We start from the raw sequence: 57,671 nt of genomic DNA, 5'->3' as shown, positions 1-57,671 counted from the left end.
TTTTTAAGTGGTTTAATCATGTGTCATGCTGCCAAAGCACTGGTCGGGCGTAAAAAAGAACGCGATTTCTTGTTGGGCTGTCGCAATGCTGTCAGAGCCATGAACTGCATTTTTGCTGACATTTTCAGCAAAAAGGGCACGAATAGTACCGGGAGATGCTTGTTTAGGATCAGTCGCCCCCATCAGTTCACGATTTTTTAGGATAGCGTCGGGACCTTCTAAAACCTGTATCATTACAGGCCCTTGGCAGATGAAATCAATTAATTCATTGAAAAAAGGTCTATTTTTATGGATTTCATAAAATTTTTCAGCGTGTTCTCGCTTTAAAAGCGTCATACGTGCGGCAATAACTTTTAGCCCCGCATTTTCAAAAATGGTCGTAATTTTACCGATTAGGTTTTTTTTAACCGCATCGGGTTTTATAATAGAAAGCGTTCTTTGAATCGTCATAAATACCTCTCGCTTTTATTTTATCAATGAGCTATTTTCAAGAATGAGAACGCTATTATACAGACTTAATGACGGGGCACTATAGGCTTTTAGGTCCATCGCGCAGTCATAAAAACGAGCTTTCCACGCATGGAGAATTTAAAACGAAACCATTAAAATTTTCGTCATCAAAAGGCTTACAATTCTTAAGGTTCTTCTCTCATCTGCAGTGAGGGGCTTATTCGCTATTTATACCTTATTGAGCAAATTAATCATTCTATCGGGAAAATCGGTTAATATCCCATCAACTTCTAAAGCGAACAACCTTTCCATCTCTTTCGTTTCGTTCACAGTCCATGCGTCTACGCGTATATTTTTTTTATGCGCGGCTTTTATTAAATGGGCAGTCACTTTCTTATAAGGAACCTCTAGGGCAGCAGCCGATAGTGAAAATGGGCGGGTAAAAAATAATTGACTCAATTTAGAGAAACATTCCATCTCGACTTGTGTTGCTGCGGTAGCCATATGCGGACAAAGTTTACGCATTACTTTCATTGTGCGGGAATTAAAAGCAGACACCAATACGTGTTTCGCTTTATTGTGACCATTTATCAGTGCTCTTAATGTAGCAATGATCGGTGGGCCGTTCTGCTTTACCTCTATCATTATACTTTCGTTTGGAAACGCAGAAAAAATCTCATTTAAACTTGGAATTTTAATTCCTTGCCCTCTAAAAGGAAAAGTGCGGCCTTCATCATTGGTCCAGCGATAACCCGCATCTAGTTTTTTTAACTCTGCCAAAGTAAGCTCTTTTACTAATCCTTTGGCATCTGTTGTGCGATCAACCGTTTCATCGTGAATCGCAACTAAAACACCATCCCTCGACATATGGATATCAATTTCACTCAAATCTGCTCCCAACGTTGCTGCCTTCTGTAATGCAAATAAAGTATTTTCAGGCCACAATCCTGCCCCCCCACGATGAGCAATGACAAGTGGTTTTTCATGAGCTCCATAAAGTGGAAACATAAAAATTCCAAAAGACTCAGTAAAATAGCTTTATTCGATTCTTAGTCTGATCAAAAAATGTGATAAAATACTACTCATTTATAGCATGTAAAGACTTAAAATACTAACCTTATTCAATCCGTTTTCCCTTCATAATTCGCCCATGGTTTTTCCATGAAAGAATAGTATTACTCCCCGTTATCCACGCTTCATCAACCTCATCAACCATTAAACCTTCACTTTTATACACTGCGACTCACTGTTTATCCCATTGAATGCGTGTTTTGTTTTACGACGACTGGACTTAAAAGGGGCTATAAGGTACCTTCTACGCAATTTTATTTAATTTTTAGTATTTGCACTTATGAAAATGATTCAAGAAGGCTTAACGTTTGACGATGTTCTATTACTTCCCGATCATTCAAAAGTTTCACCTAAAGAGGTGACATTAGAAACACAGTTAACTTCTAAGATAAACTTAAAAATACCCTTAATCTCCGCAGCAATGGATACAGTCACTGAAGCAAAACTTGCAATCGCCCTCGCTCAAGAGGGAGGATTAGGGATTATCCATAAAAATATGTCGATTGAAGCACAAACTCAACAAATTAGAAAAGTGAAAAATTTTGAAAATGGGATAGTAAGAAACCCAATTACCATTGCCCCAGAAACAACATTGCGTGAACTACTTCAATTAATGGTAACTTATTCAATTTCAGGAATACCCGTTATCCAAAACAATTGCTTAGTCGGGATAGTCACGCATCGCGATATACGATATGAAGAAAACTTAGATAAATCTGCTTCTGAAGTAATGACTCCTCAAGAAAAACTCGTTACCGCGAAAGAACACACCTCCCCTAAAGAAATTATCGCGTTGTTAAATCACCATCGTTTAGAAAAAATATTAATTGTCGACGAAAAATTTCACTGTCGTGGATTAATAACCGCTAAAGATCTGCAAAAAACCAAAGAAAAACCCTTTGCAACAAAAGATCAACGTGGCCAATTATGCGTAGGTGCCGCTATTGGTGTCGGTATGAATGCGAAGAAACGTGCAATCGCTTTAATTGAAACCGGAGCTGATCTCATCTGCATTGACACCGCTCATGGTTATGCTCAAACAGTTATTGATATGGTTAAGTGGTTAAAAACAGAGTATCCCCATGTTGATCTTATTGCAGGAAATATTGCAACCGCTGATGCCGCACTCGCTTTGGTCGACGCCGGTGCGGATGCAATTAAGATAGGGGTAGGACCAGGTTCTATCTGTACAACGCGGATCGTGACCGGTGTAGGCGTCCCTCAAATTACTGCCATCATGAATGTTTCTTCCGCCTTAAAGGGAAAACCGACAACGTTGATTGCAGATGGTGGGATTCGTTATTCAGGCGATCTGTGTAAAGCATTAGCGGCGGGTGCTCACGCCGTTATGATAGGCAGTTTATTCGCAGGAACTGAAGAAGCGCCTGGAGAAATAGAGCTTTACCAAAGTCAGCCCTATAAGGCTTATCGAGGGATGGGATCCTTGGGCGCCATGCAACAAGGATCATCTGATCGTTACTTTCAGGAAACGTTAGAACCCAATAAACTAGTGCCCGAAGGAATAGAAGGAAGGATACCTTACAAAGGGCCCCTGCAAACAGTGATTCATCACTTATTAGGTGGCGTTAGGGCCGGTATGGGCTATACCGGGAGTGCCGATATCACCGATCTCCATAAAAAGGCACAATTTATAAAACTAACCACTGCAGGGATAAGAGAAAGTCATGTTCACAATGTGACCATTACTAAAGAAGCCCCTAATTATTATCGTGAACATTGAAAATCTATAATCAATGATTAGTAATAATTAGCATTTTTATAAATCTTTAAAATTAATTTCGAATAAAAATGGAGCATAGCTTAAGATGACAATTCCAAAAGAACGTATATTAATTCTCGATTTTGGCTCGCAGTATACGCCATTAATTGCAAGGCGCATTCGTGAATTACATATTTATTGTGAAATTTATCCCTATGATGTTTCAGAATCTAAAATTTTAGCGTTTGCACCTAAAGGAATTATTTTATCGGGTGGACCTGAGACCGTTACATCCATGACAACACCGCGCGCTCCAGAAATTGTGTTTACTTTAGGGTGTCCCGTTTTAGGCATCTGTTATGGTATGCAAACGATGGCTGAACAGCTCGGAGGTAAAGTTGTTTCCTGCACAAATCGAGAATTCGGTTATGCTCAAGGCTTAATCACTACACAAACTCATTTATTAACTGATTTGCGTGACAATGCAAAAAATGAAGAGACTGCCTTACTCGATGTCTGGATGAGCCATGGCGATCATGTTGAACAAGTTCCTCCTGGATTTGTCGTTATATTAAGTACACCCAATACTCCTATTGCTGGTATGGCTTGTCCCATTCGTCAATTCTATGGCTTGCAATTTCACCCCGAAGTAACGCATACGTATCAAGGGAAGAAAATATTAGCGCGCTTTGTGGAAAAAATTTGTCGTTGTCAACCGAGCTGGACCGCCCCTGAAATTTTGGAACATGAAATTGCTGAAATAAGAACAAACGTTGGTAAAGAAAAAGTTTTGCTCGCACTTTCGGGTGGTGTTGACTCAACGGTATTAGCTGCTTTACTGCATAAAGCAATTGGCAAGCAATTACTGTGTGTTTTTGTGAATACAGGCTTACTTCGCATCACAGACAAAGATTCAACGATACAGGCCTTAGCAGATGATATGCAGATTTCAGTGGTAAAAATTGACGCTTCTCTGCGCTTTATAAACACATTAAAAGGCATCACTGATCCTGAGGAAAAGCGTAAAGCGATTGGTAATTTGTTCGTTGAAATATTTGAGTCTGAAGCCAGCAAACATAAAGATATTGCTTGGCTTGCGCAAGGAACGATTTATTCAGATGTCATTGAATCAGCGGGGACAATCACGCAAAAAGCACATGCCATTAAATCTCACCATAATGTCGGTGGGCTTCCAGATACACTGAAGCTCAAGTTATTGGAACCCCTACGCGAATTATTTAAGGATGAAGTGTGTGAACTAGGCATAGAATTAGGTTTACCCCCTGAGCTCGTCTATAAACACCCTTTCCCGGGCCCTGGATTAGCGATTCGAATACTGGGTGAAGTAACCCACGAAAAGGTAGACTTGCTACGCAAAGCCGACTTGATTTTAATTGAAGAGCTTCGCAAGCAGAATTATTACCATAAAATAAGTCAAGCATTTTGTGTTTTTTTACCGATTAATTCAGTGGGTGTTATTGGTGATACCCGTCAATATGCGCCAATTATTGCGATTCGCGCCATAGAAACGACCGATTTTATGACGGCTCGGTGGGCTAATTTGCCTCACTCGCTGCTTGAAACCATATCAAATCGCATTATTAATGAAGTACATGGAATTTCTCGCGTTGTTTATGATATTTCAGGAAAACCGCCTGCAACCATCGAATGGGAATAATCCGAAAAAAATTCAAAATAAGCTGATGCTTTTTTTGACTTTAATTCTTCTGTTCAATAAACTCCTCTTAACTCACACTTCAGTGAAGTAATAGTGCTATGTTACAGCTCGTTAAAAACTGGCTTAATCGGTATATTTTTGACCCAGAGTTAGCTATTTTATGGCTATTTCTACTATTTATTATTATTGTTTTTGCTTCCTTAGGGAAAATTTTAGCTCCTGTATTTGTCAGTATTGTTATCGCTTATTTATTACAGTGGCCAATCCATTCTTTAGAAAAGCTTCACTTACCCCGCATCGCCGCAGTTTTAGGTGTTTATATTAGTTTTGTAAGTTTGGTTATCATTGGAATTGTAGGTTTATTACCTCTATTGTTCCGTCAATTAAATAATTTAATTGCTGAATTACCCGCAATGGTGGCAAAAGGCCAAGCACTTCTCTTATATCTCCCTACTCGATACCCCGGTTATACCTCTGTAAACCAAATTCAAGAATGGATTTTACAATTTAAATCTCAACTAACCCACTCAGGTCAATTATTATTATCCGCTTCTTTAGGTTATATTCCGAATGTCATTGCATTTGCCATTTATTTTGTATTAGTCCCTTTATTAGTTTATTTTTTTCTGCTTGATGAAAAAAAAATAATCGGCTGGCTAAGTCGATATTTACCTGAAAAACGACGATTAATTTCTCAAGTTTGGACAGAAGTGCTTACTCAAACAGGCAATTATGTGCGAGGAAAAGCTTTAGAAATGCTTATAGTCTGGATAATAACTTATCTTTCATTTGCTATTCTGGGCCTGCAATATGCCATATTACTGAGCGTCTTAGTGGGAGTATCTGTCATTATTCCTTATATAGGCGCAGTGATGGTGACTATTCCAGTGCTTATTATTGGGTTTTTAGAATGGGGATGGACGGCGCATTTTGCCTATTTGGTCGCAATCTATACTTTAATTATCACATTAGACGCTAATGTATTAGTTCCTCTTTTATTTTCTGAAGCGGTTAATTTGCACCCCGTAACGATCATTATTGCTGTACTCGTATTTGGTGGCTTACTCGGATTCTGGGGGGTATTCTTTGCGATACCGTTAGCCAGTGTAGTCAATGCTATTTTAAATGTCATTTCCTGCAAAAAAGCAGGTAATAAAAACAACATATTATGCTAACACCCACGATGACTTAACTCACCCACAGCCTGCAATATGGCATCGACATGTCCAACCACTTTCACTTTTCTCCATTCTTGACGTAAAATTCCTAACTTATCAATTAAAAAAGTACTTCGCTCTATCCCTCGAATTTTTTTTCCATACATCATTTTTTCTTTTAACACTCCATATAATTGACATACTTTTTCGTCAGTATCTGATAATAGCTCAAAAGGAAATTGATATTCTAATTTAAATTTTTCATGAAGTTTTAAACTATCTCGTGATATCCCTAAAATTACAGTATTTAAAGAGGAAAATTTTTTATAATTTTTAGTAAAATCTTTTCCTTCCTGTGTACATCCTGAAGTACAGTCTTTAGGATAAAAATACAACACAACATTCTTTCCTATTAAATCTTTTAAACTCACTCGCTTACCTCCGGTAGCAGGTAAACTAAATTGAGGGGCTCGCTTATTTAGAATGACCATAATGATAAATGATATCCATTCAATAAAAACTAGTTCTTTTGAGGTTCCATTGCCACATCAAAATTATTTTCATCACAAAATACAATAAAATGTTCGCGAAAATCGGCAATTAAATGCGGCGGTTGAGCGGGGAAACCAAATGATAATGTAATTCCTAGCATAGCCGCTTCGGTTATTGGGGCTTTATAAGATTCTACATGGAGATTATACAGCGTTACCTGCTGCTCGGATAAAAAACGAATAATAGTAACTAAAGCATGGGGAGTATCAGGCGCCACAATGTAAGAAGAGTAAGGGAGGCTGTCCAGTTGAGCACCACGAACTTGTGTACGTTCAACTAAAACTTGACCTTCATATTTTTTAATCAGTGTCTCAAACCGAGCAATCGTATTCCAAGCCCCCCCAATCAACAAGATCATCATCACATGTTTAGCGGTCGTATTGACACGCGCATCAATTATATGGCAACCGCTATGGGAAACCATTCGAAATATTTGATCAGTAAACTGATTTTCATTAAGGCCTAGGACAACAACAACCAGGTTTTCCATAAATATTAATCATGTTTTTCTAACGGGCCCGGTAGTCTATTCTTTTTTAAGAAGGTTGTCACTAGGAAGCTCGGTCAGTTGCTACACAATTTAGCTTTTTTAGCGCATTAAATAAGCGACTTAACCTTCGTTCAGTATTCAATGCTGTTTATAAAAGGAAAATCTGGTGGAGGCGGTGGGAATTGAACCCACGTCCGCAAGCCCGCTGCCTTCGGCACTACATGTTTAGTACAATCTTTAAGTTTAATCGATCTATTTCCGATTGACAGGGAACTAATCGACGATTCTGATTGATTTTAGTAGTTTTCGCCTCAGAAGGGGCTAGACTACGAGCTTGTCAATGTTGACCATTCCCTCCGATATACAAGCCTATGGAGTTCATGGCGCCGGCTGTTGTTTAGACAGCACCAACGTTACGAATTAACTACGGATTAGGCAGCAATAGCAACGTTTTTAGCGTTATAGTTAGCATCGTTTGCAACTATAGATTTACAACATGATTAACGAGGCAAAGTTGCATCCTCGACATGCACCTTAGGGTTTGTAACCGACGTCGAAGCCAGATCGCCCCCAAGTACCTATTATAACCCATTTATCGCAGGCTTTCTGTTATCTCCTCAAAAAAAATAGTAAGTATTTCACCTACATTGAATAACGGCCCAACCGTAATTTTTCTCTTTTCCAATCTTTTTCTTTGAGACTTGCTCGTTTATCATGGGCCTGTTTACCTTTCGCTAAACCTACTTCTAATTTAACTCGATTATTTTTCCAGTACAGTTTTAAAGCAATCAGTGTATATCCTTTTCTCATAATGCACCCGGAAAGCTTATTGAGTTCTCGTTCATTGAGTAAAAGCTTACGTGTGCGTGTAGAATCTGGATGGCTATGGTGGGTTGATACCGTTGATATTGGGGTAATATGACAGCCTAAGAGCCATGCTTCACCATTTTTAATGACAACGTAGCTTTCTGTCAATTGAGCGCGCCCACTCCGCAGACTTTTGACTTCCCAACCCTGTAAAACCAATCCAGCTTCAGTAGACTGTTCAACAAAATAATCGTGACGCGCACGTCTATTTAATGCAATTGTTGCCTCTTGCAATGCTTTCTTAGAATTCATGGTATATACTTAAAACCTGCTAACAATCATAACAAAAACCAAGCATAGCAAACCTACCCATGATAGTCGCCTTTAATAAAACCTATGCCAATTATTAAACATTCCTTAGAAGTACCTTATGATGTTTCAGAGATGTATAATCTCGTAAGTCAGGTTGAGAAATATAGTGAATTTCTTCCTTGGTGTACAGCAAGTCATGTTATCAGCCAGGATGAGGATAGTCTAAAGGCTCAATTAACCTTAAAAGGAGGAGGATTCTCTAAAAGTTTTACCACATCGAATCGTATGCAAAAAAATAAATTGATTGAAATTAGTCTTATAAACGGCCCCTTTAAACATTTAGAAGGATATTGGTCTTTTGAAGCGACACCACGCGGCTCTAAAATCAATTTGAACCTCGAGTTCGAATTTTCTACACCTTTACTCGCGCTTGCTTTTTCACCTATTTTTGAGAAAGTCGCCAATACTTTAGTAGACGCCTTTTTTAAACGAGCCAAACAGGTTTATGGAGACCGTCCATTTGGACGTTATATTCACTCAACGGTAGTATAACAATGCCATTTTTTCAGGTTGATGTTGTTTTTGCTGATCGTTCTGGAGAAAAAATCATCTCTATTTTAGTTCCTCCCAACACGTGTATCCTAGCAGCCATAAAACTTTCAGGGATTTTACTCCATTTTCCTCAAATTCATTTCAAAAAAAATAAAGTCGGAATTTTTGGTAAATTATGCACGTTGGACACGCCAATAAACGCAGGAGATCGAATAGAAATTTATCAACCACTTTTAATCGATCCTAAAAAAATAAGAGTGAATCGCGCTCAAAAACAAAAAACGTCCCCTTATCGTTAGGTCGCATTTCCTTAATGGATTTTAATGAAGTGCTGATTGGTCTATGTGTTGCAATCGATTATTAGAAAAAATAAGCGTAATACGTCGTTGAATAGGCTCTCCATGTCCGGGTTGTACGTAATAAATATAATCTTTCCGATTTGCTTGAAATGGAGATTCCAGTATACAACTGCCTAATAGATAGTAAACTTGCTCCCTCGTCATACCGAGATGTAGTTGGTCTATGGTAGACTGCTGTAGTATATTTCCTTGCTGAATATCGTGTCGATAAACGATATGACAGCCAGCAATCATGAGCGTTAACAACAAACTTAACAATAGCTTTTTCATAAAAATATCATTTAAATAAAATCATAAGCTGAAACTTAACGTCATTCGATACAATGACTCATCGAGGAGTTTAGAGAGAGTCTAATGGATAATCAACAATTACGCGAAGCGGGTTTAAAAGTAACGGGTCCCCGAATGAAAATCCTTGAGTTACTTGAACAAACTAAAACCCGTCATTTGAGTGCTGAAGATGTTTACAAAATTTTATTGGAATCGGGTGAAGACATTGGTTTAGCGACTGTTTACCGCGTATTAACACAGTTTGAGCGAGCCGGTTTGGTCAAGCGTCAAAATTTTGAGGATGCTCATTCTGTATTTGAGTTGAATCAAGGGCATCACCATGATCATTTAGTTTGCATTAAATGTGGAAGAGTTGATGAATTTGTGGATAAAATCATCGAGCAACGTCAGAAAATGGTAACCAAAAAAGCGAATTACCAGATGACTGACCATAGTCTTATTATTTATGGTATTTGTAATCAATGCATGAAAAAACAAAAGATTAAATTAAAATAATTTAAAGCCCTTCAGTTATCCTTTTTAATCCACTTCTAAAATTTTTAACGTATTAGTGCCGCCTGTTGTTTTTAACAAATCACCGTACGTAATTAACACGTGTTCTCCCTTTTTTAAAATTTTGTGTTTTTTTAATTCTTTAATCGCTAAATGAGCAATATTTTCTGGGCACAGTTCATCAATATTAAAATACAAGGGATATACGCCGCGATACAACGCTAATCGGCGCGTCGTTTTTAAGTTATGCGCCAACCCATAGATAGGTAATCCAGAACGAATTCGAGACATCCATAAAGGAGTCGCGCCTGACTCAGTTAAGGCAATAATCGCTTTAATATCATAATGATTGGCGGTATACATGGCCGCCATCGCAATGGCCTCATCGGGACGGGAAAATTGGCATTCTACACGATGTCGGGATATGCGTGTTTTTGCTTGCTTTTCTGCACCTAAGCAAATACGCGCCATTGCTTCAACGACTAAAGCCGGATGGTCACCAATGGCTGTTTCTGCAGAGAGCATCACCGCATCTGTACCATCTAACACCGCATTTGCAACATCAAAAACTTCGGCTCGGGTTGGAATTGCGCTATGAATCATTGATTCCATCATCTGTGTGGCGGTTATCACGGCCTTATCTAATGAGCGTGCCCGTTGGATAATGTGTTTTTGGACCGCAGGCAATTCTGCATCGCCGATTTCCACGCCTAAATCACCACGAGCGACCATAACCGCATCAGAAGCGCGAATAATCTCGTCAATAACAGGAATAGCATCACTCCGTTCTATTTTTGCAATTAAACCCGCATGACCTTTCGCTTTTTTTAATAAACTTCGTGCTAAATTTATATCCGCTGCACTGCGTGGGAAAGAAATAGCAATATAATCTGCATCCAATTTAACTGCGATTTTTAAATCTTTTTTATCCTTCTCAGTTAATGCTATCGCTGAAAGTCCTCCCCCTTTGCGATTAATTCCTTTATTATCAGAAAGTTTTCCCCCGACCTCAACCCTACAGAATATTTTATTTTTCTGAATTTTTTTAACTTTTAATACAATACGTCCATCGTCAAGCAATAATGAATCTCCAGAATGCACATCGCGTGGTAATTCTTTATAATCGATACCGACGACACATTCATCGCCTTCCTCTTCGTCTAAATCAGCATCCAAAATAAATAAAGCATTTTTTTTTAAAAAAATAGCGCCTTTTTTAAAACACGAAATACGAATTTTAGGTCCTTGTAAATCCGCCATAATAGCAATTTCTCGATTCGCAGCTTTTGCGTATTTGCGAACATAATCAGCACGTTTTATATGATCGTCTGCTTTACCATGAGAAAAATTTAATCGAACAACATCTAAACCGGCCGCAATCATCTTTTGCAAAACCGCTACGCTATCGGTAGCAGGACCCAATGTAGCGACAATCTTCGTTCGTTTAAACCGTTTCATCGTTGTTTTTCCTTCTGCCGTTTGTGCAAAATAGTGAGAATAGGTAACGTTTTTCCTTCCAAAAACTCAAGAAAAGCGCCTCCTCCTGTAGAGATATAAGAAAGTTTATGAGCAACGCCATATTTTTCAATCGCTGCCAAGGTATCGCCACCCCCGGCGATAGAAAACGCGGGGCTATTCGCAATGGCTTCGCTGACACAACGCGTTCCCTGCTGAAAGGGTGTCCATTCAAAAGCTCCAAGGGGACCATTCCATAAAATAGAAGCTGACCGGTTTACATAATCGGTATACTGCTTCATTGATTCAGGTCCAATATCCAAAATCATTTCTTCATTTTTAATGTGGGTTACCTTTCTAATCGCGGTTTTTGCATGATTTGAAATTTCATTCGCCACAATTACATCAGTAGGTAATATGATTTTTACGTGCAATGTTTTCGATAAATCTAAAAGTCTTTTTGCTCTATGAACCTGCGCTGGTTCATAGAGCGATCGGCCTATAAAATAACCTTGAGCCACTAAAAAAGTATTCGCGATTCCTCCACCCAGCATTAAAAAATTTACTTTATTGAGTAAAGAAGATAACAGCGTTAATTTAGTCGAAACTTTTGATCCCCCGACAATCGCTAATAAGGGCCTTGAAGGATTTTCCAACCCTACACTCAACGCATTTAATTCCGATGTTAGCAAAAATCCAGCACAAACTTGGGGTGAAAACTGGGCAGCACCCACGGTGGACGCTTCAACACGATGCGCTGTTGCAAATGCATCCATAACAAAAATATCGCCTAATTGTGCAATTTTCTTGGCTAAAATGGGATCGTTTTTCTTTTCGCCACGCTGAAACCTCACATTTTCACATAAAACTACTTCTCCAGGTGTAATCTCAAATCCATCGAGCCAGTGGGTGATAAATCGAACGGGTTGTCCCAAAAGCTGGCCTAACCGTACTGCGATAGGCGCTAAAGAAAATTCAGGCGTCATGTTACCTTCAGGAGGTCTATCTAAATGGGAAAGTAAAATGACCGCTGCCCCTTTTTTTAAGGCATATTGAATAGTGGGTAACGCTGCTCGTATACGTGCATCACTCGTAATTTTGCCATTATCTAAAGGGACATTAAAATCTTCTCGTATAAGAACCCGTTTGTTTTTCAACCCTAAATCGTCTAACTGTGTAAAATACATAAAAACCCTAAAGAGTGCTTGCTTTCGTTATCCGTTTTCGTTATCCGTATAAAATAAAAATATTTCTAGTGGATGAACCGCACTTATCGTGTTCGGTTTCCAACATTTCAAAACGTGGAGCCAGAAATCATTTCATAATCCGCCGAGGTAAAAAGTATAGATAATAAAGAATATTCGTGATAAATGAATGATCAGAAACGCTCACAGTAGAAATTAGCTTATCCAATCATATTAACATGATACCACCCTGTCTTTCCAAGCAAAGATCTCGATTTAATCCGGTGTCCTCCTTTAAATCATGAGATTAAAATCAGCATTGATTCTCTCTACAAATACTATTATTTTATAACGATGGTGGCTTTATATAATTTACGCGTTCTTATAACACGGCCTTTACACCAAACCAGTGAATTAACCACTCAAATCCAAAATTGTGGTGGCTTCGTTGTTCATTTTCCAACATTGGAAATTAATCAAGTACCGAATATAAAAAAAATAAATTCCGAACTAAAAAAACTTAACCACTACCATTTTGTTATTTTTATAAGCCCTAACTCCGTTTTTAACACAGCCCCGTCTATTCACGCTATTTGGCCCCATTGGCCTTGTAGTACGAAAACTATCGCTACAGGCCTTGGCACCGTATCCGCACTAAAACAACATCATTTACCCAGCCATTTTCATCCTGAAAAAAACTATACGGGAATGGGCATCATAAACCTCTCAATATTACAAACAATAAAAGGGAAAAAAATTCTAATCATAAAAGGTCAAGGCGGTCGTTTAAATCTAATAAAAAATTTAAAAACACGCGGCGCCAGCGTCAATAATCTTGTTGTTTATAAAAGACAGCTGCCTGCTATTGAAAAACAGTGTATTCCTAATCAGGAGGACATTGATGTCATTATTTGTACTTCGGGGACAGGACTCAAGAATTTGGTCACTCTCTTGCATCCGCGCTGGGAAAGTCATTTATTTAAAAAACAAATGCTTGTCATTAGTCCTCGATTGGCGGTCATTGCAAAAAAATTAGGCTTTGTCAAATTGCCTTTAATAGCGGATAATGCAAGTCATGACGCTATCCTACATACTCTGTTTTCCTGGCAGGAGCAACCGATATGGAAGCACAACCCCATTTAGAAGAACCCGAAAAAAGACTTAAAAAAAATAAGCCTCGATCGAAACGCTGTTTTACGGCATGGGCTGCTATTGGATTACTCCTCATCACCTGGATAAGTTTATTAGTAGGCTTCAGTTATTTATGGTTAAAAAATAGAGATGAAATAAAAAATTATCAAAATCAACAATCCTCGCTTCAGACACAGATTTTAAAAAATCAAGCGGAGAACAATACTTTACAACAACGCGTCAAGCAATTAGAAAATTTTATAGAACAAAAATTTTCAAGTCACGATAATCGTATTCTGCTCTCTAATGCGCATCATTTGATACAATTAGCACAATACAATCTTATTTATTTTCATGACATTAACACTGCTTTGTCTGCCCTCACCTTAGCGAATAACCAATTAGGTTCCATTATGAGTTCAGATATTCAATTCGAAAAGCTTCGCCAATTATTGAGTCAATATTTAATTCGTTTAAAAGAGTTGCCTTCTACTGATTTAACGGCTGTTTTTAATCAGATAGACACATTAAAAAAACAAGTTTCTCGGCTACCATTATTGCCCTCGAAAAATTCACTTCTCGTTCCATCCACAGAGTCCAAGGCCAACAACACGTCAGAAAAAAAATGGCAACATAAACTTCGAGACAGTCTAAATAGCTTTCGGCAATTAATTGTCATTCGACGCTTAAACAAGCCAATAGAGCCATTACTGCCCGAAATAGAACAACATTATTTGCAACAAAACCTACATTTATTGTTGCAACAAGTTCAATGGGCGTTCATACATCATGAGACGATGATTTATCAAATGAGTTTACAGGAATTTCAAACCGTTATCATGGAACATTTTTCAACGGATTCGCCGCTGACACAAACCGTGTTACAAACGATTAATCAATTAAAACAAATCAATTTACAATCTCCATTTCTTGATTTAAACCCATTATTGGAAATCATTGCCACGATTGAGAAAACCCAGAACACTACTTTTGCTGTTACCGCTAATCAAAAGGAATCCTCTTGATGTATCGGTTTTTAATTTTTTTATTTGTTCTTTTGCTTTCAATTTGGATTGGCGTTCAATTAACCACTGATCCAGGTTATCTATTAATTTCATGGCATCAATTTGCTTTAGAAATGCCACTTTGGCTTGCTGTCTTAATCATCAGCTTTAGTTTTATTTTAATTTATTATTTCATTCGTTTCTTTACATTTATATCCATGCTTCCAAAGCAATGGCACCAAAAATTAGAGAAAAAGCGTTTAGAGAAAACAACGATGCTAACCGATCAACGTCTTTTTTCTTCCATTTATCAAAAACCACATCATTGGCACTCTATTTTAAAAATTTTACCTCAACTGGAAAATAAGACCTGGATATCGAGTCATCAATTTCAACAATTACAACAAGAAAGTTATGAAGGCCTATTAAACGAAGAAAAATATACCTCCGATTTAGCAACATTGGAGCAACTATGGAATAACTTACCCCCTAAAATAAAAAAAGATCCTCTCCTTTTAAACGACTATATTCAAGGTCTTATCAACCATCATCAGGACGCGAAAGCGGAATCATTAATCATAAAACAGTTAAAAAAACAATGGTTTGGTCCGCTTGCTGCGACTTATAGCCTGATTAAAAGTCCTAATCCGACACACCAGTTAGCCATCACAGAAAAATGGCTAAAAAAACATCCAAGCGATCCTTATCTTTTATTAAGCTTAGGTCGGCTGTGTCGGCATAGAAAATTATGGGGAAAAGCTCAGGATTATCTCGAAAAAAGTTTAAATTACGATCCGTCGAATGCCGAGGTTTATTTGGAATTAGGTCAATTATTTGAAGATACAGAAGAACCTTTTAAAGCACTGATTTGCTTTAAAAAAGGATTAACAAAATATATCCAAAAATAAATTAAACTCCTCATTAGGTCATCTTGCTGAGGTCATAAATGCGGCCTTTTAATATCGTTATCACGGGCCAACCTCTCAAAAAACGTCCTCTAAAGGGCGACCATTGGCATTTTGTACTCAGATACTTTTCTTGAACTTTTTTTCCTAACGATAAATCCACTAATACATAATCATCGTGGCACTGGGTTAAATGGAATATTTTTTTTGCGCGATAAGACGTTAAATTGACAATATCTGTTAAGGTGATTAAATCTTGGTGATATGCCTCTAATAGGAGTGGTAACGCTGTTTCTATGCCCGGTACCCCCGATGGGCATAATCCATACGGTTTGGCCTTTTCTTCTTGTGTATGCGGCGCATGATCGGAGCCTATTGTATCAATAATTCCTAATTTTATTGCCGAAAATAATGCTCTCTGATGTTCTGAAGACCGCAACGGTGGATTCATTATCGCCTTTCCGGCTAAATCGGGATAATCATTAACATTTAAAAATAAATGGTGTGGTGTTGTTTCTGCGAAAATCGGGAGGCCTTCTTCTTTTGCTTGCGCAATTAAATCAATTTCTTGGCGTGTGCTCACGTGCAAAATATATAATCGTGTTTTGTATAAACGAACAAGCTGAATTGCTTTTTTTACTGCGATTATCGCCGCTGATTCATCACGAATTTCAGAATGAATCGAGTAGGATTGTACATCCCTAAATTTCTTCCTATTTTCTTTTAAACGCACTTCATCTTCGGCATGAACGGCAACGAGCATATTCTCTTTGGCAGCTAATTTAAAAATAGCATGCAGACTTTCTTCATCATCAATCACTAAGCCCCCAGTACTACACCCCATAAAAACTTTTATACCAATAACCTTATCGTTTACTTTTTTTATTTCATGTAAATGGTGTTTGTCCGCACCAAAAAATAAATGATAACGAAGGGGAATTCCTATTGCTTTTAACTGTTTATCAATAAGCGCTTTTTTTTCTATTAAGGCTTCTTTGGTTATCGTAGGGGGCAATGTATTCGGCATATCGAAAACCGTTGTATAGCCGCCTTTGATACTTGCCTTAGCAGCTGTTGTCCAATTTTCCTTGTATTCCAATCCTGGCGTGCGAAAATGGACGTGTGGATCAATGAGTCCAGGGAATACAAGAAGATGTTCTGCGTCTATGATAATATTTTGATCGCTCTCTATAACAATATTTTTTCGTTTATTTTCTGGAGTACATACATTTTTTATTTGAATCATAAACAAATCTCTTCAACTTCACCGCGTTCAAATAATTTTTCACAATAAAAACAGCGTAGTTTAAATTGATTGGACGATCCTTCTAATTCAAAATAACTCTTTTTTTCTACGTGGGTTATGCAATTTAAATTAGGACAAACTAAAATATCGCGTATAACATGGGGTAATTCACATTTTATTTTATGACTCACTTTAAAATTTTTAATTCGGTTAATCGTTGCGCCAGGCGCGAAAACAGCCACGTGATCAACTTCTCCGGACGTAAGCAATCGATTTTCAATTTTAATTAAATCTTTTAATTTTAAAGACGTACTCCGCAAATTCAATCCTAAGGTCACGCGTTGTTTACCGTTGATTACATGTAATAAACGCATAATTTTGAGTGATTGTCCGGGAGGTATATGATCGATAACAACCCCATTTTTAATGGCTGAAACGGAACGCGTTTTGATCATGTTTTCATCCAAAAATCGATTTAAAACTTAAATTTTTTATCCAATATCAGCGCTAGAATAGCCTGTCTCACATAAACTGCATTAGCAACTTGTTTAAAATATAACGCAAAATGCGTCTCATCAATTGATTTATCCATCTCCTTTCCTCGGGGTAAAGGATGTAATATATTCAAATTAGGTTTCGCTTTTTTTAATTTATCCTCGGTCAGAGTACATTGGTTTATATAGAGCTGATTTTCGGATGAAGTAAATCGTTCATGTTGTAATCGGGTCATATATAAAACATCTACTTTAGAAATCACCTCCTCTAAATGAGTATGGAAAGAAAATCGAATACCTTTATATTTTAATTCATTTGCTATTGTTTCTGGCAACGGTAACAACCCGGGAGATATTAAAAATAAACGCATATTAAATAAACCACACAACTGCACTAAAGAGTGAATCGTTCGTCCATATTTCAAATCGCCGACTAATGCAATCGATAATCCCTCTAAATTGCCTTGTGCTTCTTTTAGCGTAAATAAATCAGTTAACGCCTGAGTAGGATGTTGATTTGCACCATCTCCAGCATTAATAATAGGCTTATCAGAAATTTCAGCCGCCAAACGCGCCGCGCCTTCAAATGAATGTCGCAAAATAATCAGATCGGCATAACAAGAAATTGTTTTGATTGTATCTTGTAAATCTTCACCCTTTTTAATGGAAAGACATTCGCTATCGGAAAATCCGATAACGTGCCCGCCTAACTGTAAAGTCGCTGTTTCAAACGATAAACGTGTTCGTGTGGATGGCTCGAAAAAACAATGTGCAATTATTTTTCCGATCAAATATTTCTTTGGTGAATTTTTTTTTATTTTTTTTGCTAAGTTTAATATCACATTAATTTCATTCAAAGAAAGATCACGAATGGATATAATATCTTTTTTAATCATTTTAAACCCAGTCAGTTTTTCTCTAAATTATATACGGATGTCTATCAAAAATCCTTCACTGTGTTTTTTAATACGCTCATTATTTATTCTTTTTTGAGCACTAAATTTTGCCAAGATTCTATCGGTAATCTTTTATTCCATAAATGAACTAAACACTGTAAAACGATCAATGCAATCTGTGCATTCGTAATTAATGGAACATGATGATCAATTGCCAAACGACGAATTAAAAAACCATCGGTTTGTTGTAACCCTGTCATAGAACTCGGTATATTAATGATTGTTGCTATTCTGCGTTGTGAAATTAAATCCCTAATATTGGGTTTTTTAATTTCGCTTGTCTTGTTCACAAAATAAGAGGCAATTCCATGCTGTGATAAAAACCGGTGTGTCCCTTCCGTGCTGTAAATAAGCCAATCGTGATCATCTAAATGTCTTATCCACGGTAGGAGTTTAAGTTTGTAGTTATCCGAGATACTTAATAAAATTTTCTTTTCTGTAACATTTTGATCCGTTGCGAGCCATGCCTTATAAAAAGCTTCTATTAAATTCTCAGCAATGCAAGCTACTTCTCCTGTTGAGGCCATCTCAACTTGGGCAACAGGATTAGATCCTTTTAAACGATTATAGGAAAATTGTGCTGCTTTGACGCCCACATAATCAAGTTCTAAAGTTTCATACTGTTTGGGTTGGTGTTTATTCAGCATCACTTCGGTCGCTATGTGTATAAAATTATGGCCTGTGACTTTTGAAACGAACGGAAAAGAACGGGACGCGCGCAAATTACATTCAATAACCTGAATAGCATTATTTTTAGCGATAAATTGTATATTGAATGGGCCCGTTATATGTAATGCTTTTACAATTTTACGCGCAATTTTTTTAGTGCGTCGTATGGTTTCCAAATATAACTTTTGGGGAGGTAATACCACCGTTGCATCTCCAGAATGAACGCCTGCATTTTCGATATGTTCTGAAATGGCTTCAATCACGATCTCACCCTGCTTCGCAACACCATCAATTTCTAATTCTTTTGCTTCTTGAACAAATTTAGAGACCACAACGGGATGATCGTGTGAAACATGTGCCGCAGCCTGTAAATGATGCTCCAAAGATTCTGGATCAAAAACGACGTTCATTGCAGAACCAGATAAAATATAGGAAGGTCTAATTAAAACTGGATAGCCCACCTTCGCTGAAAAAATTTTTGCTTTTCTTAAATTGGTAATGCTTTCCCAGGCCGGTTGATCAATGTTGAGTTTCGTTAACAAAGCAGAAAATTTTTCTCGATTTTCAGCTTGATCAATAAACCTCGGATCCGTACCCAATAACTGATAACCTGCTTTCGCTAACGGTACTGCCAAATTATTGGCAATCTGTCCGCCGACCGAAACAATGATCCCTTTTGCTGATTCAAACTCTAAAATATCTTGTACCCGTTCAAATGTGAGCTGTTCAAAATACAAACGATCAGACTCATCATAATCTGTTGAAACTGTTTCAGGATTCGAATTGATAATAACGGTCGTTTCATTCAAACGACGCAACGTGTGTGCCGTATTAACCGCACACCAATCAAATTCGACCGATGATCCAATCGAGTAAGGTCCAGAACCTAATACAATAATAGGTCGGCGCTTGGCAGGAGAAATATCATGTTCAATGGCATGATAACTGAGATAAAGATAATTAGTATGGGCGATAAATTCTCCCGCCAATGTATCTATTTGCTTCACAAAAGGGATAATGCCATAGTTTAAACGTAATGCTCGTATTTGTTTTATCGATTTTTTTTTTGCTTTAGCAATAAAACGATCTGAAAAACCCGCTTGTTTTAGCTGGCGAAAAAGATTTTTATCTAATTTATTCACATTTAACTTTTTTTCTAATTCTGTCAGTTGATGAATTTGAGCCAAAAACCAAAAATTAATCTGTGATAAACGCTCCGCTTGAGAAATCGAACCTCCCCTTTTAAAAAATTGATACAAGGCAAATAAACGCCTATCTGTCGCACATTGGATTTCTTGACGGGGATTATCAATTTTTTCTGGATAATCCATTAAACACGTAACGCCTTTATTCAACATACCCACTGCTTTTTGTAGCGCTTCAGAAAAAGAACGACCGATTGCCATTACTTCACCAACACTTTTCATTTCAGTTCCAATGGTTCGCTCAGCGGCCTTTAATTTATGCGTATCCCACCGTGGAATTTTTACGACAATATAATCTAAGGCCGGTTCAAAAAAAGCACTGGTGACCTGTGTGACACTATTTTTTATTTCACACAAACGGTATCCCAATGCCAATTTAGTGGCAATAAAGGCGAGAGGATAACCTGTTGCTTTAGAGGCTAATGCACTCGAACGAGATAAGCGTGCATTCATTTCTATAACACGGTAATCTCCATTTTTTGGGTTAATCGCAAATTGAATATTACACTCGCCAATAATATTAAAGTGTTCAGCAACTTGCAAAGCCATCGTCCGTAAGTGCTGATGTTGATCATTATTTAAGGTCTGTGCAGGGGCTACAACAATACTTTCTCCGGTATGAATACCCATCGGATCCATATTTTCCATATTACAAATAGTTAATGCATTCCCTTCTTGATCGCGAACAATTTCATATTCAAATTCTTTCCATCCGAATAAATATTCTTCTATTAAAATTTGGGGGGCCGACGCTAAGCTTTCTTGAGCACGATGTTCAAGCATTTCTCGATGAGTAATTTTTCCAGAACCTAACCCCCCCAAAGAAAAACCTGAACGTAACATAATCGGATAACCGATCTTTTCGGCTGCTTGCAATGCCTCAGAGACTGTTCGGACTGCAAAACTCAGCGGAGTTTTAATGTTAATTTGCTCTAAAACGGCTTTAAAAAGATCCCTGTCTTCTGTTCGACGTATCGATAGAACCGATGTACCTAATACGGTCACTTTATATTTTTTTAATAGACCTTTTTCCTCTAAATCCAAACCTAAATTAAGTGCTGTTTGGCCACCAAACCCCAATAAAATTCCATCGGGTTTTTCTTTACTAATAATTCGTTGAACGGTATCCAAATTTAAGGGTTGCAAGTAGATTTTGTTCGCTAAATGGGGGTCCGTTTGCACGGTAGCAATATTTGGATTGATTAATACCGAAGTAATTTTTTCTTCTTTTAATGCTTTAATAGCCTGTGAGCCTGAATAATCAAACTCGCCCGCTTGACCTATACGGAGCCCACCTGATCCCAAAATCAAAATTTTTCTAAATTTAATTGGTTTTTTTTTCATAATTTTTATAAGGTGCGATAGAAACGTTCAAATAACCACTGCGTATCTGTAGGCCCTGGTGCTGCTTCAGGGTGAAATTGGACAGAAAAAAAAGGTGCTTTTTTATGTTCAATTCCTGCAACCGTTCCATCATTTAAATTTCGAAACAATACCCGCCAATGGTGAGGCAATGTTTTTTCATCCACTGCATAACCATGATTTTGTGACGTCAAATAACATCGTTGTGTTGGTAAATAAACGCAGGGCTGATTTTGAGAACGATGACCAAAAATTAATTTATAGGTTTTAGCCCCCGCGGCTAAGGCCATTAATTGAGTACCTAAGCAAATACCAAAACAAGGTTTCTTTTTTTCTAACGCTTTTCTTAAAATGGTTATTGTTTTTTTACACAATTGGGGATCACCTGGACCATTGGAAATAAAAACACCATCAAAATTCTCTTGACTATAATCGTAATCATAAGGAACCCGCTTAATTTTTATCGGAAACTTTAATAAACAACGTAAAATATTTTCTTTCAGACCACAATCAACGACAATAACTTTTTTTCTACCTGTACCGTAATTAATCGGCTGACGAATAGTCACTTGTTTTACCCAGTCAATCGCATCAAATTCAATAAAATCATATTGTGGCTTATTGAATTGAGTAATAATTCCTGTCGTTACGCCATTCTCTCTTAAACAATGGGTTAAAGCGCGTGTATCCACTCCAGCAATAAAAGGTATATTTTCATTTTCAAACCAACTCAGTAATGAATGTTGACTGGTACAATTTGAATAAAATGTAGCGAGTTCAGAAACGACAACGCTCTTCACTTGAATTCTGTTAGATTCCCACGTCGTTGGCGCAGAAACGCCATAATTCCCAATCAAAGGATACGTAAAGCATAATATTTGACCCGCATAAGAAGGATCAGTTAATGACTCAACATAACCTAACATCCCTGTGTTAAAAATAACTTCACCCGAAACTTCGAAAGTTTGAGTCGATTGAGTGTATCCTAAAAAACGCTCACCTGTTTTTAATACTAATTGTGCGGAAACTAATTTCTTCATGATCATGACTGTTGATGAAATTGCATTGCAAGATAGGGATTCCACATCACACCTGTTGCTGATAGCACAGCATCGGCACCCCTATCAAAAAATTCATCAAAATGTTCAGCTACAGTAATGCCCCCCATCCCTACAATAGTTAAATTTAGTTTTTCTTTTTGATTAATTTGGGTTAATTTCTTAACACTTTGCAATGCTAACCGACGAATTGGATAACCTGAAATCCCACTATATATTCTTTTTCCAAACGCAGGACGATGGTTTTGATTCAATACACGCATACTGATTGAATTGATAGCACTTATTCCTCTTACGCCTGCGCGTGCAGCAGAAATTAATAATTTTAACGGGAACTCATGCTCATGAATGAAGCCTATTTTTAATAATAGAGGAATATCACCGACGCATTTCACAACACGTGTTGTTATTTGAGAAACACAGTCCATATTTCGATAAAGTGGCTCATCTGATTTCATTAAATTAGGACATGAGAAATTGAGTTCGATAATATCGGCACCGGCTTCTTTAGCCATTAACGCTGCGGTCATAAAATCTTGTGACATTGCTGACAGTGAATGACCTTCGCCATAGACGGATACAATCAATACTTGACCGTCCACTAAGGCGCTTTTTGAAAAAGCAATATCTTGCATCACGACACGAGGTTCCAAACATCCATTACCAAAAGAATTGCTAATAGCTATTTTATTATTTATTTCAATTATTTTTTTTGTCGATACCACTTCGTCCAAATCTGAATAATCGAATTGTTTGTCAACCTGAATAGGAACAATATTAGGTAAAGGATGTGTAGGGTACGCTTTGCAACGTATGGTTTTATAAGTCAATATATCAAAGCCAAGCTGTGCTAATAATGCAATGCCCTTACCCGTTGTTACAGCACATGCGGCCACGCCAATTTTTGAGGCCAAAGAATAACCTAGAAAAGAAACCCACTGTGTTTTATCTGGCCAAATTCGAAGGGTTGGCGTTACTGAGATAGAAGGATTATTGAAGTTTTCTTCAAAAGTTTGATGAATGTCGTAGAGGGGCGGTGATGCACTCAACATGCGATATAACTAAAAATAATTTAATTTATTAAAACTGACATTCCCTAAAATACCACGTTTTTTGTCCCTCGCTTTTCAAGGAACACTTAACATACGCAACGTCATCAGTCTGGTTATGAACGGTTCACAACGATAATTTTTTGTTAAATTATTCTTCGAATGGTGCCGAGAAGAGGACTCGAACCTCCACGGGTTTTACCCCACAAATACCTGAAACTTGCGTGTCTACCATTCCACCACCTCGGCATTTAGAATCGTTCATTTATTCTTTCTTTTTAGTTATTGGATAACCGGCCTTTAACCAGGCTCGAAAACCACCGACTAACGACGATACATGACAATATCCCATTTTTTGTAAATTATAGGCCGCCAAGCACGATCGAGAGCCTCCTCCACAATAAACGACAATTTCCGCTTCAAAATCAGGAATGATTTTCTCAATATCGCGCTCAATGATTCCCTTACTCAGTGAACGTGCAGGAGCAATAAATCCCTGTTGAAATTCATGCGTTTCACGTACGTCAATTAAATAAAAAGAATGTTGATTATTAATTTTTTTATTCAAATCAAAGACGGTTAATTCATGGATATCCGGCTTAATTTTATTCACTAAATTAATAAAACTTGATAAAACACGCTTTTGATTCATCACGAATGCACTTCATTTTCCATTTCTACTTCAATATCTTTCATCGTTAAACGAATCCGACCTTGTCTATCTATTTCAAGGACTTTAACTTTCACAATTTGACCTTCACTTAATACATCACTCACTTGTTCAACACGCTCTTTAGAGATTTGTGAAATATGTACTAAACCATCACGGCCAGGTAATACGTTGACAAAAGCACCAAAGTCTGTCAGTTTAACAATTGCACCTTCATAAATACAACCCACTTCCACTTCTGCTGTTACCTTCCTAATGCGCTCTATTGCATTTTGGCAAGCCTGTGAATCAGATGTCGAAATCCTAACCATACCATCATCACTAATATCAATTAAAGTCCCTGTTTCTTCCGTAATCGCCCGAATTGTTGCGCCTCCTTTTCCAATTAAATCACGTATTTTTTCCGGATTTATTTTTAACGTTGTTATGCGAGGCGCATAAGGAGAGACCTCTATACGTGGTTCGGCTAACGCTTCTTTCATTATACTTAAGATATGGAGACGACCCTCTCTTGCCTGATTTAAAGCAACTTTCAAAATTTCTTCGGTAATGCCTTCAATTTTGATATCCATTTGCAACGCCGTCACACCATCAACGGTGCCTGCTACTTTAAAATCCATATCGCCCAAATGGTCTTCATCACCTAAAATATCCGTTAATACTGCAAACTGTTCACCTTCTTTTATGAGGCCCATTGCAATCCCAGCAACGTGTTTTTTTAAAGGAACTCCAGCATCCATTAAGGCAACACTTGCCCCACAAACGGTTGCCATCGAACTGGAACCGTTTGATTCGGTGATTTCAGAAACGACCCGTAATACATAAGGAAAATCAGATTCACTCGGCAATACCGCACGTAAGGCGCGTTTTGCTAAATTTCCATGCCCAATTTCACGTCGTTTCGGGCTGCCTATTTGACCCGTTTCGCCGACGCTATAAGGAGGGAAATTATAGTGCAACATAAAGGTTTCTCGTCCTTCACCGTCTAATGCCTCTACCGTTTGCGCATCTCTATCGGTACCCAATGTTGTCACCACAAGCGCTTGTGTCTCACCTCTTGTAAACAAGGCTGAACCATGCGTACGCGGTAAAAACCCAGGCTCAATAGTAATCGGACGAACTGCTTTTTTATCACGCCCATCAATACGTGATTGGCCGGATAAAATGCGACTACGTACTATTTTTTCTTCTCGTTTTTCTAATACGAATTGAATCGCTTTTGCTGTAATCCCTTTTTCTTCATCTAACCATTGTGCCATTGTGTTTTCTCGTATTTCATCGAGCTTAAATTTACGCATAAACTTTTCTGGGATTTGATAAGCTTCAGTTAATGAAGTGTCAATAGATTGGATTATCGCTTGTTCAACATGCGCATCCATAGAGACTAACGTTTTGATATCCCAAGCCGGTTTACTGGCTTCTATGGCAAGCTCTTTTATCGACTGAATGACCCCTTGCATTTGTTGATGACCGAACAAAATAGCCTTCAACATAATTTCTTCGCTAAGCTCAGCCGCTTGGGATTCGACCATTAATACCGCTTTTTCTGTAGCCGCCACCACTAAATCCAAATCAGACGTTTCGAGTTCTTTCATACTGGGATTTAAAATATACTGCCCGTCAGCGTAACCGACTCTTACTGCAGCGATGGGTTCCTTAAAAGGAAGGCCAGATAAAGCTAAGGCGGCAGAAGCGCCAATTAAAGCAGGTATATCTGGATTAATATCTGGGGTCGAAGATAAAACCGTCGCAACAACTTGTACTTCATTATAAAAACCTTCAGGAAATAAAGGACGAATAGGCCTATCAATTAAGCGCGACGTTAATATTTCCTTTTCGGAAGGCCGGCCTTCTCGTTTAAAATAGCCCCCAGGAATTCGCCCAGCAGCATAAGTACGCTCTTGATATTGAACGGTTAATGGAAAAAAATCTCGATTTTCATCCGTTTGTCGTTTATTTCCAACGACAGTGACTAAAACAGTCACGCCTCCCACGCTTACAAGCACAGATGCTGTTGCCTGACGGGCAATTTTTCCTGTTTCTAAAATAATTTCTTCCGAACCAAACTGAACGACTTTCTTTATCGATTTACTAAAAATAGAATGACTTAAAGTTGACACGCTTACAATCCCTCAAAAAAAACAAATGGGCGAAAGTTAGCGCCCATGATATAAAATAAAATGCTTTTCAACAATTGCGAAAAAGAAAAGCCCTAAGAGGAACGTTCTAACCACGTAAGCCAAGCTGCTTAATCAATGTTAAATACCCCTGTAAATTCACGCTTTTAAAATACTTCAGTAATTTTCGACGCAAATCAACTTTCTTTAATAGGCCTTGGCGCGAATGATTATCCTTCTTGTGCATTTGAAAATGAGCATTGAGCTGCTCGATTTCTCCCGATAATAACGCAATTTGAACTTCTGGGGATCCCGTATCACCCGGAAAGCGTTGATATTTAGCCAATATTTCACTTTTAGCCAGCATAAAGCCTTTTTACCTCTTATAAAATGAACTCGTTATTCTATGCATTATATCTGCAACTGACAAGAAATATTTCTACTTTATCTTAATTAAATCAAATAATATTCGATAATAATTCTCGGCCAATCAAAAAGGTAAGTAAAATGCTTACGACAGCACTATGAGCCTCGCATTACTCTCTCTTTTTACGTTTGAATGCGCTTCTTTTATTCTTAGACGTTTAACCGAGTTGTTCTTCTATCCTACTTCATGTAAAAAACATTGACCTATAACGATGTCATAAAAAACCCTTTTTAAGCTGTCCTAAAAACGCTGCCAAAGACAACTTCTCATTATTTAGCATATAAATCCTGTGTCATGTTAGAATACCCGCCCTGCGTTATTGAAGAAGGGTAAAATAAACTCTTCATTTATTATCTGCGTTGGAATTTATCAGCATGGACAGGTAAAATTACCGCTAACCAATAAGTGAACACGATATGAAAACGACTAGTAGGATGAGTAGAATTCTTAAAGAATTAATGGCTGAATTAGGAATTAATGAATCAGAGCTTGCACGACGCACCGGGATAGGCCAGCCCGTAGTCCATCGAATTTGTTCAGGAGAAACAGATAATCCTAAAGTTGCCACGTTAAGTCCAATCGCTAATTTCTTTGCAATTTCCATTAGCCAGCTCATTGGCGATGAACCTTTACCTGCGGATCGTATTCCAGGTACTTTTAACCCGGGTGTTCAAGGATGGCGTCAAATCCCCTTGCTCACCTGGAAACAAGTACTTTATTGGCCGGATCTCTCCGAAAAATCAACACCTCTACCCAGCATTTCGACCGATGTCCCTATGAGTCAATATGCCTACGCTGTTTCTGCAAGAGACACGACCATGGAGCCTCGTTTTCCAGAAGGGACTTTACTCCTGATTGACCCTGATCTAAAACCAAATAGCCTTGATTTTGCTATCGTTCATATAGAGGGACATGAATTACCTCATTTTAAACAAATTTTAATTGATGGAGGGCATACCATTCTTAAACCTTTAAATACCGATTTTAAAACATTGCTATTAGATAAGCCTCACCGTTTTCTCGGTGTCATGGTTCAATCGAGAATGGATTTTAAAAAGAAAAATAATTAACACAAAAAATATCACGTGTAAATTACTAACCTACCTGTTTTACAACTAAAAATACTTGTTCTTCAGCAATAGAAATATGAATCAAAAAAAACGGGATACTATTTTTCAGCGGTTTCAGACGCATAACCCTCACCCAACCACGGAGTTAAATTATACGTCACCTTTTGAGTTATTAATTGCAGTCATTCTTTCTGCTCAAGCGACGGATAAATCCGTGAATAATGCAACCCAATCCTTGTTTAGCAAAGCGAATTCACCAAAAAAAATAGTTGCGTTAGGTTTATCTGGTTTAAAAAAATATATAAAAACAATCGGCTTATATAATACCAAAGCAAAAAATATATTAAAAACCTGTAAAATTTTGCTGGCCAATTATCAAGGGCACGTTCCTCATCATCGTGAAGCGTTAGAGAGTTTACCGGGCGTTGGACGTAAAACCGCTAATGTCATCCTGAATACTATTTTTCATCAGCCCACCGTTGCAGTCGATACGCATATTTTCAGAGTGTGTAATAGAACGAGTCTGGCCACTGGAAAAACACCACTTGCCGTTGAAAAAAAGTTATTACAAGTCGTTCCTCAAAAATACTTAAAAAATGCACACCATTGGCTCGTGCTCCACGGACGTTATATTTGTTTGGCGCGCAAACCCAAATGTCCTATCTGTATCATCTGCGATCTGTGTGAATATCCCCATAAAACGTTATTGGTTAAATAGGAATGTCTATTTTTCAACTTATTTAATTCTTTTAAATTTATTTAAAATTTCTTCAACGCCAAGCGCACGTAAATCCTGAGCCGCTAAAAATCCAATTTTTTCCGCTTCCACTCTCGGCCCTTGTTTCTCTACTTTAATTTGTGTCGTGCCATCGGAACTTCCAACGAAAGCCTGTAGGCGAATGAAGTCTTGACCTAAAGAAGCCGCATAAGCTGCCAAAGGCACTTGACAACCGCCTCCCAATTCCCGACTTAACGCACGCTCCGCTAATACACAGGAATGCGTGATTGGATGAATCAACGCAGAAATATACGTTAAACTTTCCTCATCATTTTCATGACATTCAATTCCTAATGCGCCTTGACCGGGTGCTGGAAGAAAATGATCTATTTCAAAATATTCACTAATACACTCTGTTTTTTTTAAACGAATAAGACCTGCCGCTGCTAAAATGATTGCATCAAATTCACCTGCAGCCAATTTATTTAAACGCGTTCCAATATTTCCCCTTAATACACCGATCTTTAAATCTGGACGTAACGCTAGCAGTTGTGACTGACGACGTAAACTTGAGGTACCTACATAAGATCCGGGCGGCAATTGCGTGAATAATCGATCCGATCTTGAAATAAGCACATCACGAGGATCGCAACGTTTGCAAATAGCGCCTAATACCAACCCTTTTTCTAACGTCATAGGAAGATCTTTTAAAGAATGAACCGCTATGTCTGCTTGACCATGAAGTAAAGCAGCTTCTAATTCTTTAACAAAAAGACCTTTACCGCCCCATTGATTTAAAGAATGAGAGGGTCTGTCTCCTTCTGTAACAAATGGAAGTAACGTAATTTTCAAAAACGGAAAAATTTTTTCTAATTGATTTTTAATGCTTGTTGCTTGCCAATAGGCTAAAGGACTTTTTCGAGTGGCAATACGTAAAAATTTTTTTTTGCTCACCGCTGACCTCGGTTTTTAAAAATTTTGCAATTTAAGTTTGATAAGCTGATCTTTCTTTCTCCATAATTCGTTTAATTTTTTTTGAAAACTTATCCGATAATAACGATCATTTTTATAATCACCTCGCCACTCTTTCGTAATCGTTATTGTTTCCACATCAATAATTATTTTTTTTATACTCCCTGATAAAAAATCGAATAAACTGACTTTACCCGGAGGGTAAATAATCGTTACATTCAGAATTTTATGAAAAAAATCACCTAAAATAGCAAGACTAGAGGCAATACCTGCTGCCTTGGGTCGTAATAAATAATGATAAGGTGATTTTTGTAAATCATGTTTTTCCTTTGAAAAACGTGTGCCTTCAACAAAATTCGCAACAGTTGTCGGAATTTTCTTAAATTGAGCACTCGCTTTTTTCGCGGTTTCAATATCCTTATTTTTTAATTCAGGATATTGAGCCAATTTGGTTTTACTATATCGATGCATAAATGGAAAATCTAATAACCAACATGCCCAACTGGCTATCGGCAAAGTCCACAGTAATTCTCTTTTAAGAAAAAACTTTAACGGTGGGATTTTATTACTAAAAATAGATTGCAAAATAAGTATATCCGCCCAGGACTGATGGTTAGAAATAAGTAAATACCATTCTTTTAAAATTAATTGATCGAGCCCTGTCACTTCCCATTTCATAGGGATTAAGTATTTTAAAAGAAAATAATTACTGCGTAGCCAAACGCGATGTAGATGTTCCATTAATTTTTTTGTCCATTGTCGCCATTTCGTAAACGGAAAAATAAAACGCAATAAACCGACACTCATTAATGGAATAAACCAAACGATAAGGCTAATAAGATATAAAATCGCGGTTAGCGAGGCTCTTAAGAACCTATATAAATTATTCACCACTACTTTGAACATGAGGATTCATACTCAATGCACATAAAAACCGATTGCTTTATCAAAAAGCACCTCATTTTAAAAATTAATTTTTAATTTATCGCTCACTTAAATCTTATTCAATAACAAACTCGTGCGATCAACTAAATTTCGCCACACACCACCCTTGGATAAATTTTCTAACGCAATCAGTGGCGCAGAAGCAATCAATTTATCATTGACAAGTAAGTTTGCGTGACCAATAATTTCTCCTTTCTTAAGGGGTGCTTTTAAATGAGGCCTAAAAACCATCGTCATCATCGGTTTTTTAGTGAATCCCAGTGGAAGTGTCACATACAGATCGGTGGCGAATCCCGCTTCAATTTTAGAACGTTCACCAAACCAAACTTTCGTCGTCGCTAAATTTTCACCGGCATTATAGAGTTTACGAGATTCAAAAAAACGAAATCCATAGGTTAATAATTTTTGACTATCTTGAGCTCTTACCTCATCGGAAGGAGCGCCCATAACAATTGTAATTAAACGTAACCCATTTTTTTGACCCGAAGCGGCTAAGCAGAAACCTGCTTCATTGGTATGCCCCGTTTTAATTCCATCAACATCAGGGTTCCGCCATAATAAACGATTACGATTAGGTTGTTTAATCCCATTATAAGAAAACCATTTTTGCGAATACCATTTATAATCTTCTGGAAAATCAAGAATTAAAGCACGGGCTAAAATCGACATATCCCGTGCGGTCGTATAATGATTAGGATCCGGTAATCCATCCACATCCACAAAATGTGTATTTTTCATCCCCAATCGTGCAGCTTGCTGATTCATCAAATTAACAAACGATTCCTGACTCCCGGCGATATATTCTGCCATTGCCACACAGGCATCATTTCCCGAATCAACGATCATTCCTTGCATCAAGTCTTGTACACTGACTTTGTCACCTACCTTAACAAACATTTTAGAGCCCCCCGTTTTCCACGCCGCTTCACTGATGGGAACTAAATCAGTAAGATGTATACGGCCTTGCTGCAAAGCCATAGAAACCACGTAAGAAGTCATCATTTTTGTTAAACTTGCTGGCGCAAGATGTTCGTCAATATTTTTACTTGCTAAAATTTTACCGCTATAAGCATCCATTAATAAGTAAGCTTTCGCATTTACGTTGGGAGCAATCGGTGTAAATGTGGGCTGAGCCATGGTAGGCGCTGTAATAGGAATTACTGGATCCGCTTTAACGACAGAACCCAAGAGTCCTGTCATTAAAATCACTAACGTTAAAAAAAGTAACTGCCGCTTCAACATAGTCAATGCCTTATACAAGTGAAGATTAATTCGATTTCGCTTATATACTAATATTAGATTTTAATAGAAGTCCAGATAAAAAAGCTTACTGAGATTCAATCGGTCTGAAAACTTTACTAATAAGATAATCTATTGACTTCAACATTGACGTGTTGAGGTCGATAACGTGTTTCATTTAAAGCGAAAACGTCATTAAAGAACCTGTTCAATAATTTCTATTCCTAAAATAGAGAAAATTAATTTTGTAAGCCTTTTAACTACGTGATTCTCCTGAATTTATTTTATAAAAATAAAAAATTTTTTAAATAATACTTTTTAAGCCATTATTTGGCTTATTCTCTTTACTTACACGCACTTATTAGGTATTTAATTAACCTAATATGATAAGAAAAATAAAATCGATTATAGCCGCTATGACGTGGCTAAACCTTTTTTTCGTCTCTTCTGGGTATACTACGCAATGTCTTCATATAACCTACCGCATACAAGGGTTACCGCAAGCGCTTATGAGCCCTGTTCAACAGCGGCTGAACCATAGCTTACAGACTTTAAAAGAACCTTCCACCGAAGATATCCAATTCTGGTCTAACCATGGAATTCGTGACATCAAAAAAACTTTAGAAATTTATGGTTATTTTAAACCGTCTATTCATCGCACCGTCCAAAAAATAGGTGAAAATTGGGAAGTAAGGTATCAAATTTCCGCAGGCCCTCCTTTAAAAATCACAACGCTCGAACTTTCCATTGTAAATACCCCCGATGATCCCCAGATCAAAAATTTAATGAATGATTTTCCTTTGCATCAAGGCGAACGTTTTTGTAGTAAAGCCTACGAGGATGCAAAAGAAAATTTACTTGCTCAGGTTGTTGCGGATGGTTATCTATCTGCTTATTTTTCTAAACACATTATTTTAATTAATCGGAACGCCTATACCGCTCAAATTAGCTTAACATTAAATACAGGACCGCGTTATTATTTTGGTCCTATTACCTTCAAACAATCTATACTTTCTAATCGCTTATTAGAACGTTATATTCCCTTTAAGGTGGGTGATCCTTATTCTTCGGTACAATTATTAAAATTACAAGAAAATTTAAACAAAAGTGGGTACTTTCAGAATGTATCTATTCTTGATTCTCCTATAAATAGTTTCAATCAACATCAGCCTATTTCTTTAATATTAACACCACGTCCCTCTCAACAATATACCGCAGGGATAGGTTACGGAACAGACGTTGGTGTTCGCGGAACGTTAGGTTGGGAATCCCGTTATCTCAACAAAGCGGGGCATCGTTTAAGTATTTTTAGCCAATTATCTAAAATACAAAACGGTTTCCAAACAACGTACACTTTTCCTGGAAAACATCCGAATACGGATAATTATACTATTAATTTTGCCATCGTTAGAAAAAAACTAGCTCAAGTAACTCGCACGACGCAACAAATAGGCACCACGAGTACATGTGAATGGAATGGCTGGCAACGCAACTTATTTTTAAATTATCAAGTGGAACGATTCAACTATCTCAACCAGCCAACAAAAAACGCACGTTTACTCACTCCAGGTATAAACCTATCGTACAGTAAATCGGATAATCCTCTTTTCTCCTTACAAGGCTATCGATTCAATTTTAGGCTACAAGGTGCCGCTCAACCTGTGTTATCAACCGTTAGTTTTTTACAAACTGAATTACAAGGTAAATACATATTCAGTTGGAATGATAATAACCGATTATTGTTTCGAGGAGACATAGGGTATACCCTCACTTCTAATCTTTCCAATTTTCCTCCCTCTTTGCTTTTTTACGCAGGAGGAAGCCAAAACATTCGGGGTTATGCTTATCAATCTCTCGGTCCCGGTCGTTATTTATTGGTTGGAAGCATTGAATATCAACATCGACTGATCCGTAATTTTTATGGTGCTCTTTTCTTTGACGCTGGAAATGCTGTCAATGATTTTCCGATTCATTTGCAAAAAGGAGCGGGTATTGGCTTGGTGTGGGCATCTCCATTAGGGCCTTTAGAACTGACCGCAGGCAAAGCCTTAGATATTCCTTCACATCCCATACGGTTTCAATTCACGATGGGTTTTGATTTCTTATGAAAAATAAAAAAATAATTTGGCTTAAATGGCTGAGTAGTTTATTAATAGGTATTTTTTTAATCAGTGGCTATTTATTTCTAAACACAGAAAAAGGTTTAGAAGCAGCGCTATTGATTGGAAAACAATTTCTGCCAGGGCAACTAAAAATAAATACACTTCATGGACGATTATTGGGTCCCATTTATTTAAAGAAACTTAATTATAAAAATAATAAAATTAATTTTTATATCTCTGAGGCAGAGTTTGATTTAAATTGGCGAAGTTTTTTAGCAGGAAAACTAACTTTTAATTCGATCTTTATTGATCAATTAAACCTTTTTATAAAACAAAAAACGAATACTATTCATACTATTCAAAAAAAATCAAAAACGGACCAAAGAAAAAACATCCACATTCCAGAAATTTTTCATTATTTAAAAATTAGTTCTGCTGTCATTCATCAAATAAATATAAAAACTGAAAATTTAAATCTCAAACTGTACGGTTCTATTCACCAACAATGGCATATTCATTGGCTATTAACGGTTAACGAATTAGCTCGCTTTTTCCCCCACCTAAAAAATAACATCACTTTACAAGGGACTATTCGTGGAATTTTTCAATATCCCAAATTTAATATAGGGCTTGAAAAAACAAATCTACAATGGAACGATTGGCAACTCAAACAAATTCAAAGTACTTTAACTATAAATACTAAAGATAAAAAATGGTTTTTTGACTTCACTGCTTCTGATTTTAATAATAAACGATTAAAAATTTTTCCAGTAAAATTAAAATTAACCGGATCTTTTTTACCTTTTTCATTGCAAGGCACTCTCTCTCAATTTAAACTGAATAAAAGATGTAAAGACCAACAGCTGACTTCGATAATCGTTCCGCAGACACACATGAATAGTTTTGTTTCAAGAAATGGATTAGAAACGTCAATCCAAACGTTCGAAACCAATAAAAACCAATTCATTGCTTACTTACTTTTACCTCATTATCAAGTCGGCTCCCCGTTAAAATTCAAACAGAAAATCAATGCAACGATTGATTTAACCCTTAAAAATTTAAATTTTCTAACGAGATTGTTTCCTGAGTTTAAACGCAGTCACGGCTTTTTTAATGCTCAATTAAAAATTTCGGGTTTATTGCAGAAACCTGCGGTTACTTTCACGCTTCATTTACAACAAGCCAGTATCTCTATCCCAAGCTTAGGCCTTCATTTAAAAAATATAAACTACCAATTACACACCGATAAACATCGTTTGCAGGGTATCGGTCAAATTTATTCCGGTAAAGGATTCATCACATTTACTAGTAAAACTGATTTATTAAAACCTCATTTATCAACATTAATAAAAATAAAGGGGGAAAATGTCACCCTCGTTCACAATCCAAATTATCAGATAATCGCTTCCCCCCAATTAACGATCAATGCAACGATTAACCAAGTTGAAACAGAAGGTTTTATTCTATTTCCTAAAGCTAAAATTAAAATTAATCCACAAAATTATAATCTCATCGAATTATCAAGCGATGTACAATTTTCAGATAAGAAAAAAACGTTAACTTTACCGTTTAACTTAAAAAGTAATCTCAAAATAAAAATGGGCAATGATATTCACCTTTATTATCAAGGCCTTCGCGCTCAATTGAAAGGTTCATTGTCTCTAAAACAAGAATCTGATCATCCTTTATTCGCAACAGGGCAACTTCAACTTTTTCCTGGAGAATACAGTTATTATGGTCAACGTTTAAAATTAGCGGAAAATTCTACATTAAATTTCGTGAATATGCCCATTAATAACCCTCTGGTTCATATTACTGCGCACCGAAATATTTTTATTTTACCTGCCTCCACTTCTAACAACGCCAATGAGATTAAATCTAAACTAGGTTCTAATCATTTTATTCAATCCGAATTTTCCTATCAATCAAGACCTGTTCCCGTAGATATAGGCTTACATATAAGAGGGAGATTACAAAATCCTCAGATTACTTTATTTGCAAATCCTTCTAATAGAATCAAATCATCCCTGGATATGCTTTCTTATTTGATCACAGGTCAAGCCAGTAATGAAATCAGCGCTGCAAGTACACAATTACTATTAAATGCTGCGACTCATTTAGGTCATGAAAAAAATAATTTAAGCGGCCTTATTAATAAATTTCAAAAAAAAATAGGGTTAGATCAATTAACCATTGGTGTGAAACCTATTTTTGATCCGCGCACTAATCGCTTAGAACAAAATACGTCGATAATCGTGGGAAAAAAACTCTCTCCTAGGCTGAATGTGTCTTACAGTCTTGGTTTATTAGATCCCATCAGTATTTTAGAAATAAATTATCTTTTAAATAAAAATTTCTCGCTACAAGTTACCCGCAGTGATTTTGCTAACGGTATCGATATATTTTATAAATTAGAAAAAAATTAAAAAAGAAAAAAGCATACGCTCTACACATAGACAAACTAAAATATTCTAGGAATGATGTGAAAACGAAATTAACGTTTCTATAATATTTTGTGTGCCATTAAGCGGTTTATATTCACTTAATTTATGTTTTAACTTATCTAAATTTTCAAAACTTTCAACGATAATTTTAAGTAATTTTTCATCTGAAAATTCCTCAAAATAAATAACCTGACTGAGACCTAAACGAGAAAAATAATTTGCATTGTCTATTTGATCACCGCGACTTGCTTTTTTTGATAACGGTAACAAAATATGAGGCTTATTTAACGTTAATAATTCATAAATAGACGTCGCGCCTGCACGGCTAACCACTAAATCTGCACACGCTAAAACGTTCGGAAACTTATCTTCTAGATACTCAAACTGTTTATATCCCTTCATTCCATTAAATTCAGGATCCAATTTATTTTTACCGCAAATATGTATCACATAAAATTTTTTTAGTAAGGGTTTTACTAAACGTCGAATCGATTGGTTGATATGAATTGAGCCTAAACCTCCTGCCATTACTAACAAAACAGGTTTTTGTCGATTACAAAATCCACACAGTTTTAAACCTTTTTCGCAATTTCCGTGTTTCAGAAAATCTCGAATGGGCATGCCGGTCAATACTATTTTATGCTTATTTTTAAAATAGTTAGCCGTTTCAGGAAAGGTAATACAAATCAATTGAGCGAAAGGAAAGCTAAGTCGATTGGCTAAGCCCGGTGTCAAATCAGATTCATGAATGACTATCGGAATTCCATTTAATTGAGCCGCGATAACAACTGGTAAAGCAACAAACCCTCCTTTCGAAAATAAAATATCCGGCTTGATTTTTCGAAAAATAAGAAAACTTTGTACGATTCCCATGAATAATTGAAAAGGGGTTAATAAATTTTTCCATGTCCAATACCGATGCAATTTACCGACTGTAATTCCATAATAGGGGATTTTCAAAGGTTTAATCAGCGCACGCTCTATTCCTTTTTGAGAGCCCACATAGAAAATAGCTGCGCCCTTATTTTTCAAAGCCACTATTAATGGTAAATTGGGCGTTACGTGCCCTGATGAACCACCTCCTGTGAAAATCATTTTAATTTTTTTTTCCATAAATAACGTTTAAACGGGTGGATCAGAATTTAATTCCAACTTACCTTCAAGATGGACATCGTGAGGAGCTTCTGGCGGCAAAATGCCCTCATCAACAAAGCGTTCCCATAAACTAAATAAAAATTGTGACCGAACACTCGATCGCGAACTAATATGATTCAAATCGACATAATATTCGACTTTAAATTCTAATAAAACTTTATCAATTTCTTTGAAATAAACTTCAGGTTTTGGATTGGTTAAAATTTTTGGTATTGTGGCTAATACTTCTAAAATAATATCTTTAATTCGTTGCGGGTTATCCTTGCGATTTGTTTTGATAGTAACTAAAGCACCGCGTACTACGCTATCTCGATGCGTCCAATTAATGAAATTTTTACTAAAAATATCGGCATTCGGAACTAATAATTCTTGGCGATCATCCGTCGTTACTGTAATGGATCGCGCGCCAATATGTGAAACTTGCCCATCATAATTACCCACAGTAACCCAATCCCCAACCTTTACAGGTCTTTCTAATAATAAAAAAATCCCTGTAAAAAAATTGTTAAAGAGATCACGCAGGCCTAATCCCACACCTAATGAAAAAAGTCCTAAAATAACTGATATATTTCCCCAATTTAAACCTAAAATATTTAGTCCAATCGTAATTCCAATCGCGATCAGTGTATAATGCGTGAAAATAGCTAAACTATTACGTAGCCCCAAATCTTTAGTATGTGCAAACAACCAACGATAAGCAAATTCGCGTGACCAGTGAGCAACCCAAATTAAAACGACTATTAATACTGCTAATTGCAAAACGGTTACCCCTGTCACCGTTGCCGTACTTGAGATAACGAATAACTTCTTAGAAAGTAATTTTACAAGACTCGTATTCAGTAACGGAACCCTATCTCCCCAACCGTAAAGTTCAAATAAACCCATTATTGACAAAATTAATAATATTAATTTTAAAATTTGATGAAAAGGTTTTAATAACGCTTGACTCCATAACCAACCATTCCTAAAATGGCGAATACATAATTCAGAGACCCAACGAATTAACTCATCTAAAAGTCCTCGAAGCAGTAAATACGCCGTTAACGCAACCAAGAACAAACCTTGGTAATGTGCAATAGCCCACGCGAGTTCGACATAACCCACAAGCCCTATTAACGCATTAGTGAGTAAGCTAAAGGGAATTAAAAAACTCAACCAGCGAATAACTCGTTTTAAATAAGCGTGTTTATTTTCTATATAAGGCTCCAGTAATGTGGGGACAACTTCCCAGCTTTTCATTAAAACTAAAGCAACAATGAGCAAAAACAACATAAATAAACGACCAAACAAATCTTGAATTTCATAATTGACTGGCAATTGATTCACTAAAATTGCAGCAAGCGTCACTATACCGCCAATCAATAGTGTCGTTCGTAAACGATAATAAAGCCTAACATCGTGACCACTCTCATCCGTGGTATTTTCAAGTAATAAAATATGGGCAAGTTGAATAACAATACTAAATAGTAGACAGACAACACTCATACTAATAATTAAAGAAAATAATTTTATGGGTATATTTAATAAAAATAATAATCCTATTAAACCGACCAATAACATAATTCCCGATAAATGGCGTTGCATCAATTGCAATACCACTATCACGGTTTGTGCAGAAAAAAATCCCCGACTCCGTTGTTGCAAGCGTACTCTATCAACCGCTAAAAATCGTCTTAACTTTAACCAAATAGCAAACCATATCAATATACTCAACAAAACAATAAGCCATTGCCAATTCGATACTAACTCAAGTTTATTGAAAACAGGTTCATAAAGCCCCGCTAATTTATCAAGTGTTAATGTAGGAATTTGAAAAATAGTTTGACCTAAACCAACCCACGCATTTAAATTCCAACCCGGTAATGTTTGTCTATTAGCCAGTTGAAGTTTTAATTGTTTTGTGATGAAGGCTTGTTGGGCATTCACGCCTTTAGCCAATTCTTGCATTTTAACAAACAAACTTTGGTACCCGTGTATAATTTCTTTTAATGGCCCTATTTCTACCTGCTTACTTTCATCATGAACGCCGTCCTTTGGTAAATTTTTATTCATGATCATCAAATAATTTTTAAGAAATTTCGTTTTATTATGAACTAAATCAATTGACGCGCTGATTTGGTCACTTAATGTTTCAATCTGATGCTGCAAATTACTGAGCGTAGTCAATGATAATTTTTGATTAAATACAGCCGCTAAATCTTGTAATCTATTCGATAGTTTTAATGCATTTAATTCAGTTTCTAATAAATTATTTTTTTCTTCGGCTTCAAATAATTTAAACTCTGTTTTGTGATAGGAATAATTATTGATAAACCCGGTTACTTCGGCTTTTTTTAATTCTTCACGCCATTGATTTAATCGTTGCATCCATTTTTGTTGATCGTGTTGTAATTTTACGGCAAGTACATCAAGCGAGGCTTGCCGATTGGCCTGTTGTTGTAATTGATAATTTCTCTGCAAATTTTGTTGCCATTTTTCAGAAAAATTAATGGTTTGCTGAAGCGTTTCACGCGCACCTAGCAACACCTTAATCCTTTTTTGTTGTAAAGCAGATAAATTTCTTTTTTCCTGTAAAGTTTGTTGTAACACGGTTTGTTGATGTTCACGTTTTTGGGAAGAACCTGAGGAAATTGGAATTTCCCATTGCTCGGGTGTATTTCGAATGGAATCTTGAATTAAATCGACAGACTGTTGTATTGTTTTCAAACTTAAATTAATGCTTTCTAAATCCGCTTTTGCCATTTCAATCATTAAATCAAGACGTTCAAGAGATTGCTTGCTAACCGTAGGTGATGCATTCTTTTGCTCATTACGCAAACTTTGCAGTTTTCTTCTTAGTAAATCACTATGCGTCTTATCCGCAATGAATTGCTTCTGCGTTAAATTAAATAAAGGGGAATCATTAAACTCAGCAAAGGCTGGAGAACAAAACCCGTTGAATAAAATAAATAATAAAAAAAATAACTGGTACAAACGATGCCTCAGGGTAAAGGTAAAGATTGCTCATTTACGTTTATAACATTTCCATTCGAAGAAGAACGCCATTTCATCCATACATACACCGGTACACTACTCAATAACAATAAAGTTCCATAAAACACAATTTCTTTACCGGAACCTATAATAACCCAAAAGGAATAAATTCCGGCTAAAATTGCAATAATCACCGAACGCAATAATTTTCTATCCTTTTTAAAAAGCCCAGGATATTTATAAAAAATAACTAACTCAGACATGGTAGTTAAAAAATAGGGAATCAGCGAGGCTAATGTTGCAAGTAAAATAATAAGTGTAAATTGTTTAACCAAACTATGATTAAGCGTCATTAATAATAATAAGCTAATTAAAATACTAGAAACAATTAAACCGACGATAGGCGTGCCACTTTTTGATTTTTTTAGAAAAACAGCAGGAAAAAGCTTATCTTGGGCTGCCGCTAATGGAATTTGGCCTTGAAGTAGAACCCAGCCATTTAAAGCACCCAAACACGAAATGACCGCGCCAATGGCAACTAAAATGCTCCCGATGGGTCCAAACATTATTCGTGCGGCATCTGCATAAGGGGCATTAGAATGCGCAAGCACGGTTAATGGCATTACACCCATTGCTGCAGTACTGCTCAGTAAATAAACTACTGTGGTGATAACAACGCCCAAAATAGTCGCTTTGGGGATAGTACGGTGCGGATTATTGACATGTCCGGCAGGAACCGAAGCCGACTCTAAACCAATAAAAGACCATAAAGTTAACGTGGCAGCACCACTAAATGCTTTTAAATTAGACTGGCCTGATAAATTGAATGCACTTAAAAAGTGAGGATGAATGTAAAAAATACCGACTAAAGCAATCAGTAGCAACGGGATCAATTTTAAAACAGTTGTTAATAACTGGAAAATACCGGCTTGTCGGACACCTAAAATGTTAATAAAGGTGACTAACCAAACCACGCTGATACTCACTAAGCAAGTCCATCGTGTGTCGTGAGCCAACTTCGGCCAAAAAAAACTTAAATACCCGATTAAAGCAACCACTATTGCTGCATTGCCTACCCAAAGCGCAATCCAGTAATTATAGGCCATTTGAAACCCAACAAATTCACCAAATGCTTCTCGACAATAAGCATAAGGCCCGCCTATAAGTGGCATCACATTCGATAGCTTTGCAAAGACCAATGCGAGTAACAAAGCGCCCACTGCAGTAACCACCCAAGAAAGCAAACTAATACTTCCATAAGCCGCCAAAGACGCCGGTAATAAGAAAATTCCTGATCCTATCATATTCCCTGTAACAAGCGCAGTTAGCATCCACAACCCTAATTTTTGTTGTTTCACTTTTTTGGACATTTGAGTCTAACCTCTGAATTTTGCACAGAACAAATCGCTGTGTCATTATACCCATCTCATGCATTAATGCGAAAAGTTTTATGTCAAAAACTCAAGGTCTTTATGTCGTTGCGACGCCCCTCGGTAACCTCGAGGATTTTAGTCCACGAGCCATCAACGTTTTAAAAAAAGTTGACACAATTGCCGTTGAAGACACGCGTCATAGTCAAAAATTACTAAAGACTTTTGGTATTACTACACCCTTGGTTTCTTTACATGAACATAATGAAACGATCTCTACTCATTTACTTTTAGATGCATTAAAAAAAAACCGATCGATTGGCTTGATAAGTGATGCAGGAACCCCTTTGATTAGCGATCCAGGTTATCGTTTAGTTCATTTAGCACGTCAACATGGAATTTCAGTGATTCCAATTCCTGGTCCCTGTGCTTTAATAACGGCTCTATGTGCTTCAGGTTTAGCGTGCGACCGTTTTATATTTGAAGGATTTTTACCCGGGAAAAGGAGTGCTCGATTAAAAAAATTACAAACGTTTTTGTACGAAACACGAACGCTCATTTTTTATGAAGCGCCGCATCGTATTCTCGCATTAATTGATGATATGCTCGCCGTTTTTGGACCTGAACGTTACGTTGTATTAGCCAGAGAATTAACGAAAGCATTTGAAACAATTCATGGCGATCCTTTAAAAAATTTGAAACTTTGGCTAAACTCCGACAAAAATCAACAAAAAGGAGAATTTGTTGTTCTCGTCGAAGGGAGGGAACATTTAAACCCACATAAAATAGACGTGAAGCGGATTTTAGGTATTTTACTCAATGAGTTACCCACTAAACAAGCCATCTCACTTGCTGCTAAAATAACCTATGAGAAAAAAAACAAATTATACGCATTGGCATTAGCGGTAGCGAGTAAATAATATGAACGAATCGACACTCGAAATTTTTCAACGAGGAAGTACTGAACTACTCGTTATCGATGAATTAAAGTCTAAATTAAAAGAAAATAGGCCTTTACGTATAAAGGCGGGTTTTGATCCAACAGCACCTGATCTTCATTTAGGTCATACCGTATTAATCAACAAACTTCGTCAATTACAAGACTTAGGCCACGAAATAGATATTATTATCGGTGATTTTACCGCGCTCATCGGTGATCCTTCAGGGAAAAACGTTACTCGCCCACCTTTGAGCGTCGATAAAGTTGTCGCCAATACTAAAACTTACCAACAACAATTTGACAAAATACTCGATCCTAAAAAAACCAACCTACGATTTAATTCAACCTGGCTCGGAAAGTTATCGGTCACTGACTTGATTAAACTCGCATCCTCTTACACAGTGGCAAGAATGTTGGAAAGAGATGATTTTCACCAACGCTATCATCAACATCGGTCTATTGCAATCCATGAATTTCTATATCCTCTGCTTCAAGCGTATGACTCTGTTGTATTAAAAACTGATCTTGAATGTGGTGGAAATGATCAAAAGTTTAATTTACTTTTAGGCCGAGAATTTCAAAAACATTTTAAACAAACACCTCAAATAATTTTAACGCTGCCTGTGTTAGAAGGTTTAGATGGCGTACAGAAAATGTCTAAATCGCTCAATAATTATATTGCGATTGATGAATCTGCCAATACGATGTTTGGAAAAATAATGTCGATTTCGGATGAATTAATGTGGCGTTATTTTGAGTTACTCTCATTCAAAAAAACCCTTAATGATATTAAAAAGATGCAGCAAGATGCGCTGGAAGGAAAAGCAAATCCACGAGATTTTAAAATTGAACTTGCTTTAGAGATCATTGAACGTTTTCATACTCCATCAGAAGCAGAAAAAGCCTTAAAGGAATTTCAACATCAGTTTAGAGAGGGGGCTATTCCTTCCGAAATTAAAACACTATGCATAAGCATATCCGGCGAAAATTTACCGATTGCTCATTTACTAAAACGAGCCGGTTTAGTCAGCAGTACTTCAGAAGCATTCCGTTTCATTGATGCGGGTGCCGTTAAAATTGATTCAATAAAAATTGACGATAAAAAGTTATCTATAAAAACAGATACGACTCATGTTTATCAAGTGGGTAAACGACGATTTGCCAAAGTAACTATTTTGAGTCAATAAATTGTTTTGGATAAACTATAAAAAAACAAATCTCTATTCTCGACGCGCGCCCGCTAATGACACGCGTTTCAAATAATCATTCCAATATTCATCGTAATGTTCGGATAATTCATAGAGTGTTTCCCACGTATAAATCCCCGATTGGTGATTATCATCAAAAATAAACCGGATAGCATAGTGACCCACCGGCTCTATAGTAATAATATTCACATTTTTTTTTCCGCTGACTAATTGACTCTCACATCGATCCTTTTTAGCGTCAGCGGAAGGAGAAAAAACTCTTAAATACTCACAGGGCAAACAAAATTTTTTTCCGTTATCAAACAAAATCTCGACTATTCGCGTTTTTTGTAAAAGTTTTATCTCACAAGGCATAGAAATCATGAAGCTTCTACAAAATAAAATGGCTTGTATCGTGATCTTGCGCTAAAGAAGTTAAATGTTTATCCACATAATTAACATTAATCGTTAGGTTTTTATCTGTGTAATCTGTGGCCTCGAAAGAGATTTCCTCCAATAAACGCTCCATCACCGTATATAATCGGCGGGCGCCTATATTTTCGGTTCTTTCATTCAGATCAAACGCAATTTCAGCGATACGCTGAATAGCATGCTTATCGAAGTTAAGCAGAAGTCCTTCCGTATTTAATAACGCTTGATACTGTACAATTAAAGAGGCCTGTGGCTCAATTAAAATACGTTCAAAATCTTTTGCTGTTAATGCTTTTAATTCGACGCGTATGGGTAAACGGCCTTGCAGCTCTGGAACTAAATCGGATGGTTTCGACAAATGAAAAGCACCCGCCGCGATAAATAAAATATGATCGGTTCGGACCATCCCATATTTTGTAGAAACGGTGCAACCTTCAATTAAAGGTAATAAATCCCGCTGCACGCCTTCACGAGAAACATCAGCGCCACTGGTTTCTCCCCGACGGCAGACCTTATCGATTTCATCGATAAACACGATACCGTATTGCTCTACCCATTCGATTGCCTTGCGTTTCAAATCTTCTTCGTCCAGTAATTTGCTGGCTTCTTCTTTTTGAATCACCATTAATGCATCTTTTACTTTCATACGGCGCGAGCGCGTGCGGGACGCGCCAATATTTTGCAGCATGTTTTGCAGCTGGCTCGTCATATCTTCCATACCGGGAGGGCCCATGATCTCGACTCCTGCAGGGAGGGCAGCCAACTCTATTTCTATTTGCTTATCATCTAATTGTCCTGCCTGCAATTTTTTACGAAAAACATTCCTTGCTATCGATTTTTCTTTGCTTTTAAGTTCATCAACTGCTTCATTTTTGGTCGCACGGGAAGGGGGAACAAAACAATCTAAAATTTTACTTTCAGCAGCCTCTAAAACTTGAGGTTGCAAACGAGTAATTTCTTCTTCACGCAAAAGTTTAAAGGCTGAATCCACTAAATCTCGAGGAATAGAATCGACATCGCGCCCGATATAACCCACTTCAGTAAATTTTGTAGCCTCTATTTTTAAAAAAGGACATCCCGTTATTTTTGCAGCCCGTCGACCAATTTCAGTTTTCCCTACGCCTGAAGGTCCAATCATGAGTATGTTTTTAGGTGTTACCTCATCTCTTAACTCAGGTTCAAGCAACATACGACGTTTACGATTACGCAAAGCAATGGCAATCGCCCTTTTCGCTTCATTTTGACCAATAATAAAACGATCAAGTTCTTGTACGATTTGCTTCGGTGTCAAATCAATTTTACTCAAATAATTAATGTCCTTCGATAATTCAACAGGATTAGGATTATTGGCTTCACTTTTGTCTTCTGAAAAATTAGCATCTATCATAGTAGGCTCTGAAATCGAATCAGTTTCATTCGTTGGTGTATCGATTAAATTGGATGAGTTAGTTTTCATGGGTCAACACGTTTATTTATTGGTAAATTATTTTTTAAGATTTATTGAATCAATTTCTTCAATCGACCGTTGGTGATTTGTAAAAACACAAATGTCTGCGGCAATCATTAAACTTTTTTCAACAATGCTACGGGCACTTAATTTAGTATTTTGAAATAACGCTAATGCAGCCGATTGTGCATAAGCTCCGCCGGAACCTATCGCAATTAAATCATGCTCGGGTTCAATGACATCACCATTCCCGCTCAGCATAAACGACTTCTCTTTATCAGCAACGGCTAACATGGCTTCTAAACGCCTTAAAACGCGATCAGAACGCCAATCCTTAGCCAATTCTACTGACGCGCGATCAAGCCGACCGTTACACTCTTTTAATTTATTTTCAAACCGTTCTATTAACGTAAATGCATCGGCTGTAGCCCCTGCAAATCCAACTAATACTTGGCCATCATACAATTTACGGACCTTACGAGCATTCCCCTTGAGAACAATAGCATTCCCCAAAGTCACCTGCCCATCTCCACCAATAACAACCTTGTCATTACGCCGAACGAGTAATATTGTTGTACCATGTAATGATTGCACTATTTACCTTTTTTATCGTAGTCTATTGAAATTACCACTATGGTGGCTTATTTAATAATTTCAACCCCAACAACCATAATCCTTCATTTCATGACGATATTTTAACCACAATTGCTGATAATCCCGCTGCATTCAATCGTTTTTTTTCATTAGAAAGCTGATTCAAATCAACAGGGCCCATCATAATCTGATAAGTTGGCTTTCCATTTATCCAAATCACTTTTTTTCGCACCGGAATCCCTTTTAACAAAGCCTGCGCTTGTAGTTGTTCTGCGTGAATGCGATCAGTAAAATTGCCTAAAACAAGGATATAGGGTTTGTTATTAAGCCTTCCCATCTCTTCTTCTAATTGTTTTTTAGCTTCAGCAATAGCCACTTGTTCAGGCGTTGTACTCATCATCGCATCGATGGATCTCGATTCTAGAGAGGTAATGGACGTGCTCCTCGAGAAGGGCATTTCTTGCATCACAGAATCTCCCTGTTGCGACAAATTTAAATTTTCATGTGGCAAAATATTATAGAAATCAAATTGAGGTTCAGGTGGTTTAGGGGTAGGCGTTTGGATAATTTCTTTGCGTTTTTTTTCAATGGGCTGAATTGATTTTTCTTTAGGTGCAGACTTCAAAAAAAATAACAAGCCAATAATCAATAAACCCACTGAAATTCCTAGCATTCCCCAAAGTATGGCGTTATTCTTACGTCTTGACATCGGATATTCCAATTTTCTATATTTTTTTGCGTAATCTTTAACCATTTACATGACTTCCAACGTTTTCACGCCCAGTAGATCTAAACCATTTTTAATCACTTGTGCAATTGCAGCAATTAAATTTAATCGTGCGTTCCGCAAGTTATCGTTTTCTACTAGAAAAATAAATGAATTATAATAAACATGGAAAGATTGTGCTAAATCTTTCAAGAAATGTGCAAGAATATGTGGTTCGTAAGTCACCGCTGCGAGCTCAACGACTTCAGAATATCGATTCAACAACACTAATAAATTTTGTTCTTGTGTTTCTTTTAATTCGGATAATGAATCCATTCCTAAAATTTTGTTCCAAACCCATTGTTTTGCAGCCAGTTGGCGCATAACGCTATTTATTCGCGCATAAACATATTGTACATAGTACACCGGATTTGCATTGGATTGTTCCTTAGCGAGTTCAAGATCAAAATCCATATGTTGATCCACACGCCGTAAAACATAAAAAAACCGCGTCGCATCCGCACCAACTTCCTCTCTTAGATCGCGCAAGGTAATAAATTCGCCGCTACGTGTCGACATCTGAATTTTTTTATCTCCGCGATAAAGAATCGCAAACTGTACTAATAAGGCCTTGAAACTTTCTTTGGGAAAGCCGAATGCTTGAATAACAGCGTGAATTCGTGGAATATAACCATGATGGTCCGCGCCCAATACATTAATTATTTTCTTAAACTTCCGTTTTTCTAAAATATAAAGTCGATAGCCTGCGTCTGCAGCAAAATAAGTGGGCTGGCCATTTTCACGGAGTAATACGCGATCTTTATCATCTCCAAAATCTGTTGATTTAAACCACAAGGCTCCATTCGCTTCATAGGTTTTTCCAAGTTCCTTTAAACGTTTGATTGCTTTATTCACAAAGCCCATTTTAAACAAGCTTTTTTCTGAAAACCATTCATCAAAATTGACTCTAAAAGCAGTGAGATCTTCTTTAATATCAATTAAAATAGAATTTAAGCCCGCATCAAATACCTTTTCATAACCGTTGGGACCTAATAACGTTTTCGCTTGCAGAATAAGGCTATCAATATGATGTTCTTTATTTCCACCTTGTGGTTCATCAACCGGAATGTCTTTGAAGACTAATTCACTGGGCTGAAAAAAACGTTCTCCATATTGCGTATAAAGTTGTTGGGCAATTTTTTGAACATAATTCCCTCGGTAAGCATTACTCGGAAAATTAAATGTTTCATTGCAAATTTCTAAATAACGTAACCACACACTGGTCGCCAAAATATCCATTTGCCTTCCGGCATCATTGATATAATATTCTGAACAAACTTGATAACCTACCGCGCTCAATAATCTTGTAATAGAATCCCCATAAGCAGCTCCTCGACCATGACCCACATGCAAAGGGCCCGTAGGATTGGCAGAAACAAATTCGATTAACACAGATTCTTGACGTCCTAAATTCGAAGTTCCAAATTGATTTGTTTGCGTTAAAATCTGGCTGATAACATCATGCCAAACCCATTTCTTTAAGAAAAAATTAATAAATCCTGGACCTGCCACTTCAATTTTTTCTATTTTTGAATTTTCTGAGCAACAATCTATATTCGCTTTTATTTTTTCAGCTAATTGTAATGGCTGAACGTTTAATTGTTTTGCCAAAACTAAAGCGATATTACTCGAAAAATCACCATGTAATTTTCCTCTCGCATAATCAATTTGGATGATTGACGAAGACAGCGTGAAAGAATCGCCTATACTTAACAAAGCCTTTTTGATTTCTTGTTTTAACAGTTGCTTCATAGGGATTTAATTCATCGGTCACCAAAAGAACAAGATTATAACGCAATATCTCCAAGATAAATATAAATCACCTAGACATAAGCTAAACTCTATTTTATTTAATGTTTATCCACCCCCCGCTTGATCGGGCGTAAAATGGGCTTTTTTCATAATTTTCCTATTTTAAACCGATCCCCTCGCGCATGAGCTTACGTAACCTCGCATAATAAAAGCCGTCCGCTCCATGAATTTCGGGAAGAATTTGTCTTCCGATTGGACAGGCTAACCCCCAGGTTTCCCGAATAACTTCTTCTCGAGCGTCAAAATGATGCGTTAAAAAACGTTTTAATACATTGGCATTTTCTTCGGGAAGTACAGAGCACGTCACGTACAGTAAAATGCCGCCAGGCTTCAATAATCCCCAAAGGCTTGATAGTAGTTGATACTGTTGATCAGCGAGTTGAATAACATCTTTCTCTCTTCGTAATAATTTAATATCGGGGTGTTTACGGATAACGCCTGTTCCTGAACACGGTGAGTCCAATAATATTCTATCGAACATTCTCCCCTTCCAAAAAATTTTAAAATCCTGAACCTTCATGGGAAACAACTGGATCTTTTTCTCAGTCAATTTTAAACGTTTTAGATTATCCTTAAGTCTCGTTAATCGAACGACGTCCGCATCAACAGCCACACAACAAGCCAACTCGGGTTGTGTTTCTAAAATATGAGTTGTTTTACCGCCTGGTGCCGCACACGCATCTAAAACGTGTTGTCCATCTTCTAATAGTAGCAATGAGGCTGATAGCTGAGCAGAAATATTTTGTATTGAAATTTCCCCTGTCCTAAAACCCGGTAACTTATCGACTGGAAATGAAGTATCCAGTATAATTCCTGATTGACTCAATTCGCTCAATGTAGCGTTTATATTGTTATTGTTTAGTTTTTGTAGATAACTTTCTCGTGTAATTTCCAATTGATTTACACGCAAACTCATTGAAGCTAAATGATTGTTGGCATCTAAAATCGATCGCCACGCGTTTGGCCACGCGTGTTGTAATTTTTTAATGAGCCAATCAGGATGTGCGAGATGTGTTATTTGAGATACTTTTTTTAATAAACCCGTTTTTTGTCGTTGAAAGGATCGCAAAACACCATTAATGAGCGGGGCCGCCCATCGTTTACGTAATTCTTTGGCCGCTTGAACCGTTTCATAGACTGCAGCGTGTGGAGATATATTTAAATAATTCAGTTGGTAGAGGCCTACTAACACCAAGGCGTAAATATCCTGATCTGAACGGTTCAGTGATTTTTTCAATAAAAAAGAACTCAATTTCTTTAAAGGAAAATACCACCGTATTACGCCATAACATAATTCTTGAATAAACGCTCTATCGCGAACGTCAATTCCAGAAGGGACTTCCGCAAACAAAATCGTATTAAGCGCTATTTTTTTCTTTAAAAAACGGGAGATAATGTGTGCTGCTATTCTACGCGTGTTAGACATACATTCGATCTAAAATAGCACCTACATGGAATAACTCTGATTGTCCATGAATAAAACTTGAAATGGGTAAGCAGCGTCCTCCAGGCCATTGCACTTCTAATAAACGTAAAACTCCCTTTCCTGTCGCTACATCAATCCCTTCTCTGTCCACCTTTAGGATTAAACCTGGTTTTTCAGAGGTTGTCTCTTCCAATACTTCGGCTTTACAAATCCGCAATATCGATTTCCCGAGCACAACACGGGCAACGGGTTTAGGATAAAAGGCACGGACCAATCTATCTAAATAAATTGCTGGCTGCTCCCAATCTATTTCTGCTTCTGACTTATTAATTTTTTTGGCATACGTACTCTCTTTTTCATTTTGTGGCTCGGATCGATAGGATCCACTTTCAATCCATTTCAAACTTTCGAGTAATGCATGAGCACCCAACTCAGCCAAGCGATCTTGTAATGTTTTATTAGTATCCGTAGGCTCGATGCTACAGGGAAATTTCTTGATTATCTCACCGGTATCTAAACCTTCGTCCATCTGCATGATAGTAATACCCGTTTCTCGGTCGCCCGCTAAAATTGCCCGCTGTATAGGCGCTGCACCTCGCCAACGTGGAAGCAACGAGGCGTGGACATTAATACATCCAAAACGAGGCATCGCTAATACTGCTGGCGGTAAAATAAGCCCGTAAGCAACAACGACCATTAAATCTGCATGCAAAGAAGCTAATTTCTTCTGTTCTTTCGATTCACGGAGACTAAACGGTTGAATCACTGGTAACTTATTTTCTAAAGCCATTTTTTTCACAGGGCTCATTAACAATTTTCGCCCTCTTCCTGCCGGCCGATCGGGTTGGGTATAAACAGCGCAGAGTTTATACGCTGATGCCAATGCATGTAAACTCGGTAAGGCAAATTCAGGCGTTCCTGCAAAAATTAGTTTCAATACTTCCTCCTTTTTTTAATTTTATCCAGTTTCTTACGGGCGAGTTGTTGTTTCAGAGGGGATAAATGATCTAAAAATAATTTACCATTCAGATGATCGACTTCATGTTGTATACAATGCGCCAATAAACCTTCTGCTTCTATTTCATAGGGTTTTCCATTTCTATCTAAAGCCTGTAATTTAACCCATAGCGCTCGCGGCGCTTTGTCGTATATCCCGGGGACTGATAAACAACCTTCTTCCAGTAAAGCTTCTCCTTTTTTTTCAACAATAGTGGGATTAATTAAGCATAAGGTATGCGATTTATTATTGGTAACATCAATAACAGCCAATTTTTTGCTAATCGCAATTTGTGGCGCTGCCAAACCTATCCCCTTGGCGGCATACATCGTTTCAAACATATCATCGATTAACTGCTGTAAAGTCGCGTCAAAAACAGTAATGGACGTTGTCGGAACACGCAAACGCACATCAGGCAGTTGGATAATAGGATAAATAGCCATAAAGAAAGTTATCGCTTATTCAATTAAAACTCAAAATGAATGATATGCCCATTATATAAATATTACACTCTAAATCTAGCCTCTGATAGACTAAATGTTAATTTTTCGTCCTTTAATGCACGTCAATCACTTTTTCTCCAAAAATAAAACTATTATTAATGGATTAAATGGAGTAAAATTTCCTCTATTAAAGAGAGAAAGAGTTTGCTTCATGCAAATTCTATAAAATTGGATTAACCTATAATTATAATCAATCATCAAATGAATAATCTCGTATCTTTTTTATCCGATTCTCGTCTCACTCAAGATATTGCTTGTTTGCTGACGTTTCTTCAGCAATCTTTCAATCAAGATAATTTTTTTAAAGCATTTCCTAACGCTATTTTAAAAGCAACGTTAGACGAATTAAAATTTGATTTTGATAATGAAAAAACACTTTCTATTACGTTAAAAAATGATTTGAAAAAAAAGAAATTTAATGTTCCTAATACACTGCTTAGCGCTATCGGATTTCCTCCAAATAAACTCACAGAAAAGTTACAACACGACCAATTTCTAGAATCCGAATTAACACTCAAAGAAGCATTAGAAAAAAACATAGCGCCTCATAATCAAACGATCATTCATTTAACGATTACCAATTCTATTCATTCGTTACAAGAAAAAAATTTTCAGCGTCACGAAAACAGCGAAAAAGAAATTGAAATCCAACTTTTTTTTATTTTTCTTAAAAGCACTATACAACAGTTTGCGTTCACTAAAAATCATACTTCTTCATCTTCCGATTCATTAGTAAGCACTGCAGCGCATTTAACAGCATTATTTATCTCTAATTTAAATAATGTGATGACTTCTTTAAAAGAAACGTTAACCTCTTCCACTGTGTTTTCCTACGGAGTACTTTTTACAAAATTAATGAATTTAACGCCTCAATCAAACCAAAAATCTATTAGACAGTTACTTGACGCACTCATCGAAAATGCGCTAGAGCGTCCATTACACATAAAGTACGATTTTTTTAAAAGAGCTTTTTTTTCAGAAGAAGGGTTTTCCACGATTGTTTATGATCGTGATGATTACCGCTTCATTCAAACCTGTTCAAAAAACTTCAATTCTCTCGTCGAACACTATCAAAATTTTGTTCAGCTTATTGAAGCATTAACCGCGCATCATCATAAAATAAATGAAATTATAGATTTAGCCGTGAAATTAAAAAAGGCCACTGATACTTATTTTCAATCGGTATTATATAACATTGTATTTAACTTTCCCAATGCAGACGTCTTTACTACTTTCAAAAATGTTGTTGAAAGTGAAATTTCAATTTTTCAAAAAAAACATCCCTGTTCAACTGAAGTAAACGGTATATTAAATAAAATATTAAATGCTTTAGCCAGAATTGTCCCTCATTTTTTAATCTCGAGGGAACAAAGAGCACGTTTTTTTCATCCCGGTGAAGCCAGAATATTTCTTAAGATTGAAAATTCTGTTCCCTCAATGAAAATTTAATACAAGAAACATTTTAATGCGGGATAAAATAGCCTAATAATTTAGAAACAACAATAATAGTTGCCACACTGGCTACATATAGACCAATAAACCATAACCATTGACGTATACGTTTTTTCATAATGATGAACGTTAATAGTGAATCGTCGTTTTTACTTTCCCTCTAAAAACATTATAAGAATAAAGCGTGTAAACGAATAATATTGGTAATATAATAACGGCGCCTACTAATATAAATTTTAAAGTGGAAGGTGGGGCGGCAGCTTCCCAAACAGGGATTACATGGGGAACAATATAAGGCCACGCACTAATGCAAAACCCTGTATAAGAGAAAACAAATAACCCGATGGTGAGTATAAACGGCAGTTTTTCTTTTTTTCTATGCAAACAATAAAAATTATAAAAGACGGCCGCTATTGTTAAAATAGGCAAAAACGATAGATAATAAAAATTAGGGAATGAAAACCAACGGTGCATAACGTGCGGTTCGGTTATTGGCGTCCAAATACTTACACAAACGAGAAAAAAAGCAACTACTCCCAGTAAAATTTTAGCTGCTTTAAACATGCGGGATTGTAACTCCCCTTCAGTTTTTATAATTAACCAGTTTGCGCCCAGTAATGCGTAACCGCAAACGACTGCGATTCCTGTAAAAAAAGTAAACGGTGTTAACCAATGATAGGCAGAATGCGGTAACGGAAGCTTGTAACCATAACCTTTTACAAACGTCCCTAAAATAACGCCTTGAATAAACGCCGCTGAAATTGATCCTGCTGAAAAAGCAATATCCCAAATAAATTGACTTTTATTGGCTTTAAAACGAAATTCGAAAGCAACACCACGGAAAATCAACGCGATTAATAAAATCATGATGGGCATATATAATGTGGGCAATAAAATTCCGTAAGCGGTTGGAAAAGCAGCATATAATGCTGCAGCACCAAATACCAACCATGTCTCATTCCCATCCCAAACAGGGACAACCGTACTCATCATAATATCTCGATATTCATTTTTTTTAAAAAAGGGAAATAAAATACCAATACCGAGATCAAAACCATCCAATAAAACATACATCATAATAATTAAAGAGATAATCGTGGCCCATGTAAGAATTAAAAACATTTATTCACCCTCTGGCGCTAAATATTTAAAGGGAGTTTCCGTAACCACTTCTGCAGACGATCCATCGGTTAAAGGACCAACGGGTCCTTTTCGGATTAGTTTAAAAAGATAAAATAAATAAAAACTAAATATAAAACCATAAACAATAACTAATAAGATCAATGAAAAAACAACTTGATGAAAAGGAACGATCGATGCTCCTTCTGTGGTAGTCATCCAGTTATAAACTATCCAAGGTTGTCTTCCAGATTCTGCTGTAACCCAGCCAGCAATTGTGCTTAAAAACCCTAAAGGGGCTATTAATATACAGAGCCGGTAGAATCCGTTGGAGTGATAAAGTTGTCCACGCCATCTCTTCCACAGTGCATAAAGCGCGACAAAAAAGAATAAAAAGCCTATCCCGACCATAACCCGAAACATCCAAAATGTGGCACCGACGACTGGCCTATCTGCGCGCGGGACGCTTTTTAATCCGATTAATTGACCCTCCCAATGATGTGTATTAATTAAGCTTGCCAGTTTTGGTATACTTATTTCATAATCATTTTTTTCTTGTTGACTATTTGGAATAGCAAATAGTACTAAAGGGGCGCCATTCTGTGTGTTCCAGTTACCTTCTATTGCGGCTGTTTTTAAGGGTTGATATTTGAAAACGTTTAAACCGACCATATCACCGAGCACTATTTGAATTGGCGTTATTATCATCGCGGCGCCTAAAACAAATGAAAAACAGGGTTTTGCTATATCGACGTGTTTTTTCTTTAATAAATACCACGCTGAAACACCCGCAATGACAAAACACGTCGTCAACAATGAAGCCGTAACCATATGCAGAAAACGAGGAATAGCCGAAGGATTAAATACGACTGCCCACCAGCTATCGACAACGTATTTTCCTGCATCACTATGAAAACCGGCGGGCGTTTGCATCCAAGAATTAGCGGATAAAATCCCTAAAGCAGAAAATAGTGTTCCTAACGTAACCAGTATCGTTGCTAAGTAATGTAGTTTCGGACCAACCTTATCCCAACCAAACAGCATTACGCCTAAAAAACCAGCTTCTAGAAAAAAAGCAGCAAGCACCTCATAAACAAAAAGTGCACCAATAACGCCACCCGCCACATTGATAAAAGGGCCAAAGTTAGTGCCCAGTTCATACGCTAAAACGACTCCTGAAACAACCCCCATCCCGAACGTCAGTGCAAAAATTTTGGTCCAAAATTGACAAATTCTTAAATAAACGGGATTTCCTGTCTTTAGCCAAACCCCCTCCATAATGGATAAAAAAATAGCTAAACCAATATTGAGTGTGGGGAACAAAATATGAAAACCAATCGTAAATCCGAACTGAACTCGAGAAAGCAATGTAGTATCGATCATCATAATGCACTTAAAAATGTAAAAATTATTAGCTAGTATACTCCAATTTTACAAAAACCAAATCTCATAATTAATTGGCGTATTAAAAATTTATCTTTCAAACAATATCATGGTAAAGTAGATAAAATAAATTCATTTGCTGAAAAATAAAATTTAGGATTAAGTTTACAATGTAAATCGTCAATTGCTGATAAAATACAGCATTCAAACAAGATTATAATAAGCGGTTATGAAACGCATTATGATAGCTTGTTTTCGCGGAAAAAATAAATAGCTAACAAGAAGCTTACTTACTTTTCCATTAAAATAAGCGGTTTCAACTCTCATAGTTTTAATAAGGAAATTACACTTGAGCACACACGACCCTTTACGTTTATTTTTTGCTGTTGAATTAAATTCCGAATTACGTCGAGCGCTATCTCAGCTCATTGATGAACTCAAACAAGAACCTTGGGGCCATCGAGTTCGGTGGGTACAACCCGAAAATCTTCATATTACGCTGCGTTTTTTAGGAACAACGCTGCCTGAAAAAATCTCGGAATTGGTCAAGCATGCTCATAATGCAATTAATAAAATAGAGCCTTTTCCGCTCCAACTCCATAATATTCGCTTCTTTCCATCACCCACCGCTCCCCGCGCGATAGCTGCAGATATCATTCCAACTTCAGAGCTCTTTGAACTGGCTAATGCATTAGAAGAAGTGGCGTCAAACCTAGGTTTTACGCCAGAAACCAAACCCTATTTGCCTCACTTAACGCTCGGTCGGATTATCCATCATCATGCACCCAATCTAAGAGAGGAATTAAATTTAAATACTAGCCCTATGATAGTGAATGAAATTGTCCTGTTTAATAGCAAAAAAACTGAATATAGCCAGAATTATGCGCCACTTGAATACATTTCGTTGCAAAAAGCGAAAATCAATAGCCACGCGGAAATCTAAAACGTTCACAGGTCATGGCGGAGAGGGTGGGATTCGAACCCACGTGGGATTTTAAAACCCCCATCCGATTTCGAGTCGGCGCCATTATGACCGCTTTGGTACCTCTCCAATTTTTTAATCAGACCGTAGGCGGCAATAAACGAGGTAATTGCGTGGGCCTACGAGCAACTTGAGGAATATTATATCTTTCTTCCTTAGAAATCTGTAAACCAGGCGGAACCTCCAACAAAGGTAATTCCTGACTATACAAGTATTGTGACCGTTGTGTTTTTACATATTTATTTACAGATGAACAAGCCACTAAGTTTACAACAAAAAAAATTAAAATTAAATAAAATAGCTTCATTCTCATTTTAGGATAAAGTCTTCACTAAATTGATTACAGGTTTCAAATCGGCTTGATGGGCAACCGATAACGGCGTTAAGGGCAACCGCAACGTAGATGACGAAATGATACCGCGTTGTGCCGCTAACCATTTCACAGGAATAGGATTCGTTTCAATAAATAATCCTTGATATAAAGGACGCAATTGTTTGTCAATTTTGCTCGCTGCTTCCCAATCTGCTTTTTTGGCTAACTCACAGAAATGATGCATTGATTGTGGTACAAGATTTGCTGCCACAGAAATTACGCCTTTTCCTCCCCTCTGCATAATGTCTAAAGCAGTATTATCATCCCCACTATAGACATCAAAATTTTTACCGCATAATTTTAAAATATTTTTCACTCGCTCCACCTGGCCCTCTTTTATTCCCACTATATTTGGAATGCTTGACAGTTTAACCACCGTTTCAGCCAGTAAATCACATCCTGTCCGT

General features: G+C 37.0%; 53 protein-coding genes, 2 tRNA genes and 1 other RNA gene (2 of these 56 cut by a window edge). 17 read left to right on the top strand and 39 right to left on the bottom strand.

What is annotated here, in order from left to right:
• From rlmN to RICGR_RS00560, 3 genes are all read right to left on the bottom strand, one after another.
• Positions 1–20, bottom strand: partial view of a dual-specificity RNA methyltransferase RlmN gene (rlmN, locus tag RICGR_RS00570; RefSeq protein WP_006034771.1) — the start only. The gene continues 1,099 nt to the left of window position 1, outside the view; the window shows 20 of its 1,119 coding nt (coding positions 1–20); its start codon is at positions 18–20; its stop codon lies off the left edge, out of view.
• A complete protein-coding gene (gene ndk, locus RICGR_RS00565) occupies positions 13–450 on the bottom strand; it encodes a nucleoside-diphosphate kinase (RefSeq protein ID WP_006035208.1) in 438 nt (145 codons plus the stop codon). The genes rlmN and ndk overlap by 8 nt, the downstream gene beginning before the upstream one ends.
• A gap of 228 nt (positions 451–678) precedes the next feature.
• Positions 679–1,458, bottom strand: a complete 780-nt coding sequence (locus RICGR_RS00560; protein ID WP_006034949.1) for a glycerophosphodiester phosphodiesterase family protein — start codon at positions 1,456–1,458, stop codon at positions 679–681.
• Positions 1,459–1,801: 343 nt separating this feature from the next.
• On the opposite strand from RICGR_RS00560, the gene guaB reads away from it, so the two are divergent.
• The 3 genes from guaB (at position 1,802) to RICGR_RS00545 (ending at position 6,094) form a co-directional block, all read left to right on the top strand.
• Positions 1,802–3,262 (top strand): IMP dehydrogenase, encoded by a 1,461-nt coding sequence (guaB, locus tag RICGR_RS00555; RefSeq protein ID WP_006035072.1) that lies wholly within the window; start codon positions 1,802–1,804, stop codon positions 3,260–3,262.
• An 85-nt stretch (positions 3,263–3,347) separates the two neighbouring features.
• Entirely contained in the window at positions 3,348–4,919 is a 1,572-nt protein-coding gene (gene guaA, locus RICGR_RS00550; protein ID WP_006035525.1) for a glutamine-hydrolyzing GMP synthase, read from the top strand.
• A gap of 98 nt (positions 4,920–5,017) precedes the next feature.
• Positions 5,018–6,094, top strand: a complete 1,077-nt coding sequence (locus RICGR_RS00545) for an AI-2E family transporter (protein WP_006034769.1) — start codon at positions 5,018–5,020, stop codon at positions 6,092–6,094.
• On the opposite strand, the gene RICGR_RS00540 is transcribed toward RICGR_RS00545, so the two are convergent.
• From RICGR_RS00540 to smpB, 4 genes are all read right to left on the bottom strand, one after another.
• Positions 6,091–6,567, bottom strand: coding sequence for a peroxiredoxin (locus RICGR_RS00540; RefSeq protein ID WP_006035380.1), 477 nt, complete (start codon positions 6,565–6,567; stop codon positions 6,091–6,093). The two genes, RICGR_RS00545 and RICGR_RS00540, sit on opposite strands and share 4 nt — an antisense overlap.
• A 29-nt stretch (positions 6,568–6,596) precedes the next feature.
• On the bottom strand, positions 6,597–7,118 hold the full coding sequence (locus RICGR_RS00535) for a glycine cleavage system transcriptional repressor (protein ID WP_006035853.1): 522 nt from the start codon (positions 7,116–7,118) through the stop codon (positions 6,597–6,599).
• A gap of 164 nt (positions 7,119–7,282) precedes the next feature.
• Positions 7,283–7,690: a transfer-messenger RNA gene (ssrA, locus tag RICGR_RS07595) on the bottom strand.
• A gap of 70 nt (positions 7,691–7,760) precedes the next feature.
• Positions 7,761–8,237, bottom strand: a complete 477-nt coding sequence (gene smpB, locus RICGR_RS00530) for an SsrA-binding protein SmpB (protein WP_006034651.1) — start codon at positions 8,235–8,237, stop codon at positions 7,761–7,763.
• An 84-nt stretch (positions 8,238–8,321) separates the two neighbouring features.
• Between smpB and RICGR_RS00525 the strand changes: the two genes are divergently transcribed.
• Together RICGR_RS00525 and RICGR_RS00520 are read left to right on the top strand one after the other, a co-directional pair.
• Positions 8,322–8,789: a type II toxin-antitoxin system RatA family toxin gene (locus RICGR_RS00525; RefSeq protein ID WP_006035832.1), complete on the top strand. Its 468-nt coding sequence runs from the start codon at positions 8,322–8,324 to the stop codon at positions 8,787–8,789.
• A gap of 2 nt (positions 8,790–8,791) precedes the next feature.
• On the top strand, positions 8,792–9,088 hold the full coding sequence (locus RICGR_RS00520) for an RnfH family protein (RefSeq protein ID WP_006034907.1): 297 nt from the start codon (positions 8,792–8,794) through the stop codon (positions 9,086–9,088).
• A gap of 21 nt (positions 9,089–9,109) precedes the next feature.
• Here the strand turns inward: RICGR_RS00520 and RICGR_RS00515 are convergent, their stop codons facing one another.
• Positions 9,110–9,418 (bottom strand): outer membrane protein assembly factor BamE, encoded by a 309-nt coding sequence (locus RICGR_RS00515; protein WP_006035268.1) that lies wholly within the window; start codon positions 9,416–9,418, stop codon positions 9,110–9,112.
• Between the two features lie 84 nt (positions 9,419–9,502).
• Here RICGR_RS00515 and fur point away from each other — a divergent pair, with 84 nt between their 5' ends.
• Positions 9,503–9,934, top strand: coding sequence for a ferric iron uptake transcriptional regulator (fur, locus tag RICGR_RS00510; protein WP_006035854.1), 432 nt, complete (start codon positions 9,503–9,505; stop codon positions 9,932–9,934).
• 24 nt (positions 9,935–9,958) lie between these two features.
• Here fur and pyk read toward each other — a convergent pair whose 3' ends face one another.
• Positions 9,959–11,389, bottom strand: coding sequence for a pyruvate kinase (pyk, locus tag RICGR_RS00505; protein WP_006035408.1), 1,431 nt, complete (start codon positions 11,387–11,389; stop codon positions 9,959–9,961).
• Complete coding sequence (locus tag RICGR_RS00500) at positions 11,386–12,573, bottom strand: phosphoglycerate kinase (RefSeq protein ID WP_006035990.1); 1,188 nt, start codon at positions 12,571–12,573, stop codon at positions 11,386–11,388. The genes pyk and RICGR_RS00500 overlap by 4 nt, the downstream gene beginning before the upstream one ends.
• A gap of 351 nt (positions 12,574–12,924) precedes the next feature.
• Here RICGR_RS00500 and RICGR_RS00495 point away from each other — a divergent pair, with 351 nt between their 5' ends.
• Genes RICGR_RS00495 through RICGR_RS07360 form a run of 3 tightly spaced genes read left to right on the top strand, consistent with a single transcriptional unit; the run spans position 12,925 to position 15,613 of the window.
• Positions 12,925–13,713 carry a uroporphyrinogen-III synthase gene (locus RICGR_RS00495; protein WP_006035041.1) on the top strand — a complete coding sequence of 263 codons (789 nt, stop codon included), beginning with the start codon at positions 12,925–12,927 and terminating at the stop codon, positions 13,711–13,713.
• Positions 13,692–14,726, top strand: coding sequence for a uroporphyrinogen-III C-methyltransferase (locus RICGR_RS00490; protein ID WP_006035673.1), 1,035 nt, complete (start codon positions 13,692–13,694; stop codon positions 14,724–14,726). The genes RICGR_RS00495 and RICGR_RS00490 overlap by 22 nt, the downstream gene beginning before the upstream one ends.
• Positions 14,726–15,613 carry a heme biosynthesis HemY N-terminal domain-containing protein gene (locus RICGR_RS07360; RefSeq protein ID WP_006035229.1) on the top strand — a complete coding sequence of 296 codons (888 nt, stop codon included), beginning with the start codon at positions 14,726–14,728 and terminating at the stop codon, positions 15,611–15,613. Before RICGR_RS00490 ends, RICGR_RS07360 begins: the two co-directional genes overlap by 1 nt.
• 13 nt (positions 15,614–15,626) lie before the next feature.
• Here RICGR_RS07360 and RICGR_RS00480 read toward each other — a convergent pair whose 3' ends face one another.
• The 10 genes from RICGR_RS00480 to rpsO all read right to left on the bottom strand — a co-directional run bounded on the left by RICGR_RS00480 (position 15,627) and on the right by rpsO (position 26,803).
• Entirely contained in the window at positions 15,627–16,856 is a 1,230-nt protein-coding gene (locus tag RICGR_RS00480; protein WP_006035530.1) for a dihydroorotase, read from the bottom strand.
• Positions 16,853–17,311: an aspartate carbamoyltransferase regulatory subunit gene (gene pyrI, locus RICGR_RS00475; RefSeq protein WP_006034998.1), complete on the bottom strand. Its 459-nt coding sequence runs from the start codon at positions 17,309–17,311 to the stop codon at positions 16,853–16,855. The genes RICGR_RS00480 and pyrI overlap by 4 nt, the downstream gene beginning before the upstream one ends.
• Positions 17,312–17,331: 20 nt before the next feature.
• Positions 17,332–18,246, bottom strand: a complete 915-nt coding sequence (gene pyrB, locus RICGR_RS00470; protein WP_006035265.1) for an aspartate carbamoyltransferase — start codon at positions 18,244–18,246, stop codon at positions 17,332–17,334.
• A gap of 83 nt (positions 18,247–18,329) precedes the next feature.
• Complete coding sequence (gene carB, locus RICGR_RS00465) at positions 18,330–21,524, bottom strand: carbamoyl-phosphate synthase (glutamine-hydrolyzing) large subunit (protein WP_040615051.1); 3,195 nt, start codon at positions 21,522–21,524, stop codon at positions 18,330–18,332.
• A gap of 5 nt (positions 21,525–21,529) precedes the next feature.
• The gene (carA, locus tag RICGR_RS00460) at positions 21,530–22,582 is read right to left on the bottom strand and encodes a glutamine-hydrolyzing carbamoyl-phosphate synthase small subunit (protein WP_040615301.1); all 1,053 of its coding nucleotides are present in this window, start codon (positions 22,580–22,582) and stop codon (positions 21,530–21,532) included.
• Between the two features lie 2 nt (positions 22,583–22,584).
• On the bottom strand, positions 22,585–23,652 hold the full coding sequence (locus RICGR_RS00455) for a tRNA-dihydrouridine synthase (protein ID WP_006034830.1): 1,068 nt from the start codon (positions 23,650–23,652) through the stop codon (positions 22,585–22,587).
• A gap of 160 nt (positions 23,653–23,812) precedes the next feature.
• Positions 23,813–23,898, bottom strand: a tRNA-Leu gene (locus RICGR_RS00450).
• A 16-nt stretch (positions 23,899–23,914) separates the two neighbouring features.
• A complete protein-coding gene (locus RICGR_RS00445; protein ID WP_006034953.1) occupies positions 23,915–24,301 on the bottom strand; it encodes a rhodanese-like domain-containing protein in 387 nt (128 codons plus the stop codon).
• Positions 24,301–26,439 (bottom strand): polyribonucleotide nucleotidyltransferase, encoded by a 2,139-nt coding sequence (gene pnp, locus RICGR_RS00440; RefSeq protein WP_006035402.1) that lies wholly within the window; start codon positions 26,437–26,439, stop codon positions 24,301–24,303. The genes RICGR_RS00445 and pnp overlap by 1 nt, the downstream gene beginning before the upstream one ends.
• A gap of 106 nt (positions 26,440–26,545) precedes the next feature.
• On the bottom strand, positions 26,546–26,803 hold the full coding sequence (gene rpsO, locus RICGR_RS00435; RefSeq protein ID WP_006034835.1) for a 30S ribosomal protein S15: 258 nt from the start codon (positions 26,801–26,803) through the stop codon (positions 26,546–26,548).
• 494 nt (positions 26,804–27,297) lie between these two features.
• Between rpsO and RICGR_RS00430 the strand changes: the two genes are divergently transcribed.
• Positions 27,298–27,933 carry a helix-turn-helix domain-containing protein gene (locus RICGR_RS00430; protein WP_006035773.1) on the top strand — a complete coding sequence of 212 codons (636 nt, stop codon included), beginning with the start codon at positions 27,298–27,300 and terminating at the stop codon, positions 27,931–27,933.
• A 76-nt stretch (positions 27,934–28,009) separates the two neighbouring features.
• The gene (gene nth / locus RICGR_RS00425; RefSeq protein WP_006035237.1) at positions 28,010–28,651 is read left to right on the top strand and encodes an endonuclease III; all 642 of its coding nucleotides are present in this window, start codon (positions 28,010–28,012) and stop codon (positions 28,649–28,651) included.
• An 18-nt stretch (positions 28,652–28,669) separates the two neighbouring features.
• On the opposite strand, the gene hemC is transcribed toward nth, so the two are convergent.
• From hemC to RICGR_RS00410, 3 genes are all read right to left on the bottom strand, one after another.
• Positions 28,670–29,605 carry a hydroxymethylbilane synthase gene (hemC, locus tag RICGR_RS00420; protein ID WP_006035958.1) on the bottom strand — a complete coding sequence of 312 codons (936 nt, stop codon included), beginning with the start codon at positions 29,603–29,605 and terminating at the stop codon, positions 28,670–28,672.
• A gap of 15 nt (positions 29,606–29,620) precedes the next feature.
• Positions 29,621–30,529, bottom strand: coding sequence for an acyltransferase (locus tag RICGR_RS00415; RefSeq protein ID WP_006035817.1), 909 nt, complete (start codon positions 30,527–30,529; stop codon positions 29,621–29,623).
• Between the two features lie 87 nt (positions 30,530–30,616).
• Entirely contained in the window at positions 30,617–31,810 is a 1,194-nt protein-coding gene (locus tag RICGR_RS00410) for a D-alanyl-D-alanine carboxypeptidase family protein (RefSeq protein ID WP_006035678.1), read from the bottom strand.
• A 380-nt stretch (positions 31,811–32,190) separates the two neighbouring features.
• On the opposite strand from RICGR_RS00410, the gene RICGR_RS00405 reads away from it, so the two are divergent.
• Together RICGR_RS00405 and RICGR_RS00400 are read left to right on the top strand one after the other, a co-directional pair.
• Positions 32,191–33,915: an autotransporter assembly complex protein TamA gene (locus tag RICGR_RS00405; RefSeq protein ID WP_006034724.1), complete on the top strand. Its 1,725-nt coding sequence runs from the start codon at positions 32,191–32,193 to the stop codon at positions 33,913–33,915.
• Positions 33,912–36,335 carry a translocation/assembly module TamB domain-containing protein gene (locus RICGR_RS00400; RefSeq protein ID WP_006035478.1) on the top strand — a complete coding sequence of 808 codons (2,424 nt, stop codon included), beginning with the start codon at positions 33,912–33,914 and terminating at the stop codon, positions 36,333–36,335. Before RICGR_RS00405 ends, RICGR_RS00400 begins: the two co-directional genes overlap by 4 nt.
• Positions 36,336–36,380: 45 nt before the next feature.
• On the opposite strand, the gene RICGR_RS00395 is transcribed toward RICGR_RS00400, so the two are convergent.
• The 3 genes from RICGR_RS00395 to RICGR_RS00385 are packed head-to-tail and all read right to left on the bottom strand — an operon-like array spanning position 36,381 to position 41,851.
• Positions 36,381–37,466, bottom strand: coding sequence for an undecaprenyldiphospho-muramoylpentapeptide beta-N-acetylglucosaminyltransferase (locus RICGR_RS00395; protein ID WP_006035493.1), 1,086 nt, complete (start codon positions 37,464–37,466; stop codon positions 36,381–36,383).
• Positions 37,467–37,475: 9 nt separating this feature from the next.
• Positions 37,476–40,481, bottom strand: coding sequence for a mechanosensitive ion channel domain-containing protein (locus RICGR_RS00390; RefSeq protein ID WP_040615045.1), 3,006 nt, complete (start codon positions 40,479–40,481; stop codon positions 37,476–37,478).
• Positions 40,482–40,489: 8 nt separating this feature from the next.
• Complete coding sequence (locus RICGR_RS00385) at positions 40,490–41,851, bottom strand: amino acid permease (RefSeq protein ID WP_006034965.1); 1,362 nt, start codon at positions 41,849–41,851, stop codon at positions 40,490–40,492.
• 80 nt (positions 41,852–41,931) lie between these two features.
• Here RICGR_RS00385 and rsmI point away from each other — a divergent pair, with 80 nt between their 5' ends.
• Complete coding sequence (gene rsmI / locus RICGR_RS00380) at positions 41,932–42,771, top strand: 16S rRNA (cytidine(1402)-2'-O)-methyltransferase (protein ID WP_006035572.1); 840 nt, start codon at positions 41,932–41,934, stop codon at positions 42,769–42,771.
• Between the two features lies 1 nt (position 42,772).
• The gene (gene tyrS / locus RICGR_RS00375) at positions 42,773–43,978 is read left to right on the top strand and encodes a tyrosine--tRNA ligase (RefSeq protein ID WP_006034726.1); all 1,206 of its coding nucleotides are present in this window, start codon (positions 42,773–42,775) and stop codon (positions 43,976–43,978) included.
• Positions 43,979–44,011: 33 nt separating this feature from the next.
• On the opposite strand, the gene RICGR_RS00370 is transcribed toward tyrS, so the two are convergent.
• From RICGR_RS00370 to def, 8 genes are all read right to left on the bottom strand, one after another.
• Positions 44,012–44,353: a gamma-butyrobetaine hydroxylase family protein gene (locus RICGR_RS00370; protein WP_040615292.1), complete on the bottom strand. Its 342-nt coding sequence runs from the start codon at positions 44,351–44,353 to the stop codon at positions 44,012–44,014.
• 16 nt (positions 44,354–44,369) lie between these two features.
• On the bottom strand, positions 44,370–45,707 hold the full coding sequence (gene hslU, locus RICGR_RS00365) for an ATP-dependent protease ATPase subunit HslU (protein ID WP_040615290.1): 1,338 nt from the start codon (positions 45,705–45,707) through the stop codon (positions 44,370–44,372).
• 186 nt (positions 45,708–45,893) lie between these two features.
• Positions 45,894–46,451, bottom strand: coding sequence for an ATP-dependent protease subunit HslV (hslV, locus tag RICGR_RS00360; protein ID WP_006035209.1), 558 nt, complete (start codon positions 46,449–46,451; stop codon positions 45,894–45,896).
• 88 nt (positions 46,452–46,539) lie between these two features.
• Complete coding sequence (locus RICGR_RS00355) at positions 46,540–47,160, bottom strand: SPOR domain-containing protein (protein ID WP_240992165.1); 621 nt, start codon at positions 47,158–47,160, stop codon at positions 46,540–46,542.
• 45 nt (positions 47,161–47,205) lie between these two features.
• A complete protein-coding gene (gene argS, locus RICGR_RS00350) occupies positions 47,206–48,969 on the bottom strand; it encodes an arginine--tRNA ligase (RefSeq protein WP_006035040.1) in 1,764 nt (587 codons plus the stop codon).
• 157 nt (positions 48,970–49,126) lie between these two features.
• Positions 49,127–50,455: a 16S rRNA (cytosine(967)-C(5))-methyltransferase RsmB gene (gene rsmB / locus RICGR_RS00345; protein WP_006035717.1), complete on the bottom strand. Its 1,329-nt coding sequence runs from the start codon at positions 50,453–50,455 to the stop codon at positions 49,127–49,129.
• The gene (gene fmt, locus RICGR_RS00340) at positions 50,448–51,392 is read right to left on the bottom strand and encodes a methionyl-tRNA formyltransferase (RefSeq protein WP_006035318.1); all 945 of its coding nucleotides are present in this window, start codon (positions 51,390–51,392) and stop codon (positions 50,448–50,450) included. Before fmt ends, rsmB begins: the two co-directional genes overlap by 8 nt.
• A complete protein-coding gene (def, locus tag RICGR_RS00335; RefSeq protein WP_006035558.1) occupies positions 51,389–51,895 on the bottom strand; it encodes a peptide deformylase in 507 nt (168 codons plus the stop codon). Before def ends, fmt begins: the two co-directional genes overlap by 4 nt.
• Positions 51,896–52,156: 261 nt before the next feature.
• Here def and RICGR_RS00330 point away from each other — a divergent pair, with 261 nt between their 5' ends.
• Complete coding sequence (locus tag RICGR_RS00330) at positions 52,157–53,404, top strand: hypothetical protein (RefSeq protein WP_006035028.1); 1,248 nt, start codon at positions 52,157–52,159, stop codon at positions 53,402–53,404.
• 132 nt (positions 53,405–53,536) lie between these two features.
• Here RICGR_RS00330 and cydB read toward each other — a convergent pair whose 3' ends face one another.
• Both cydB and RICGR_RS00320 read right to left on the bottom strand, forming a co-directional pair.
• Complete coding sequence (cydB, locus tag RICGR_RS00325) at positions 53,537–54,529, bottom strand: cytochrome d ubiquinol oxidase subunit II (RefSeq protein ID WP_006035947.1); 993 nt, start codon at positions 54,527–54,529, stop codon at positions 53,537–53,539.
• Positions 54,530–55,909: a cytochrome ubiquinol oxidase subunit I gene (locus tag RICGR_RS00320; RefSeq protein WP_006035986.1), complete on the bottom strand. Its 1,380-nt coding sequence runs from the start codon at positions 55,907–55,909 to the stop codon at positions 54,530–54,532.
• A gap of 349 nt (positions 55,910–56,258) precedes the next feature.
• Here RICGR_RS00320 and thpR point away from each other — a divergent pair, with 349 nt between their 5' ends.
• A complete protein-coding gene (gene thpR / locus RICGR_RS00315; RefSeq protein WP_006034795.1) occupies positions 56,259–56,852 on the top strand; it encodes an RNA 2',3'-cyclic phosphodiesterase in 594 nt (197 codons plus the stop codon).
• A 15-nt stretch (positions 56,853–56,867) separates the two neighbouring features.
• Here the strand turns inward: thpR and RICGR_RS00310 are convergent.
• From RICGR_RS00310 to dapA, 3 genes are all read right to left on the bottom strand, one after another.
• Positions 56,868–56,960, bottom strand: a tRNA-Ser gene (locus RICGR_RS00310).
• 10 nt (positions 56,961–56,970) lie between these two features.
• Positions 56,971–57,198, bottom strand: coding sequence for a hypothetical protein (locus RICGR_RS00305; protein ID WP_040615040.1), 228 nt, complete (start codon positions 57,196–57,198; stop codon positions 56,971–56,973).
• A gap of 7 nt (positions 57,199–57,205) precedes the next feature.
• Positions 57,206–57,671: the 3' portion of a 4-hydroxy-tetrahydrodipicolinate synthase gene (gene dapA, locus RICGR_RS00300; RefSeq protein ID WP_006034661.1), read on the bottom strand. 422 nt of this gene lie beyond the right edge of the window; only the last 466 of its 888 coding nucleotides appear in the window; the start codon falls outside the window, past its right edge; its stop codon occupies positions 57,206–57,208.

It is taken from the genome of Rickettsiella grylli, assembly GCF_000168295.1.
GTDB lineage: Bacteria > Pseudomonadota > Gammaproteobacteria > Diplorickettsiales > Diplorickettsiaceae > Aquirickettsiella > Aquirickettsiella grylli.
The sequence above is the reverse complement of the archived record's forward strand: the minus strand, read 5'-3'. Positions and strand labels throughout refer to the sequence as shown.

What these genes read in the sequence shown, in the direction of transcription:
- ndk (WP_006035208.1), bottom strand. Translation starts at nt 450, where the DNA reads ATGACGATTCAAAGAACGCTTTCTATTATAAAACCCGATGCGGTTAAA.
- RICGR_RS00560 (WP_006034949.1), bottom strand. Translation starts at nt 1,458, where the DNA reads ATGTTTCCACTTTATGGAGCTCATGAAAAACCACTTGTCATTGCTCAT.
- guaB (WP_006035072.1), top strand. Translation starts at nt 1,802, where the DNA reads ATGAAAATGATTCAAGAAGGCTTAACGTTTGACGATGTTCTATTACTT.
- guaA (WP_006035525.1), top strand. Translation starts at nt 3,348, where the DNA reads ATGACAATTCCAAAAGAACGTATATTAATTCTCGATTTTGGCTCGCAG.
- RICGR_RS00545 (WP_006034769.1), top strand. Translation starts at nt 5,018, where the DNA reads ATGTTACAGCTCGTTAAAAACTGGCTTAATCGGTATATTTTTGACCCA.
- RICGR_RS00540 (WP_006035380.1), bottom strand. Translation starts at nt 6,567, where the DNA reads ATGGTCATTCTAAATAAGCGAGCCCCTCAATTTAGTTTACCTGCTACC.
- RICGR_RS00535 (WP_006035853.1), bottom strand. Translation starts at nt 7,118, where the DNA reads ATGGAAAACCTGGTTGTTGTTGTCCTAGGCCTTAATGAAAATCAGTTT.
- smpB (WP_006034651.1), bottom strand. Translation starts at nt 8,237, where the DNA reads ATGAATTCTAAGAAAGCATTGCAAGAGGCAACAATTGCATTAAATAGA.
- RICGR_RS00525 (WP_006035832.1), top strand. Translation starts at nt 8,322, where the DNA reads ATGCCAATTATTAAACATTCCTTAGAAGTACCTTATGATGTTTCAGAG.
- RICGR_RS00520 (WP_006034907.1), top strand. Translation starts at nt 8,792, where the DNA reads ATGCCATTTTTTCAGGTTGATGTTGTTTTTGCTGATCGTTCTGGAGAA.
- RICGR_RS00515 (WP_006035268.1), bottom strand. Translation starts at nt 9,418, where the DNA reads ATGAAAAAGCTATTGTTAAGTTTGTTGTTAACGCTCATGATTGCTGGC.
- fur (WP_006035854.1), top strand. Translation starts at nt 9,503, where the DNA reads ATGGATAATCAACAATTACGCGAAGCGGGTTTAAAAGTAACGGGTCCC.
- pyk (WP_006035408.1), bottom strand. Translation starts at nt 11,389, where the DNA reads ATGAAACGGTTTAAACGAACGAAGATTGTCGCTACATTGGGTCCTGCT.
- RICGR_RS00500 (WP_006035990.1), bottom strand. Translation starts at nt 12,573, where the DNA reads ATGTATTTTACACAGTTAGACGATTTAGGGTTGAAAAACAAACGGGTT.
- RICGR_RS00495 (WP_006035041.1), top strand. Translation starts at nt 12,925, where the DNA reads ATGGTGGCTTTATATAATTTACGCGTTCTTATAACACGGCCTTTACAC.
- RICGR_RS00490 (WP_006035673.1), top strand. Translation starts at nt 13,692, where the DNA reads ATGGAAGCACAACCCCATTTAGAAGAACCCGAAAAAAGACTTAAAAAA.
- RICGR_RS07360 (WP_006035229.1), top strand. Translation starts at nt 14,726, where the DNA reads ATGTATCGGTTTTTAATTTTTTTATTTGTTCTTTTGCTTTCAATTTGG.
- RICGR_RS00480 (WP_006035530.1), bottom strand. Translation starts at nt 16,856, where the DNA reads ATGATTCAAATAAAAAATGTATGTACTCCAGAAAATAAACGAAAAAAT.
- pyrI (WP_006034998.1), bottom strand. Translation starts at nt 17,311, where the DNA reads ATGATCAAAACGCGTTCCGTTTCAGCCATTAAAAATGGGGTTGTTATC.
- pyrB (WP_006035265.1), bottom strand. Translation starts at nt 18,246, where the DNA reads ATGATTAAAAAAGATATTATATCCATTCGTGATCTTTCTTTGAATGAA.
- carB (WP_040615051.1), bottom strand. Translation starts at nt 21,524, where the DNA reads ATGAAAAAAAAACCAATTAAATTTAGAAAAATTTTGATTTTGGGATCA.
- carA (WP_040615301.1), bottom strand. Translation starts at nt 22,582, where the DNA reads ATGAAGAAATTAGTTTCCGCACAATTAGTATTAAAAACAGGTGAGCGT.
- RICGR_RS00455 (WP_006034830.1), bottom strand. Translation starts at nt 23,652, where the DNA reads ATGTTGAGTGCATCACCGCCCCTCTACGACATTCATCAAACTTTTGAA.
- RICGR_RS00445 (WP_006034953.1), bottom strand. Translation starts at nt 24,301, where the DNA reads ATGAATCAAAAGCGTGTTTTATCAAGTTTTATTAATTTAGTGAATAAA.
- rpsO (WP_006034835.1), bottom strand. Translation starts at nt 26,803, where the DNA reads ATGCTGGCTAAAAGTGAAATATTGGCTAAATATCAACGCTTTCCGGGT.
- RICGR_RS00430 (WP_006035773.1), top strand. Translation starts at nt 27,298, where the DNA reads ATGAGTAGAATTCTTAAAGAATTAATGGCTGAATTAGGAATTAATGAA.
- nth (WP_006035237.1), top strand. Translation starts at nt 28,010, where the DNA reads ATGAATCAAAAAAAACGGGATACTATTTTTCAGCGGTTTCAGACGCAT.
- RICGR_RS00415 (WP_006035817.1), bottom strand. Translation starts at nt 30,529, where the DNA reads ATGTTCAAAGTAGTGGTGAATAATTTATATAGGTTCTTAAGAGCCTCG.
- RICGR_RS00410 (WP_006035678.1), bottom strand. Translation starts at nt 31,810, where the DNA reads ATGTTGAAGCGGCAGTTACTTTTTTTAACGTTAGTGATTTTAATGACA.
- RICGR_RS00405 (WP_006034724.1), top strand. Translation starts at nt 32,191, where the DNA reads ATGATAAGAAAAATAAAATCGATTATAGCCGCTATGACGTGGCTAAAC.
- RICGR_RS00400 (WP_006035478.1), top strand. Translation starts at nt 33,912, where the DNA reads ATGAAAAATAAAAAAATAATTTGGCTTAAATGGCTGAGTAGTTTATTA.
- RICGR_RS00395 (WP_006035493.1), bottom strand. Translation starts at nt 37,466, where the DNA reads ATGGAAAAAAAAATTAAAATGATTTTCACAGGAGGTGGTTCATCAGGG.
- RICGR_RS00385 (WP_006034965.1), bottom strand. Translation starts at nt 41,851, where the DNA reads ATGTCCAAAAAAGTGAAACAACAAAAATTAGGGTTGTGGATGCTAACT.
- rsmI (WP_006035572.1), top strand. Translation starts at nt 41,932, where the DNA reads ATGTCAAAAACTCAAGGTCTTTATGTCGTTGCGACGCCCCTCGGTAAC.
- tyrS (WP_006034726.1), top strand. Translation starts at nt 42,773, where the DNA reads ATGAACGAATCGACACTCGAAATTTTTCAACGAGGAAGTACTGAACTA.
- RICGR_RS00370 (WP_040615292.1), bottom strand. Translation starts at nt 44,353, where the DNA reads ATGCCTTGTGAGATAAAACTTTTACAAAAAACGCGAATAGTCGAGATT.
- RICGR_RS00355 (WP_240992165.1), bottom strand. Translation starts at nt 47,160, where the DNA reads ATGTCAAGACGTAAGAATAACGCCATACTTTGGGGAATGCTAGGAATT.
- argS (WP_006035040.1), bottom strand. Translation starts at nt 48,969, where the DNA reads ATGAAGCAACTGTTAAAACAAGAAATCAAAAAGGCTTTGTTAAGTATA.
- rsmB (WP_006035717.1), bottom strand. Translation starts at nt 50,455, where the DNA reads ATGTCTAACACGCGTAGAATAGCAGCACACATTATCTCCCGTTTTTTA.
- def (WP_006035558.1), bottom strand. Translation starts at nt 51,895, where the DNA reads ATGGCTATTTATCCTATTATCCAACTGCCTGATGTGCGTTTGCGTGTT.
- RICGR_RS00330 (WP_006035028.1), top strand. Translation starts at nt 52,157, where the DNA reads ATGAATAATCTCGTATCTTTTTTATCCGATTCTCGTCTCACTCAAGAT.
- cydB (WP_006035947.1), bottom strand. Translation starts at nt 54,529, where the DNA reads ATGTTTTTAATTCTTACATGGGCCACGATTATCTCTTTAATTATTATG.
- RICGR_RS00320 (WP_006035986.1), bottom strand. Translation starts at nt 55,909, where the DNA reads ATGATCGATACTACATTGCTTTCTCGAGTTCAGTTCGGATTTACGATT.
- RICGR_RS00305 (WP_040615040.1), bottom strand. Translation starts at nt 57,198, where the DNA reads ATGAAGCTATTTTATTTAATTTTAATTTTTTTTGTTGTAAACTTAGTG.